The sequence below is a fragment of the Enterobacter cloacae complex sp. SHL009 genome, assembly GCF_049237205.1.
GTDB classification, from domain to species: Bacteria; Pseudomonadota; Gammaproteobacteria; order Enterobacterales; family Enterobacteriaceae; genus Enterobacter; species Enterobacter cloacae_M.
The window spans coordinates 286,081-343,751 of the sequence record NZ_JBMKIW010000002.1; the positions used below are offsets into that span (position 1 = coordinate 286,081).

The 57,671-nt window shown below is 56.8% G+C and carries 48 protein-coding genes, 1 pseudogene and 1 riboswitch (2 of these 50 only partly in view); of the genes and pseudogenes, 25 read left to right on the forward strand and 24 right to left on the reverse strand.

Annotated elements, in window-relative coordinates:
• Together yaaA and ACOTZC_RS07865 are read right to left on the reverse strand one after the other, a co-directional pair.
• A protein-coding gene (gene yaaA, locus ACOTZC_RS07860) for a peroxide stress protein YaaA (RefSeq protein WP_045400951.1) crosses the window boundary here: on the reverse strand, nt 1–352 show its start. 422 nt of this gene lie to the left of the window's left edge; 352 of the gene's 774 nt are visible here — the first part of the coding sequence; its start codon is at nt 350–352; the stop codon falls past the left edge of the window.
• A 66-nt stretch (nt 353–418) separates the two neighbouring features.
• Entirely contained in the window at nt 419–1,849 is a 1,431-nt protein-coding gene (locus tag ACOTZC_RS07865; protein ID WP_023310341.1) for an alanine/glycine:cation symporter family protein, read from the reverse strand.
• A 262-nt stretch (nt 1,850–2,111) separates the two neighbouring features.
• On the opposite strand from ACOTZC_RS07865, the gene tal reads away from it, so the two are divergent.
• The 3 genes from tal to ACOTZC_RS07880 all read left to right on the forward strand — a co-directional run bounded on the left by tal (nt 2,112) and on the right by ACOTZC_RS07880 (nt 5,207).
• Nucleotides 2,112–3,065: a transaldolase gene (gene tal, locus ACOTZC_RS07870; RefSeq protein ID WP_023310342.1), complete on the forward strand. Its 954-nt coding sequence runs from the start codon at nt 2,112–2,114 to the stop codon at nt 3,063–3,065.
• A gap of 110 nt (nt 3,066–3,175) precedes the next feature.
• Complete coding sequence (gene mog, locus ACOTZC_RS07875) at nt 3,176–3,763, forward strand: molybdopterin adenylyltransferase (protein ID WP_023310343.1); 588 nt, start codon at nt 3,176–3,178, stop codon at nt 3,761–3,763.
• Nucleotides 3,764–3,884: 121 nt separating this feature from the next.
• The gene (locus ACOTZC_RS07880) at nt 3,885–5,207 is read left to right on the forward strand and encodes an MFS transporter (protein ID WP_023310344.1); all 1,323 of its coding nucleotides are present in this window, start codon (nt 3,885–3,887) and stop codon (nt 5,205–5,207) included.
• On the opposite strand, the gene satP is transcribed toward ACOTZC_RS07880, so the two are convergent.
• Nucleotides 5,184–5,750, reverse strand: a complete 567-nt coding sequence (gene satP / locus ACOTZC_RS07885) for an acetate uptake transporter (protein WP_023334461.1) — start codon at nt 5,748–5,750, stop codon at nt 5,184–5,186. The genes ACOTZC_RS07880 and satP overlap by 24 nt on opposite strands.
• 296 nt (nt 5,751–6,046) lie before the next feature.
• On the opposite strand from satP, the gene dnaK reads away from it, so the two are divergent.
• From dnaK to nhaR, 4 genes are all read left to right on the forward strand, one after another.
• Nucleotides 6,047–7,960: a molecular chaperone DnaK gene (gene dnaK, locus ACOTZC_RS07890; protein ID WP_023310346.1), complete on the forward strand. Its 1,914-nt coding sequence runs from the start codon at nt 6,047–6,049 to the stop codon at nt 7,958–7,960.
• Nucleotides 7,961–8,047: 87 nt separating this feature from the next.
• Nucleotides 8,048–9,193, forward strand: a complete 1,146-nt coding sequence (gene dnaJ / locus ACOTZC_RS07895; protein WP_023310347.1) for a molecular chaperone DnaJ — start codon at nt 8,048–8,050, stop codon at nt 9,191–9,193.
• Between the two features lie 171 nt (nt 9,194–9,364).
• Nucleotides 9,365–10,540: a Na+/H+ antiporter NhaA gene (gene nhaA, locus ACOTZC_RS07900; protein ID WP_045355102.1), complete on the forward strand. Its 1,176-nt coding sequence runs from the start codon at nt 9,365–9,367 to the stop codon at nt 10,538–10,540.
• A 58-nt stretch (nt 10,541–10,598) separates the two neighbouring features.
• Nucleotides 10,599–11,498 carry a transcriptional activator NhaR gene (nhaR, locus tag ACOTZC_RS07905; RefSeq protein ID WP_045400961.1) on the forward strand — a complete coding sequence of 300 codons (900 nt, stop codon included), beginning with the start codon at nt 10,599–10,601 and terminating at the stop codon, nt 11,496–11,498.
• Nucleotides 11,499–11,555: 57 nt separating this feature from the next.
• On the opposite strand, the gene rpsT is transcribed toward nhaR, so the two are convergent.
• Nucleotides 11,556–11,819, reverse strand: a complete 264-nt coding sequence (rpsT, locus tag ACOTZC_RS07910) for a 30S ribosomal protein S20 (RefSeq protein WP_003856458.1) — start codon at nt 11,817–11,819, stop codon at nt 11,556–11,558.
• 101 nt (nt 11,820–11,920) lie between these two features.
• On the opposite strand from rpsT, the pseudogene ACOTZC_RS07915 reads away from it, so the two are divergent.
• From ACOTZC_RS07915 to folA, 13 genes and pseudogenes are all read left to right on the forward strand, one after another.
• Nucleotides 11,921–12,139 (forward strand): annotated as a pseudogene (locus ACOTZC_RS07915) (DUF2575 domain-containing protein).
• 7 nt (nt 12,140–12,146) lie between these two features.
• Entirely contained in the window at nt 12,147–13,073 is a 927-nt protein-coding gene (ribF, locus tag ACOTZC_RS07920; protein ID WP_023310350.1) for a bifunctional riboflavin kinase/FAD synthetase, read from the forward strand.
• A 45-nt stretch (nt 13,074–13,118) separates the two neighbouring features.
• Complete coding sequence (ileS, locus tag ACOTZC_RS07925; protein ID WP_163354385.1) at nt 13,119–15,935, forward strand: isoleucine--tRNA ligase; 2,817 nt, start codon at nt 13,119–13,121, stop codon at nt 15,933–15,935.
• The gene (lspA, locus tag ACOTZC_RS07930) at nt 15,935–16,435 is read left to right on the forward strand and encodes a signal peptidase II (protein WP_023310352.1); all 501 of its coding nucleotides are present in this window, start codon (nt 15,935–15,937) and stop codon (nt 16,433–16,435) included. The genes ileS and lspA overlap by 1 nt, the downstream gene beginning before the upstream one ends.
• A gap of 52 nt (nt 16,436–16,487) precedes the next feature.
• Nucleotides 16,488–16,937 (forward strand): FKBP-type peptidyl-prolyl cis-trans isomerase, encoded by a 450-nt coding sequence (gene fkpB / locus ACOTZC_RS07935; protein ID WP_003856450.1) that lies wholly within the window; start codon nt 16,488–16,490, stop codon nt 16,935–16,937.
• A 1-nt stretch (nt 16,938) separates the two neighbouring features.
• Nucleotides 16,939–17,889, forward strand: a complete 951-nt coding sequence (gene ispH / locus ACOTZC_RS07940; protein ID WP_045355108.1) for a 4-hydroxy-3-methylbut-2-enyl diphosphate reductase — start codon at nt 16,939–16,941, stop codon at nt 17,887–17,889.
• Nucleotides 17,890–18,094: 205 nt separating this feature from the next.
• On the forward strand, nt 18,095–18,916 hold the full coding sequence (gene dapB, locus ACOTZC_RS07945; RefSeq protein WP_045619425.1) for a 4-hydroxy-tetrahydrodipicolinate reductase: 822 nt from the start codon (nt 18,095–18,097) through the stop codon (nt 18,914–18,916).
• Between the two features lie 453 nt (nt 18,917–19,369).
• Nucleotides 19,370–20,518 (forward strand): glutamine-hydrolyzing carbamoyl-phosphate synthase small subunit, encoded by a 1,149-nt coding sequence (gene carA / locus ACOTZC_RS07950; protein ID WP_010427050.1) that lies wholly within the window; start codon nt 19,370–19,372, stop codon nt 20,516–20,518.
• A gap of 18 nt (nt 20,519–20,536) precedes the next feature.
• Nucleotides 20,537–23,761, forward strand: coding sequence for a carbamoyl-phosphate synthase large subunit (gene carB, locus ACOTZC_RS07955; protein WP_039260850.1), 3,225 nt, complete (start codon nt 20,537–20,539; stop codon nt 23,759–23,761).
• A 138-nt stretch (nt 23,762–23,899) separates the two neighbouring features.
• Nucleotides 23,900–24,133, forward strand: coding sequence for a YgdI/YgdR family lipoprotein (locus ACOTZC_RS07960; RefSeq protein WP_023310357.1), 234 nt, complete (start codon nt 23,900–23,902; stop codon nt 24,131–24,133).
• A gap of 103 nt (nt 24,134–24,236) precedes the next feature.
• Nucleotides 24,237–24,767, forward strand: a complete 531-nt coding sequence (kefF, locus tag ACOTZC_RS07965) for a glutathione-regulated potassium-efflux system oxidoreductase KefF (RefSeq protein ID WP_023310358.1) — start codon at nt 24,237–24,239, stop codon at nt 24,765–24,767.
• Nucleotides 24,760–26,625 (forward strand): glutathione-regulated potassium-efflux system protein KefC, encoded by a 1,866-nt coding sequence (kefC, locus tag ACOTZC_RS07970; RefSeq protein ID WP_126303587.1) that lies wholly within the window; start codon nt 24,760–24,762, stop codon nt 26,623–26,625. The genes kefF and kefC overlap by 8 nt, the downstream gene beginning before the upstream one ends.
• Nucleotides 26,626–26,739: 114 nt before the next feature.
• Complete coding sequence (gene folA / locus ACOTZC_RS07975; RefSeq protein WP_008502023.1) at nt 26,740–27,219, forward strand: type 3 dihydrofolate reductase; 480 nt, start codon at nt 26,740–26,742, stop codon at nt 27,217–27,219.
• A 39-nt stretch (nt 27,220–27,258) separates the two neighbouring features.
• On the opposite strand, the gene apaH is transcribed toward folA, so the two are convergent.
• The 6 genes from apaH to lptD are packed head-to-tail and all read right to left on the reverse strand — an operon-like array spanning nt 27,259 to nt 33,988.
• Nucleotides 27,259–28,107: a bis(5'-nucleosyl)-tetraphosphatase (symmetrical) ApaH gene (apaH, locus tag ACOTZC_RS07980; RefSeq protein ID WP_032649852.1), complete on the reverse strand. Its 849-nt coding sequence runs from the start codon at nt 28,105–28,107 to the stop codon at nt 27,259–27,261.
• A 4-nt stretch (nt 28,108–28,111) separates the two neighbouring features.
• Complete coding sequence (gene apaG, locus ACOTZC_RS07985) at nt 28,112–28,489, reverse strand: Co2+/Mg2+ efflux protein ApaG (RefSeq protein ID WP_023310361.1); 378 nt, start codon at nt 28,487–28,489, stop codon at nt 28,112–28,114.
• 3 nt (nt 28,490–28,492) lie between these two features.
• Nucleotides 28,493–29,314: a 16S rRNA (adenine(1518)-N(6)/adenine(1519)-N(6))-dimethyltransferase RsmA gene (gene rsmA / locus ACOTZC_RS07990; protein ID WP_023310362.1), complete on the reverse strand. Its 822-nt coding sequence runs from the start codon at nt 29,312–29,314 to the stop codon at nt 28,493–28,495.
• Complete coding sequence (gene pdxA, locus ACOTZC_RS07995) at nt 29,311–30,297, reverse strand: 4-hydroxythreonine-4-phosphate dehydrogenase PdxA (protein WP_047173705.1); 987 nt, start codon at nt 30,295–30,297, stop codon at nt 29,311–29,313. The genes rsmA and pdxA overlap by 4 nt, the downstream gene beginning before the upstream one ends.
• Entirely contained in the window at nt 30,297–31,583 is a 1,287-nt protein-coding gene (gene surA / locus ACOTZC_RS08000) for a peptidylprolyl isomerase SurA (RefSeq protein ID WP_023310364.1), read from the reverse strand. Before surA ends, pdxA begins: the two co-directional genes overlap by 1 nt.
• Before the next feature lie 53 nt (nt 31,584–31,636).
• A complete protein-coding gene (lptD, locus tag ACOTZC_RS08005) occupies nt 31,637–33,988 on the reverse strand; it encodes an LPS assembly protein LptD (RefSeq protein ID WP_045400974.1) in 2,352 nt (783 codons plus the stop codon).
• 239 nt (nt 33,989–34,227) lie between these two features.
• Here lptD and djlA point away from each other — a divergent pair, with 239 nt between their 5' ends.
• Entirely contained in the window at nt 34,228–35,043 is an 816-nt protein-coding gene (gene djlA / locus ACOTZC_RS08010; protein WP_023310366.1) for a co-chaperone DjlA, read from the forward strand.
• Nucleotides 35,044–35,071: 28 nt separating this feature from the next.
• Here djlA and rluA read toward each other — a convergent pair whose 3' ends face one another.
• The 6 genes from rluA to araB all read right to left on the reverse strand — a co-directional run bounded on the left by rluA (nt 35,072) and on the right by araB (nt 45,212).
• The gene (gene rluA / locus ACOTZC_RS08015) at nt 35,072–35,731 is read right to left on the reverse strand and encodes a bifunctional tRNA pseudouridine(32) synthase/23S rRNA pseudouridine(746) synthase RluA (protein WP_008502014.1); all 660 of its coding nucleotides are present in this window, start codon (nt 35,729–35,731) and stop codon (nt 35,072–35,074) included.
• A 12-nt stretch (nt 35,732–35,743) separates the two neighbouring features.
• A complete protein-coding gene (gene rapA / locus ACOTZC_RS08020) occupies nt 35,744–38,644 on the reverse strand; it encodes an RNA polymerase-associated protein RapA (RefSeq protein ID WP_421635704.1) in 2,901 nt (966 codons plus the stop codon).
• 128 nt (nt 38,645–38,772) lie between these two features.
• Nucleotides 38,773–41,130 carry a DNA polymerase II gene (gene polB / locus ACOTZC_RS08025; RefSeq protein WP_045400981.1) on the reverse strand — a complete coding sequence of 786 codons (2,358 nt, stop codon included), beginning with the start codon at nt 41,128–41,130 and terminating at the stop codon, nt 38,773–38,775.
• A gap of 116 nt (nt 41,131–41,246) precedes the next feature.
• Nucleotides 41,247–41,942 carry an L-ribulose-5-phosphate 4-epimerase gene (gene araD, locus ACOTZC_RS08030; protein ID WP_045400984.1) on the reverse strand — a complete coding sequence of 232 codons (696 nt, stop codon included), beginning with the start codon at nt 41,940–41,942 and terminating at the stop codon, nt 41,247–41,249.
• Between the two features lie 47 nt (nt 41,943–41,989).
• Nucleotides 41,990–43,492 carry an L-arabinose isomerase gene (gene araA, locus ACOTZC_RS08035; protein ID WP_023310371.1) on the reverse strand — a complete coding sequence of 501 codons (1,503 nt, stop codon included), beginning with the start codon at nt 43,490–43,492 and terminating at the stop codon, nt 41,990–41,992.
• Between the two features lie 10 nt (nt 43,493–43,502).
• Nucleotides 43,503–45,212: a ribulokinase gene (araB, locus tag ACOTZC_RS08040; RefSeq protein ID WP_421635705.1), complete on the reverse strand. Its 1,710-nt coding sequence runs from the start codon at nt 45,210–45,212 to the stop codon at nt 43,503–43,505.
• A gap of 337 nt (nt 45,213–45,549) precedes the next feature.
• Here araB and araC point away from each other — a divergent pair, with 337 nt between their 5' ends.
• Together araC and ACOTZC_RS08050 are read left to right on the forward strand one after the other, a co-directional pair.
• Nucleotides 45,550–46,395 carry an arabinose operon transcriptional regulator AraC gene (gene araC, locus ACOTZC_RS08045; protein ID WP_023310373.1) on the forward strand — a complete coding sequence of 282 codons (846 nt, stop codon included), beginning with the start codon at nt 45,550–45,552 and terminating at the stop codon, nt 46,393–46,395.
• A gap of 128 nt (nt 46,396–46,523) precedes the next feature.
• Complete coding sequence (locus ACOTZC_RS08050) at nt 46,524–47,291, forward strand: DedA family protein (protein ID WP_023310374.1); 768 nt, start codon at nt 46,524–46,526, stop codon at nt 47,289–47,291.
• 32 nt (nt 47,292–47,323) lie between these two features.
• On the opposite strand, the gene thiQ is transcribed toward ACOTZC_RS08050, so the two are convergent.
• From thiQ to sgrR, 4 genes are all read right to left on the reverse strand, one after another.
• Nucleotides 47,324–48,025 carry a thiamine ABC transporter ATP-binding protein ThiQ gene (gene thiQ / locus ACOTZC_RS08055; RefSeq protein WP_033144617.1) on the reverse strand — a complete coding sequence of 234 codons (702 nt, stop codon included), beginning with the start codon at nt 48,023–48,025 and terminating at the stop codon, nt 47,324–47,326.
• Nucleotides 48,009–49,619, reverse strand: a complete 1,611-nt coding sequence (thiP, locus tag ACOTZC_RS08060) for a thiamine/thiamine pyrophosphate ABC transporter permease ThiP (protein ID WP_045400990.1) — start codon at nt 49,617–49,619, stop codon at nt 48,009–48,011. Before thiP ends, thiQ begins: the two co-directional genes overlap by 17 nt.
• Nucleotides 49,595–50,578, reverse strand: coding sequence for a thiamine ABC transporter substrate binding subunit (thiB, locus tag ACOTZC_RS08065; protein ID WP_045400991.1), 984 nt, complete (start codon nt 50,576–50,578; stop codon nt 49,595–49,597). Before thiB ends, thiP begins: the two co-directional genes overlap by 25 nt.
• A 31-nt stretch (nt 50,579–50,609) precedes the next feature.
• Nucleotides 50,610–50,710: riboswitch (TPP riboswitch) on the reverse strand.
• Between the two features lie 36 nt (nt 50,711–50,746).
• Nucleotides 50,747–52,402 (reverse strand): HTH-type transcriptional regulator SgrR, encoded by a 1,656-nt coding sequence (gene sgrR, locus ACOTZC_RS08070; RefSeq protein WP_047173699.1) that lies wholly within the window; start codon nt 52,400–52,402, stop codon nt 50,747–50,749.
• A gap of 88 nt (nt 52,403–52,490) precedes the next feature.
• Between sgrR and sgrT the strand changes: the two genes are divergently transcribed.
• Both sgrT and ACOTZC_RS08080 read left to right on the forward strand, forming a co-directional pair.
• Nucleotides 52,491–52,643, forward strand: coding sequence for a glucose uptake inhibitor SgrT (gene sgrT, locus ACOTZC_RS08075; RefSeq protein ID WP_023334488.1), 153 nt, complete (start codon nt 52,491–52,493; stop codon nt 52,641–52,643).
• 119 nt (nt 52,644–52,762) lie between these two features.
• The gene (locus ACOTZC_RS08080; RefSeq protein WP_023310380.1) at nt 52,763–53,941 is read left to right on the forward strand and encodes a sugar efflux transporter; all 1,179 of its coding nucleotides are present in this window, start codon (nt 52,763–52,765) and stop codon (nt 53,939–53,941) included.
• Between the two features lie 48 nt (nt 53,942–53,989).
• Here ACOTZC_RS08080 and ACOTZC_RS08085 read toward each other — a convergent pair whose 3' ends face one another.
• The 4 genes from ACOTZC_RS08085 to leuC all read right to left on the reverse strand — a co-directional run.
• Nucleotides 53,990–54,571: a cytochrome b/b6 domain-containing protein gene (locus ACOTZC_RS08085; RefSeq protein ID WP_045400998.1), complete on the reverse strand. Its 582-nt coding sequence runs from the start codon at nt 54,569–54,571 to the stop codon at nt 53,990–53,992.
• Between the two features lie 106 nt (nt 54,572–54,677).
• A complete protein-coding gene (locus ACOTZC_RS08090) occupies nt 54,678–55,568 on the reverse strand; it encodes a cation diffusion facilitator family transporter (RefSeq protein WP_045401000.1) in 891 nt (296 codons plus the stop codon).
• 162 nt (nt 55,569–55,730) lie between these two features.
• Nucleotides 55,731–56,336, reverse strand: a complete 606-nt coding sequence (gene leuD, locus ACOTZC_RS08095; protein ID WP_039260825.1) for a 3-isopropylmalate dehydratase small subunit — start codon at nt 56,334–56,336, stop codon at nt 55,731–55,733.
• Between the two features lie 10 nt (nt 56,337–56,346).
• Nucleotides 56,347–57,671 carry the 3' portion of a 3-isopropylmalate dehydratase large subunit gene (gene leuC, locus ACOTZC_RS08100; RefSeq protein ID WP_126303577.1) on the reverse strand. It continues 76 nt past the right edge of the window, so 1,325 of the gene's 1,401 nt are visible here — the last part of the coding sequence; the start codon falls outside the window, past its right edge — the gene reads right to left on this strand; it ends in the stop codon at nt 56,347–56,349.

The window sequence follows — 57,671 nt, forward strand, 5'->3', positions numbered from 1 at the left end:
GTACGCCGTACAGACCCGACAGCATGCGCAGATGCTGCTGGGCAAAATCGAAATCGGCTTCGCTAAAATCTTCCGCCTGCAGGCCGGTGTAGACATCACCTTTAAACGCCAGAATCGCCTGGCGAGCGTTTGCCGGGGTGAAATCCGGGTGCCACTCGTGAAAGCGGGTCGCGTTAAGATCGGCCAGCTTGTCGCTGATGCTCATCAGCGAGGCGATTTGCGGCGCAGAGAGCTTACGCGCTTCGCGGATCAGCTGTTGCGAGTAGTCCAGCAGTTCAGGCTGGGTATAGCGCTCGGTGGCGAGCGGGCTCTGGTAGTCGAGCGTTTTTGCAGGTGAAATTAGAATCAGCATATCCAGTCCTTGCAGGAAATTTAGAGCGACTTTAGCAAAAAATCGCCCTGAATTGATCGATAGCTGTTATTGCCGCGGCAAATCATCCCACGTGCCGGGGGCAAGCTGCGCCTTAACGTCGGGATAGCGGGCGGGATCAAATACCGGCGGAACGCCGAGTTTGCGCTGACGCAGATAGTCTCTGGCAATCAGGGTCACAACGGGTGAGAGCAGCAGGATAGCGGTGAGGTTCGTGATCGCCATCAGCGCCATAATGATATCGGCCAGCTGCCAGACCAGCGGCATACTGAGGAAGGAGCCAGCGATGATCATCAGAATGACCGCGAGACGCAGGGTTCCGATTGCGGCGCGGGAGTCGAGTTTCAGGAAAATAAGGTTATTTTCGGCGTAGAGGTAATTCACCACAATCGAACTGAAGGCAAACAGCACCAGGACGAGCGAGACAAATCCTGCTCCCCAGCCGCCGGTCAGGTTCACCAGCGCCTGCTGGAGAAGCTGTATCCCGGCGGTACCAGAAGAATGCGGGACGGGGCCTGCCAGCAGCAAAATCATGGCGCTGGCGGAGCAGATGATAATGGTATCGGTAAAGACGCCAATCATCTGCACAATGCCCTGTGCCGCCGGGTGTGGCGGCCAGGAAGAGGCGGCAGCGGCCGCGTTGGGGGTTGACCCCATTCCGGCTTCATTGGAGAACATGCCCCGCTGAAAACCCGCCATCAGCGCCTGGCTGAAGGTGTAGCCCAGCGCCCCGGAGGCCACCTCGCGCCAGCCAAAAGCGCTTTTGACGATGGTCGCAATCACGCCCGGCACCTGGTCGATATGCAGTGCGGCGACGAACAGGCTCGCGACAACCCAAAGCAGCGCCATAACGGGAACCAGCCACTGCATCAGGCGGGCGATGCCCCTGAGACCGGCTGAAATGGTGAGCAAAACGACGAGAGCTAACACGATACCGGCGATCCACTCCGGGCAGGAGAAGGCATAGCGCAGGGCATTGGCGACAGAATTTGCCTGGACGGTATTAAAAATAAGGCCGTACGCGAGCAGTAAAAAAAGCGAGAACAGAACGCCCATCCAGCGCATCCCTAAGCCACGCGCCATGTACCAGGCAGGACCGCCGCGAAACTGGCCGTTTTTATCTTTCTCTTTATACAGCTGGGCGAGCGAACTTTCCGCAAAGGAGGTGGCCATCCCGAGTAGCGCCGTTACCCACATCCAGAAGACCGCGCCTGGCCCACCGGCGCTGATGGCCAGCGCAACGCCCGCCAGATTCCCGCTGCCGAGGCGTGCCGCCAGGCTGGTACAGAGTGCCTGGAACGACGTTAATCCGCCCGGCTGGGGCGTAACGCTGTTTTTCAGACTTCTGCCAAACTTGCGAATATAACGAAACTGGATAAACCCACTGCGTAGCGTAAACCAAATACCTGCTCCCAGAAGCAGGTAAATCATTATCGAACCCCACAGGACTTCGTTAATAAAGAAAAAGAAATCAGGCATTAACGTCCCTCTTGTTGATGCCAAAGTGAATATGTAAGCGCTACCACTGATTGGGCATGCTGTTGCTTAGCAGCCTGTTAATCTTCCGAGTTTACCATACTCTGCCTAAGCGCACTGTCTGCGGTTGCGCTACCCCTCCGTCGTGTTATCATCAGGGCAGACCGGTTACATCCCCCTAACAAGTAAACCTGTCATTTTTCCGCTGCAGGCATGCTGTCGGTAGCGTGAATTATCCAGGGCACGTTAAAAGAGAAACACTATCATGACGGATAAATTGACCTCCCTTCGTCAGTTCACCACTGTCGTAGCTGACACCGGAGATATCGCGGCAATGAAGCTGTACCAGCCGCAGGATGCCACAACCAACCCTTCTCTGATCCTTAACGCCGCACAGATCCCTGAGTATCGCAAACTGATTGACGACGCAGTGACCTGGGCGAAAGCGCAGAGCAATGACCGCGCGCAGCAGGTTGTGGACGCTACCGACAAGCTGGCAGTGAACATCGGTCTGGAAATCCTGAAGCTGGTTCCTGGCCGTATCTCTACCGAAGTGGATGCACGTCTCTCCTACGACACCGAAGCGTCTATCGCGAAAGCGAAACGCCTGATCAAAATGTACAACGACGCTGGCATCAGCAACGACCGTATCCTGATCAAACTGGCTTCTACCTGGCAGGGTATCCGCGCGGCAGAGCAGCTGGAAAAAGACGGTATCAACTGTAACCTGACCCTGCTGTTCTCCTTCGCGCAGGCGCGTGCATGTGCAGAAGCAGGCGTATACCTGATTTCTCCGTTCGTGGGCCGTATTCTGGACTGGTACAAAGCTAACACCGATAAGAAAGAGTACGCGCCGGCTGAAGATCCAGGCGTGGTTTCTGTTACTGAAATCTACGAATACTACAAACAGCACGGCTATGAGACAGTGGTTATGGGCGCAAGCTTCCGTAACGTCGGAGAAATCATCGAGCTGGCTGGCTGTGACCGCCTGACCATCGCCCCTGCGCTGCTGAAAGAGCTGGCAGAAAGCGAAGGTACCATCGAGCGTAAGCTGTCCTACACCGGTGAAGTGAAAGCACGCCCAGAGCGCATCACTGAATCCGAGTTCCTGTGGCAGCACAACCAGGATCCAATGGCTGTAGACAAGCTGGCGGACGGTATCCGTAAGTTTGCTGTTGACCAGGGCAAACTGGAAAAAATGATCGGCGACCTGCTGTAATCATTCTGCGTGACCGGGTTCCCGGTCACGCGACTTCTTTCGTACCCTGTCTGAATCTCCTCTCTGCGTGTATCATTCCCTTTAATCAGTACTTTTTGAATGGAATGGATATGAATACCTTACGCATCGGCTTAGTGTCGATTTCTGACCGCGCCTCCAGCGGCGTTTACCAGGATAAAGGCATCCCCGCTCTGGAAGAGTGGCTTGGCAGCGCGCTGACCACCCCCTTTGACATTCAGACCCGCCTGATCCCTGACGAACAGCCGATCATCGAGCAGACGCTCTGCGAGCTGGTGGATGAGATGAGCTGCCACCTTGTTCTGACGACGGGCGGAACCGGCCCCGCGCGCCGCGACGTGACGCCGGACGCAACGCTGGCGATCGCCGATCGTGAAATGCCGGGCTTCGGCGAACAGATGCGCCAGATCAGTCTACACTTTGTTCCGACGGCCATTCTTTCCCGCCAGGTGGGAGTGATCCGCAAGCAGGCGTTGATTCTGAACCTGCCGGGGCAGCCGAAGTCGATCAAAGAGACGCTGGAAGGGCTGAAGGCGGAAGATGGCAGCGTCCTCGTTCACGGCATCTTTGCGAGTGTACCTTATTGTATACAGCTGCTTGACGGCCCCTATGTGGAAACCGATGAGAAAGTAGTAGCAGCTTTTCGCCCGAAAAACGCACGTCGCGAAACAATCTCCTGAAATTAACCAATATGTGGCATTAGCTGAAGCGGCGATAGCGTGGTAAAGCTTTTACGGTATAGTAATTTTTTCTTTACGATTGCTGTAAAAATAAATCCACAACACACGCAAATGGTTCGCTATGTCACATAACACCCGACCTCTGAATCGACAGGACTACAAAACCCTCACGCTCGCGGCCTTAGGCGGCGCGCTGGAGTTTTACGACTTCATCATCTTTGTTTTCTTCGCCGCCGTGGTGGGAGAACTCTTCTTCCCGGCGGATATCCCGGAATGGCTGCGTCAGGTGCAAACCTTCGGCATTTTTGCCGCCGGATATCTGGCGCGTCCGCTGGGCGGCATTATCATGGCCCACTTTGGCGATCTGGTCGGGCGCAAGAAGATGTTTACCCTTAGCATTTTGCTGATGGCCGTGCCGACGCTGGCCATTGGTCTGCTGCCCACCTATGCCTCGATGGGCATCCTTGCTCCGTTGCTGCTGTTGCTGATGCGCGTCCTTCAGGGCGCGGCGATTGGCGGTGAAGTGCCGGGCGCGTGGGTGTTTGTCGCGGAGCATGTTCCGGCGCGCCGCATTGGTATTGCCTGCGGAACCTTAACCGCGGGGTTAACGGTAGGGATTTTGCTTGGTTCCGTCGTCGCGACAATTGTAAACACCAGCATGACGCAGCAGGCCGTGCACGACTGGGGCTGGCGTATTCCGTTCCTGCTGGGCGGGGCGTTTGGTCTGGTCGCGATGTACCTGCGCCGCTGGCTGCAGGAGACGCCGATTTTCCTCGAGATGCAGCAGCGCAAGGCGCTGGCGCAGGAGCTGCCGGTGAAGGCGGTCGTGGTACGCCATAAAAAAGCGGTGGTGGTGTCGATGCTGCTCACCTGGCTGCTCTCGGCGGGCATTGTGGTGGTGATATTGATGTCCCCGGTGTGGCTGCAAAAGCAGTACGGTTTCGCTCCTGCCGTGACGCTACAGGCGAACAGTATCGCGACAATCATGCTCTGCTTTGGCTGCCTGGCCGCCGGGCTGGCGGCAGATCGTTTCGGTGCCAGCGTTACCTTTATCGTCGGCAGCCTGTTACTGGCCGCATCAAGCTGGGCGTTTTACCATCTGGCGGGTAGCCATCCTGAACAGCTGTTCCTGCTGTACGGCACGGTAGGGCTGTGCGTGGGCGTTGTCGGGGCGGTACCGTACGTGATGGTCCGCGCGTTCCCGCCGGAGGTACGCTTCACCGGGATCTCATTTTCCTACAACGTGTCGTATGCCATTTTTGGCGGGCTGACGCCGATTGCGGTGACGGTGCTGATGGGCGTGTCGCCGATGGCGCCAGCCTGGTATGTACTCGCGCTCTCGCTGATGGGGCTGGTATTAGGATTTTGGCTTCGTCAGGCGGGGGGATGTCGTGCCCGCGAGGCGGGCACGACAGAGGGATCAGTGTTTTTCACCAATCGGTAGAATGGTGCGGTCAAACTGCTCGTTCAGCACTTCACCCATTGCGAGGTAGATAGCGCTTGCGCCGCAAACCAGACCAATCCAGCCTGCAACATGAACGATGCCTTCGTTATCCACCAGGTGACCAATCGCCAGCAGGGCGAACAGTACGGTCAGGCTCAGGAAAACGAACTGCAGCATGCGGTTACCTTTCAGGGTGCCGAAGAACATGAACAGGGTGAAGACGCCCCACAGGCCCAGGTAAACGCCCAGGAAGTGGGCGTTTGCCGCGTCTGCCATGCCCATTTTAGGCAGCAGCAGAATGGCAACCAGGGTCAGCCAGAAAGAACCGTAAGAGGTGAAGGCGGTTAAGCCGAAGGTATTGCCTTTCTTATATTCCAGCAGGCCCGCGAAGATTTGCGCGATACCGCCGTAAAAAATGCCCATCGCCAGAATAATGCCATCCATCGGGAACATCCCGATGTTGTGCAGGTTCAGCAGGATAGTGGTCATGCCAAAACCCATCAGGCCCAGCGGAGCCGGATTAGCCAACTTAGTGTTGCCCATAAGTCCTCAAAAAAATCATCATTAATATGGTGAAATGGTTAAACCCGCGTCAATACTCCCTGACGGGGCGCGGCATCATAATGGGCGCTATCGATGGCGTCTATGATCTCATCAGGGTGAAATTAAAATTTTTTTTATGCTTGCCCCTTGATGGATGCCGTCGCGACCCCATCTTGTAGTCAACCGCAGTGTGTGGACCTGAAAAAAATCAAATCTGGGCAGTTGAAAAAGCACGTTCTGCCCTTATTACAGGTACACAACCACATGTTGACTGAATTTTTAGTGGAGACGTTTAGATGGGTAAAATTATTGGTATCGACCTGGGTACTACCAACTCTTGTGTAGCGATTATGGATGGCACTACTGCACGCGTGCTGGAGAACGCCGAGGGCGATCGCACCACGCCTTCTATCATTGCTTATACCCAGGATGGTGAAACTCTGGTTGGTCAGCCGGCTAAACGTCAGGCAGTGACAAACCCGCAAAACACCCTGTTTGCGATTAAACGCCTGATCGGCCGCCGCTTCCAGGACGAAGAAGTTCAGCGTGACGTTTCCATCATGCCTTACAAAATCATCGCGGCAGATAACGGCGATGCATGGCTTGATGTGAAAGGCACCAAAACTGCACCACCGCAGATTTCTGCTGAAGTGCTGAAAAAAATGAAGAAAACCGCTGAAGATTACCTGGGTGAGCCGGTAACTGAAGCTGTTATCACCGTTCCTGCGTACTTCAACGATGCTCAGCGTCAGGCAACCAAAGATGCTGGCCGTATCGCAGGTCTGGAAGTAAAACGTATCATCAACGAACCAACCGCTGCTGCACTGGCTTACGGTCTGGATAAAGAAGTTGGCAACCGCACTATCGCGGTTTACGACCTGGGTGGTGGTACCTTCGATATCTCTATTATCGAAATCGACGAAGTTGACGGCGAAAAAACCTTCGAAGTTCTGGCAACCAACGGTGATACCCACCTGGGTGGTGAAGACTTCGATACCCGTCTGATCAACTACCTCGTTGACGAGTTCAAGAAAGATCAGGGCATTGACCTGCGTAACGATCCGCTGGCCATGCAGCGCCTGAAAGAAGCCGCTGAGAAAGCGAAGATCGAGCTGTCTTCCGCTCAGCAGACCGACGTGAACCTGCCGTACATCACCGCAGACGCGACCGGTCCTAAACACATGAACATCAAAGTGACCCGTGCGAAACTGGAAAGCCTGGTAGAAGACCTGGTGAACCGTTCTATCGAGCCGCTGAAAGTTGCTCTGCAGGACGCTGGCCTGTCTGTATCTGACATCCAGGACGTTATCCTGGTTGGTGGTCAGACCCGTATGCCAATGGTTCAGAAGAAAGTGGCTGAGTTCTTTGGTAAAGAGCCACGTAAAGACGTTAACCCGGACGAAGCGGTCGCAATCGGTGCTGCGGTTCAGGGTGGCGTACTGACCGGTGAAGTTAAAGACGTACTGCTGCTGGACGTTACCCCGCTGTCTCTGGGTATCGAAACCATGGGCGGTGTGATGACTGCGCTCATCAACAAAAACACCACCATCCCAACGAAACACAGCCAGGTGTTCTCTACCGCTGAAGACAACCAGTCTGCGGTAACCATCCATGTGATTCAGGGTGAGCGTAAGCGCGCGGCGGATAACAAATCTCTGGGTCAGTTCAACCTGGACGGTATTAACCCGGCACCGCGCGGCATGCCGCAGATCGAAGTGACCTTCGACATCGATGCTGACGGTATCCTGCACGTGTCTGCGAAAGACAAAAACAGCGGTAAAGAGCAGAAGATCACCATCAAGGCATCTTCTGGCCTGAATGAAGCGGAAATCGAAAAAATGGTTCGCGATGCCGAAGCTAACGCGGAATCCGACCGTAAGTTCGAAGAGCTGGTTCAGACCCGCAACCAGGGTGACCATCTGTTGCACAGCACCCGTAAGCAGGTTGAAGAAGCAGGCGATAAGCTGCCAGCGGAAGACAAGACTGCTATCGAAGCTGCACTGAGCGCGCTGGAATCCTCACTGAAAGGTGAAGACAAAGCGGACATCGAAGCGAAGATGCAGGAACTGGCGCAGGCTTCTCAGAAGCTGATGGAAATCGCTCAGCAGCAGCACGCTCAACAGCAGGCGGGCGCTGACGCTTCGGCGAACAACGCGAAAGACGACGACGTTGTCGACGCTGAGTTCGAAGAAGTTAAAGATAAAAAATAATCGCCCTGATGCAGGGTAATTAATCGGCACGGGCGTAGGAGAATTCTCCACGCCCGTGCTCGCATGTTAAGGGGCTTAAAAAAACCAATGGCAAAGCAAGACTATTACGAGATTTTAGGCGTTCCGAAAACTGCGGAAGAGCGTGAAATCAAAAAGGCGTACAAGCGCCTGGCCATGAAATTCCACCCGGACCGTAATCAGGGTGACAAAGAGGCTGAAGCCAAATTTAAAGAGATCAAAGAAGCCTACGAAGTCCTGACCGATGCACAGAAACGTGCGGCCTATGACCAATACGGTCACGCAGCCTTTGAACAGGGCGGCATGGGCGGCGGTGGATTCGGCGGCGGCGGCTTTGGCGGCGGCGCTGACTTCAGCGATATCTTTGGCGATGTATTTGGCGATATCTTCGGCGGCGGGCGTGGTCGTCAGCGCGCGGCGCGCGGCGCGGACCTGCGCTACAACATGGAGCTGACGCTGGAAGAGGCCGTTCGCGGTGTCACCAAAGAGATCCGTATCCCGACGCTGGAAGAGTGTGACGTTTGCCACGGCAGCGGCGCGAAAGCGGGTACGCAGCCTCAGACCTGTCCAACCTGTCACGGCTCTGGCCAGGTACAGATGCGTCAGGGCTTCTTCGCGGTACAGCAGGCCTGTCCTCACTGTCACGGTCGCGGCACGCTGATTAAAGATCCATGCACCAAATGCCACGGGCACGGTCGCGTTGAGAAAACGAAAACCCTGTCCGTTAAAATCCCGGCTGGCGTTGATACGGGCGACCGCATCCGTCTGGCAGGTGAGGGCGAAGCAGGCGAGCACGGCGCACCGGCGGGCGATCTGTACGTTCAGGTTCAGGTCAAGCAGCACGCCATCTTTGAGCGTGAAGGTAATAACCTGTACTGCGAAGTGCCGATCAACTTCGCGATGGCGGCACTGGGCGGTGAAATCGAAGTGCCTACGCTGGACGGTCGCGTGAACCTGAAAGTACCTGGGGAAACCCAGACCGGCAAGCTGTTCCGCATGCGCGGAAAAGGCGTTAAATCCGTTCGCGGTGGCGCCCAGGGCGACCTGCTGTGCCGCGTCGTCGTCGAAACGCCGGTTGGCCTGAACGACAAGCAGAAACAGCTGCTGAAAGAACTGCAGGAGAGCTTTGGCGGCCCAACGGGTGAGAAAAACAGCCCGCGTTCCAAAAGCTTCTTCGATGGCGTCAAAAAATTCTTCGATGATTTGACCCGCTAATTCGTTAGCTGATTTTCATCTTCGAAAGCCCGGAAGCGATTCCGGGCTTTTTTATTTGCGCGTATAGCTCGGTTAAACTGAGTCTATACTCAACATTAATCTGTTTTTGCCGAGCTATTTGGCTTGGTATTATGGTTTTATCGAGGTATTGTTGTAAAAGAGAGAACTTAAATGAAATTACTACACCGTTTCTTTAGCAGTGAGGCGTCCGGTGGGGTGATCCTGATTATTGCCGCAGCGGCCGCGATGGTGCTGGCTAACCTTGGCATCACGCAGGATCTCTACCATGCATTTCTGGAAACGCCCGTTGAGCTGAAGGTCGGGGCGCTGGAAATTAACAAGAACATGCTGCTGTGGATCAACGATGCGCTAATGGCGGTATTCTTCCTGCTGGTAGGTCTTGAGGTTAAGCGTGAGCTGGTTCTGGGCTCGCTTGCCAGCCGCCAGCGCGCGGCGTTTCCTGTGATCGCAGCCATCGGCGGAATGGTCGTTCCGGCGTTGCTCTTCCTGGCGTTCGCCTGGCAGGATCCTGTTGCGCGTGACGGCTGGGCGATCCCGGCCGCGACGGATATCGCCTTTGCGCTCGGTGTCTTAGCCTTGCTCGGTAGCCGCGTGCCGGTGGCCCTGAAAATATTCCTGATGGCGCTGGCGATCATCGATGACCTGGGCGCCATTGTGATTATCGCGCTGTTCTATACCAGCGATCTGTCGATCCTGTCCCTGAGCGTCGCCGCCGGGGCGATTGCGGTGCTGGCGCTGCTGAACATCTTCAATGTTCGCCGCATCGGTATCTATATCCTGGTGGGGATGGTGCTGTGGACGGCGGTGCTGAAATCCGGCGTGCACGCCACGCTGGCAGGCGTGATTGTGGGCTTCTTCGTGCCGCTTAAACCGCAGGACGGCAAGTCGCCTGCCAAACAGCTGGAGCATGTGCTGCACCCGTGGGTTGCCTTTATGATCCTGCCGCTGTTTGCGTTTGCCAACGCGGGCGTTTCCCTCGGCGGCGTGACGCTGGACGGGCTGACGTCCGTGCTGCCGCTGGGCATCATTGCCGGGCTGTTTATTGGTAAGCCGTTGGGCATTAGCCTCTTCTGCTGGCTGGCGACGAAGCTGAAGCTGGCGTCATTACCGCACGGCACAACGTTTGGTCAAATTATGGCCGTCGGCGTGCTGTGTGGCATCGGGTTTACGATGTCGATCTTTATCTCGACCCTTGCGTTTGGTGCGCATGCGCCTGAGCTTATCGTCTGGGCTAAACTCGGCATTCTCATCGGGTCATTACTGGCCGCGGTAATCGGTTATACCTTGTTGAAGGTGAAGTTGTCCGGACAGGCCGTCCAGGCATAACGGAACACCGGGAGGAGGCGATCCTCCTTCCGATATACACTCAGGGAGAGAAGACGCGATGTCTCATTTAAATTACAACCATCTGTACTACTTCTGGCACGTCTACAAACAGGGCTCGGTAGTGGGGGCGGCAGAGGCGCTCTACCTGACGCCGCAAACCATCACCGGGCAAATCAAGGCCCTGGAAGAGCGCCTGCAGGGCAAGCTGTTCAAGCGTAAAGGGCGTGGGATTGAACCCAGCGAACTGGGTGAACTGGTGTTCCGCTATGCGGACAAAATGTTCACCCTGAGCCAGGAGATGCTGGATATCGTCAACTATCGCAAAGAGTCGAACCTGCTCTTTGACGTGGGCGTGGCGGATGCGCTGTCCAAGCGGCTGGTGAGCGGCGTGCTGGATGCGGCGGTAGTCGAAGACGAGCAAATCCACCTGCGCTGCTTTGAATCCACCCACGAGATGCTGCTGGAACAGCTGAGCCAGCACAAGCTGGACATGATTATCTCGGACTGCCCGATTGACTCCACCCAGCAGGAAGGGCTGTTCTCGGTGAAGATTGGCGAATGCGGCGTGAGCTTCTGGTGCATTAATCCACCGCCGGAGAAACCGTTCCCCGCGTGCCTTGAAGAGCGCCGTCTGCTGGTGCCGGGAAGACGTTCCATGCTCGGACGCAAGCTGCTGAACTGGTTTAATTCGCAGGGGCTGAAGGTAGAAATCCTCGGTGAGTTCGACGATGCGGCGCTGATGAAAGCCTTTGGCGAAGCCCATAATGCGATCTTCGTTGCGCCGACGCTGTACGCGCACGATCTCTATTCAGACGACAAGATTACGGAGATAGGCAGAGTGGATAACGTGCTGGAGGAGTATCACGCCATATTTGCCGAAAGAATGATTCAGCACCCGGCGGTGCAGCGAATCTGCAATCGTGACTACTCGGCGCTGTTTACGCCACCGGCAATCTGAAGGCATAAAAAAACCCGCGTTAAGCGGGTTCTTTAAACAAGCAACAACAAGTAGCGATTAAGCCAGTTTGTTGATCTGCGCGGTCAGGTTTGCTTTATGACGCGCTGCTTTGTTTTTGTGGATCAGACCTTTAGCAGCCTGACGATCCACGATTGGTTGCATTTCGTTAAATGCGTTCTGCGCTGCAGCTTTGTCGCCTGCTTCGATTGCTGCGTATACTTTCTTGATGAAAGTACGCATCATAGAGCGACGGCTTGCGTTGTGCTTACGAGCCTTTTCAGACTGAACGGCACGTTTCTTAGCTGATTTGATATTAGCCAAGTCCAACTCCCAAATATGTTCTATGTGGACAATTCAAAGGCCGAGGAATATGCCCTCTTTGCCTTCTTTTGTCAATGGATTTGTGCAAATAAGCGCCGTTAATTAGCGACGCTACGTTACGTAGTGATGGCGCAGGATTCTACCAGCTTGTCTTCCCTGAATACAGCCTTTCGGCATAAAAATCGCAGTTCAGGAGCAGATTTTTTCGCTGCGAAAGGTCAGCCTGATGAAATCATTACGGCTTTCTGTTTTGCGCGAACAATCGCCGGTTAACCTTAACCGCTGTACAAGGTATACTTTGGCGATTTTCACTGTTTTGAGCCAGACATGAAGCTGATACGCGGCATACATAATCTCAGCAGCGCGCCACACGGGTGCGTGCTGACTATTGGTAATTTCGACGGCGTGCATCGTGGTCATCAGGCGCTGTTGCAGGGATTGCGTAAAGAAGGGGAGGCCCGCGGCCTGCCCGTTGTAGTGATGATTTTCGAGCCGCAGCCGCTGGAGCTGTTCGCGGGCGATAAATCTCCCGCCCGACTCACTCGCCTGCGCGAGAAATTGCGCTATCTGGCGGAGTCCGGCGTGGACTATGTATTGTGTTTACGTTTCGATCGTCGCTTTGCCGCGCTGACAGCACAAAATTTCGTCAGCGACCTGCTGGTTAAGCGTCTTGGCGTACAGTTTCTCGCCGTGGGTGATGATTTCCGCTTTGGCGCTGGTCGTCAGGGCGATTTCTTGCTATTACAGAAGGCTGGTCTGGAGTACGGATTTGACGTCACCAGCGCGATGACCTTCTGCGAAGGCGGCGTACGCGTCAGCAGCACGGCGGTGCGTCAGGCGCTGGCTAATGATGACCTGGACACGGCAGAAACCCTGCTGGGGCATCCGTTCACTATCTCTGGCCGCGTGGTCCATGGCGATGCGCTGGGCCGCACGATAGGCTTCCCGACGGCGAATATACCGCTGCGTCGTCAGGTTTCCCCGGTTAAAGGGGTGTATGCGGTGGAAGTAGCAGGACTGGGCGATAAGCCGTTCTACGGCGTCGCCAACATTGGCACGCGTCCGACCGTCGCCGGTGTGCGTCAACAGTTAGAAGTGCACCTGCTGGACGTTGTAATGGACCTCTATGGTCGCCATATAGATGTGATACTGCGTAAAAAAATACGCAACGAGCAGCGATTTGGTTCGCTGGATGAACTAAAAGCGCAAATTGCGCGAGATGAATTGACGGCCCGCGAGTTTTTTGGGCTTTGAACCCGGCTTAACTGCCTACGTGATAAATACGGAACCGAGAATCTGATGAGTGACTATAAATCAACCCTGAATTTGCCGGAAACAGGGTTCCCGATGCGCGGCGATCTCGCCAAGCGCGAACCGGGAATGCTGGCGCGTTGGACCGATGATGACCTGTACGGCATCATTCGTGCAGCCAAAAAAGGCAAAAAAACCTTCATTCTGCATGATGGCCCTCCATATGCGAATGGCAGCATTCATATTGGTCACTCGGTTAACAAGATTCTGAAAGACATTATCGTGAAGTCCAAAGGCCTCACGGGATATGACTCGCCTTACGTTCCAGGCTGGGACTGCCACGGTCTGCCAATCGAGTTGAAAGTGGAGCAAGAGTTTGGCAAGCCTGGTGAGAAGTTCACCGCCGCCGAGTTCCGTGCGAAGTGCCGCGAATACGCAGCCACGCAGGTTGACGGTCAGCGCGCTGACTTCATCCGTCTGGGCGTGCTGGGCGACTGGTCGCATCCGTACCTGACCATGGACTTCAAAACGGAAGCCAACATCATCCGTGCGCTGGGTAAAATCATCGGTAACGGCCACCTGCACAAAGGCGCTAAGCCGGTGCACTGGTGCGTGGACTGCCGTTCTGCGCTGGCAGAAGCGGAAGTTGAATATTACGACAAAACCTCTCCATCTATCGACGTGGCGTTCCAGGCCGTCGATCAGGATGCGGTGAAAGCTAAATTTGGCGTCTCCTCGGTAAACGGCCCGATCTCTCTGGTGATCTGGACCACCACCCCGTGGACCCTGCCAGCCAACCGCGCGATCTCCCTGTCCGGTGAGTTCGAATACGCGCTGGTGCAGATTGACGGTCAGGCGGTTATCCTGGCGAAAGATCTGGTTGAGAGCGTGCTGAAGCGCGCGCATATCAGTGACTACACCGTGCTGGGCACCGTGAAAGGTGACGCCCTGGAGCTGATGCGCTTCAAGCACCCGTTCCTGGACTTCGACGTTCCGGCGATCCTGGGCGACCACGTGACGCTGGAAGCGGGTACCGGTGCGGTGCATACCGCCGGTGGCCACGGTCCTGACGACTACAACATCAGCCTGAAGTACGGTCTGGAAATCGCTAACCCGGTTGGCCCGGACGGATCTTATCTGCCTGGCACCTACCCGGCGCTGGACGGTATCAACGTCTTCAAAGCGAACGACATCATCGTCGACATGCTGCGCACCAGCGGCGCGCTGCTGCACGTTGAAAAAATGCAGCACAGCTATCCGTGCTGCTGGCGTCACAAGACCCCGATCATCTTCCGTGCGACCCCGCAGTGGTTCGTCAGCATGGATCAGAAAGGCCTGCGCGAGCAGTCTCTGAAAGAGATCAAAGGCGTGCAGTGGATCCCTGACTGGGGCCAGGCGCGTATCGAATCCATGGTGGCTAACCGTCCTGACTGGTGTATCTCCCGTCAGCGTACCTGGGGCGTGCCGATGTCTCTGTTCGTACATAAAGAGACGCAGGAGCTGCACCCGAACACCCTGGAACTGATGGAAGAAGTGGCGAAGCGCGTCGAAGTTGACGGCATTCAGGCGTGGTGGGATCTCGACGCCCGCGACATCCTGGGCGTTGACGCAGACAACTACGAGAAAGTGCCGGATACCCTGGACGTGTGGTTCGACTCCGGGTCTACTCACTCCTCCGTGGTTGACGTGCGTCCGGAATTTGCCGGTCACGCTGCCGATATGTATCTGGAAGGATCTGACCAACACCGCGGCTGGTTCATGTCATCTCTGATGATCTCCACCGCCATGAAGGGTAAAGCGCCTTACCGTCAGGTACTGACTCACGGCTTCACCGTGGATGGTCAGGGCCGCAAGATGTCCAAATCTATCGGTAACACCGTTTCTCCGCAGGATGTGATGAACAAGCTGGGCGCAGACATTCTGCGTCTGTGGGTGGCCTCTACCGATTACACCGGCGAAATGGCGGTTTCTGACGAGATCCTGAAGCGTGCTGCCGACAGCTATCGTCGTATCCGTAACACCGCGCGCTTCCTGCTGGCGAACCTGAACGGGTTCGATCCGGCAAAAGACATGGTGAAACCGGAAGAGATGGTGGTGCTGGATCGCTGGGCGGTAGGCTGCGCGAAAGCGGCGCAGGAAGATATCCTGAAAGCCTATGAGTCTTACGACTTCCACGAAGTGGTGCAGCGCCTGATGCGCTTCTGCTCCATCGAGATGGGCTCGTTCTACCTCGACATCATCAAAGACCGCCAGTACACCGCGAAGGCGGACAGCGTGGCGCGTCGTAGCTGCCAGACCGCGCTGTTCCACATCGCAGAAGCGCTGGTTCGCTGGATGGCGCCGATCATGTCCTTCACCGCGGACGAAATCTGGGGCTACCTGCCGGGCGATCGTGAGAAGTATGTGTTCACGGGCGAGTGGTACGAAGGTCTGTTCGATCTCTCCAGCACCGAAGCAATGAACGATGCCTTCTGGGACGAGCTGCTGAAAGTGCGTGGCGAAGTGAACAAGGTTATCGAGCAGGCGCGCGCAGACAAAAAAGTCGGCGGCTCTCTGGAAGCGGCAGTTACGCTGTACGCCGAACCGGAGCTGGCGGCGAAGCTGACGGCGCTGGGCGATGAATTACGATTTGTCCTGTTGACCTCCGGTGCGAAAGTTGCGGATTATGCCGATGCTTCTGCTGATGCTCAGCAGAGCGAACTGCTCAAAGGACTGAAAGTCGCGCTGAGCAAAGCCGACGGTGAGAAATGCCCGCGTTGCTGGCATTACACCACCGATGTTGGCCTGGTGGCGGAACACGCAGACATCTGCGGACGCTGTGTAAGCAACGTCGCCGGTGACGGCGAAAAACGTAAGTTTGCCTGATGAGTAAAACTCTCTGTTCAACAGGACTGCGCTGGCTGTGGCTGGTTGTGGTGGTGCTGATTATCGATCTGGGCAGCAAGTTCCTGATCCTCCAGAATTTTGCTCTGGGGGAGACGGTTCCGCTGTTCCCGTCGCTTAACCTGCACTACGCGCGTAACTACGGCGCAGCGTTTAGTTTCCTTGCCGACAGCGGTGGCTGGCAGCGCTGGTTCTTTGCGGGTATCGCTCTCGGTATCTGCGTGATCCTCGCGGTGCTGATGTACCGCTCGAAGGCGACGCAAAAGCTGAATAACATCGCCTACGCGCTGATCATTGGCGGCGCGCTGGGCAACCTGTTTGACCGCCTGTGGCACGGCTTTGTGGTCGATATGATCGACTTCTACGTCGGCGACTGGCACTTCGCGACCTTTAACCTGGCCGACACCGCAATTTGCGTTGGCGCCGCGTTAATCGTGCTGGAAGGCTTCCTGCCTAAACCCGCCGCGAAAGAGCAGGCGTAACACACTCGCCCGGCGGCGTAACGCCACCGGGCAAAACAAGTGAGCAATTTGCATGTCTAAATCCGTACAGAGCAACAGCGCGGTTCTCGTTCACTTCACGCTGAAGCTGGATGACGGCTCCACGGCCGAATCCACCCGCAATAACGGCAAACCAGCCCTGTTTCGCCTGGGCGATACCTCCCTGTCTGAAGGTCTTGAGCAGCAGCTTCTGGGCCTGAAAGAGGGTGAGAAAAAAGCCTTTTCGCTGGAGCCGGATGCCGCGTTTGGCGTGCCGAGTCCGGACCTGATCCAGTATTTCTCGCGCCGCGAGTTTATGGACGCGGGTGAACCGGAGATCGGAGCGATTATGCTCTTTACCGCTATGGACGGCAGCGAAATGCCTGGTGTGATCCGCGAAATCAACGGCGACTCCATTACCGTTGACTTCAACCATCCGCTTGCCGGGCGTACCGTTCATTTTGATGTTGAAGTGCTGGAAATCGATCCTGCACTGGAGGCCTGAAATGCAGATCCTGTTGGCTAACCCGCGCGGCTTCTGCGCCGGTGTAGACCGCGCTATCAGCATTGTTGAAAACGCGCTGGAGATTTACGGCGCGCCGATTTATGTGCGTCACGAAGTGGTGCACAACCGCTACGTGGTCGACAGCCTGCGCGAGCGCGGCGCCATCTTTATCGAGCAGATCAGCGAAGTGCCGGACGGTGCGATCCTGATCTTCTCCGCGCACGGCGTCTCGCAGGCGGTACGTAACGAAGCGAAAAGCCGCGACCTGACCGTCTTCGATGCCACCTGTCCGCTGGTGACAAAAGTGCATATGGAAGTGGCGCGCGCCAGTCGTCGTGGTGAAGAGTCGATTCTGATTGGCCATGCCGGCCATCCGGAAGTCGAAGGCACCATGGGGCAGTACAGCAACCCGGAAGGGGGGATGTATCTGGTTGAGTCGCCTGAAGATGTCTTTACGCTGAACGTTAAAAATGAGGCCCGTCTGTCGTTTATGACTCAGACGACGCTCTCCGTAGACGATACCTCAGACGTGATTGACGCGCTGCGTCAGCGCTTCCCGAAAATCGTCGGTCCGCGTAAGGATGATATCTGCTACGCGACCACTAACCGTCAGGAAGCGGTGCGCGCGCTGGCTGAACAGGCGGATGTGGTGCTGGTGGTCGGCTCCAAAAACTCGTCTAACTCCAACCGTCTGGCCGAACTGGCGCAGCGTATGGGGAAAGCGGCGTTTCTGATCGACGATGCTACGGACATTCAGGAAGCGTGGGTGAAAGAGGCGAAATGTGTAGGCGTCACCGCAGGCGCTTCCGCGCCGGATATTCTGGTGCAAAACGTGATTACCCGTCTGCAGGAGCTGGGCGGTGGCGAGGCTATTCCGCTGGAAGGGCGTGAAGAGAACATCGTTTTCGAAGTCCCGAAAGAACTGCGCATCGACGCCCGCGAAGTCGAATAGTCCTTTTTCTGATGAAAGGCCAGCACCTCCTGTGCTGGCCTTTTTTTTACCCGTTACTTTATCGTGACGACAAAATCATGTCTTTTACTGATATTTAAGTCGGTTTCACGTTAAATTCTAATTATCGGTGTTTTCAGTTGGCAGTGCTTCTCAAGGCTGGTTAATCTGAAAACGGTTTACATCATTTTAACGTAAGAGAATAACTATGCATGATGCACAGATCCGTGTCGCCATTGCGGGCGCGGGTGGACGTATGGGCCGTCAGCTGATTCAGGCGGCACTTCAGATGGATGGCGTCGCGCTTGGCGCGGCACTGGAGCGTGAAGGTTCGTCGCTTCTGGGGGCCGATGCCGGTGAGCTGGCGGGCGCAGGCCACACGGGCGTTACCGTGCAAAGCAGCCTGGAGGCGGTTAAAGAGGATTTCGATGTCTTCATCGATTTTACCCGCCCGGAAGGGACGCTCGCGCATCTGGCATTTTGCCGTCAGCACGGCAAAGGGATGGTGATCGGCACCACCGGTTTTGACGATGCGGGCAAGCAGGCTATCCAGGATGCATCCAAAGAAATTGCGATTGTCTTCGCCGCAAACTTCAGCGTCGGCGTTAACGTCATGCTGAAGCTGCTGGAGAAGGCCGCGAAGGTAATGGGCAACTATACCGATATCGAGATCGTAGAAGCTCACCACCGTTACAAGGTTGATGCGCCATCTGGCACGGCGCTGGCGATGGGCGAAGCAATTGCGCATGCACTAGATAAAGATTTAAAAGACTGCGCGGTCTATACCCGCGAAGGTTACACCGGCGAACGCGTGCCTGGCACCATTGGCTTTGCAACCGTGCGCGCGGGCGACATCGTCGGCGAACACACGGCAATGTTCGCCGATATTGGCGAACGTGTCGAAATTACGCATAAAGCCTCCAGCCGAATGACGTTCGCCAACGGTGCGGTACGTTCCGCTTTGTGGCTTAAAAACAAGGAAGATGGTCTTTTTGATATGCGAGACGTGCTCGATCTCAACAATTTGTAAGCATTATTACCCATCGTGATGTGGTTATTGCAGTCGTAATTGTTTGATTGCATAGGGCAATATTTTATTGCCCTTTTATTTTATCTGTTTCATCGCGTGCTTTTGCTTAATGCTCTAAAAATATATCTCTTATAGCGTTTTAACGTTACTGAAATGTAAATTTTGACCATCCGGTCTACTTTTTCATGCTCCAACACGACATTTTTTATTAAACCCGGCGCGCAAGCGTTTTCTGCAGTGATTTACCTGATCTTTTTGTTGCTTAAGCTCTGTTCCGCTCGCCAGGCTTGCAAAAGGTTAAGCAAAATATCCGTTTTAAGTTGACTTTTACCCACCAAATCTCCAGAATGCCGCCGTTTGCCAAAAATCCGCTGGCAACACATTTGCATTGATCCATGACATGCTATGAATTAATATGCAAATAAAGTGAGTGAATATTCTCTGGAGGGTGTTTTGATTAAGTCAGCGCTATTGGTTCTGGAAGACGGAACCCAGTTTATCGGTCGGGCCATAGGGGCAACGGGTTCGGCGGTTGGGGAAGTCGTTTTCAATACTTCAATGACCGGTTATCAAGAAATCCTCACTGATCCTTCCTATTCTCGCCAAATCGTTACTCTTACTTACCCTCATATCGGCAATGTCGGCACCAACGCGGCTGACGAAGAATCCTCTCAGGTACATGCGCAAGGCCTGGTCATCCGCGACCTGCCGCTGATTGCCAGCAACTTCCGCAATACCGAAGACCTCTCTTCTTACCTGAAGCGCCATAACATCGTGGCGATTGCCGATATCGATACCCGTAAATTAACGCGTCTGCTGCGCGAGAAGGGTGCACAGAACGGCTGCATCATCGCGGGTGATAACCTCGATGCGACGCTGGCGCTGGAAAAAGCGAAAGCCTTCCCGGGCCTGAACGGCATGGACCTGGCGAAAGAAGTGACTACTGCTGAAGCCTACAGCTGGACTCAGGGTAGCTGGACGCTGGAAGGCGACCTGCCGGAAGCGAAAAAAGAGAGCGAGCTGCCGTTCCACGTGGTGGCCTACGATTTCGGCGCCAAGCGCAACATCCTGCGCATGCTGGTTGACCGCGGCTGCCGCCTGACGGTGGTGCCGGCACAAACGTCCGCCGAAGACGTGCTGAAGATGAATCCGGACGGTATTTTCCTGTCCAACGGCCCTGGTGACCCGGCGCCGTGCGATTACGCCATCGCCGCCATCAAGTCCTTCCTGGAAACCGACATCCCGGTATTCGGCATCTGCCTCGGCCATCAGCTGCTGGCGCTGGCGAGCGGTGCAAACACCGTTAAGATGAAGTTCGGCCACCACGGTGGTAACCACCCGGTGAAAGACATCGATAACAACACGGTGATGATCACCGCGCAGAACCACGGCTTTGCCGTCGATGAAGCCTCGATGCCGGCTAACCTGCGCGTGACCCATAAGTCGCTGTTCGATGGCACCCTGCAGGGGATTCATCGCACCGATAAGCCAGCATTCAGCTTCCAGGGCCACCCGGAAGCGAGCCCGGGCCCGCACGACGCCGCGCCGCTGTTCGATCACTTCATCGAACTTATCGAGCAATACCGTAAGACCGCTAAATAATCAGGAGCCGAGAAGACAATGCCAAAACGTACAGACATAAAAAGCATCCTGATCCTTGGCGCTGGCCCGATCGTCATCGGCCAGGCCTGCGAATTCGACTACTCCGGCGCGCAGGCGTGTAAAGCCCTGCGCGAAGAGGGTTACCGCGTTATCCTGGTGAACTCTAACCCGGCCACCATTATGACCGACCCGGAAATGGCCGATGCTACCTACATTGAGCCGATTCACTGGGAAGTGGTGCGTAAAATCATCGAGAAAGAGCGTCCGGACGCGGTGCTGCCAACCATGGGCGGCCAGACGGCGCTGAACTGTGCGCTGGAGCTGGAGCGTCAGGGCGTGCTGGAAGAGTTCGGCGTGACCATGATTGGTGCGACCGCCGACGCGATTGATAAAGCAGAAGACCGTCGCCGCTTCGACGTGGCAATGAAGAAAATCGGCCTCGACACCGCGCGTTCCGGTATCGCACATAACATGGAAGAAGCGCTGGCCGTCGCGGCTGACGTGGGCTATCCGTGCATCATCCGTCCATCGTTCACCATGGGCGGCACCGGCGGCGGTATCGCCTACAACCGCGAAGAGTTCGAAGAGATTTGCGAACGCGGTCTGGATCTCTCCCCAACCAAAGAGCTGCTGATTGATGAATCGCTGATTGGCTGGAAAGAGTACGAGATGGAAGTGGTGCGTGATAAAAACGACAACTGCATCATCGTCTGCTCCATCGAAAACTTCGATGCGATGGGTATCCACACCGGCGACTCCATCACCGTTGCGCCAGCCCAGACCCTGACCGACAAAGAGTATCAAATCATGCGTAACGCCTCGATGGCGGTACTGCGTGAAATCGGCGTGGAAACCGGCGGTTCTAACGTGCAGTTCTCGGTGAACCCGAAAACCGGCCGTCTGATTGTTATCGAAATGAACCCGCGCGTGTCCCGTTCCTCCGCGCTGGCCTCTAAAGCGACCGGCTTCCCGATTGCGAAAGTAGCGGCGAAGCTGGCGGTGGGCTACACCCTAGACGAGCTGATGAACGACATCACCGGTGGCCGCACGCCTGCGTCCTTCGAGCCGTCAATCGACTACGTTGTCACCAAAATTCCACGCTTCAACTTCGAGAAATTCGCAGGCGCGAACGACCGTCTGACCACCCAGATGAAATCTGTCGGTGAAGTGATGGCGATTGGCCGCACGCAGCAGGAATCCCTGCAGAAAGCGCTGCGCGGCCTCGAAGTGGGCGCGACCGGCTTCGACCCGAAAGTGAGCCTGGACGACCCGGAAGCGCTGACCAAAATTCGCCGCGAGCTGAAAGACGCTGGCGCAGAGCGTATCTGGTATATCGCCGATGCCTTCCGTGCGGGCCTGTCCGTCGACGGCGTGTTCAACCTGACCAACATCGACCGCTGGTTCCTGGTGCAGATTGAAGAGCTGGTGCGTCTGGAAGAGCAGGTCGCGGAGCTGGGCATCAATGGCCTGGACGCTGATTTCCTCCGCGTGCTGAAGCGTAAAGGCTTCGCCGATGCGCGTCTGGCTAAGCTGGCGGGCGTGCGTGAAGCGGAAATCCGCAAGCTGCGCGACCAGTATGACCTGCACCCGGTCTACAAGCGCGTAGACACCTGTGCGGCTGAATTCTCGACCGACACCGCCTACATGTACTCCACCTATGAAGACGAGTGCGAAGCGAACCCGTCCGTCGACCGCGACAAGATTATGGTGCTGGGCGGCGGTCCAAACCGTATCGGCCAGGGCATCGAGTTCGACTACTGCTGCGTACACGCCTCCCTGGCGCTGCGCGAAGACGGTTACGAGACCATCATGGTCAACTGTAACCCGGAAACCGTCTCTACCGACTACGACACCTCTGACCGCCTCTATTTCGAGCCGGTTACCCTGGAAGACGTGCTGGAAATCGTGCGCATCGAGAAGCCAAAAGGCGTTATCGTGCAGTACGGCGGCCAGACCCCGCTGAAGCTGGCGCGCGCGCTGGAAGCAGCAGGCGTGCCGGTTATCGGCACCAGCCCGGACGCGATTGACCGTGCTGAAGACCGCGAGCGTTTCCAGCAGGCGGTTGACCGTCTGAAGCTGAAACAGCCGGCGAACGCCACCGTCACCGCCATTGAAATGGCCGTTGAGAAGGCGAAAGAAATTGGCTACCCGCTGGTGGTGCGTCCTTCGTACGTGCTGGGCGGCCGCGCGATGGAAATCGTGTATGACGAAGCCGACCTGCGTCGCTACTTCCAGACCGCTGTGAGCGTGTCGAACGATGCGCCAGTGCTGCTCGACCGCTTCCTCGACGACGCGGTGGAAGTGGATGTGGACGCCATCTGCGACGGCGAAATGGTGCTGATTGGCGGCATCATGGAGCACATCGAGCAGGCTGGCGTGCACTCCGGCGACTCCGCCTGTTCTCTGCCGGCGTACACGCTGAGCCAGGAGATTCAGGACGTGATGCGCCAGCAGGTGCAGAAGCTGGCCTTCGAGCTGCAGGTTCGCGGCCTGATGAACGTCCAGTTCGCGGTGAAAGACAACGAAGTCTACCTGATTGAAGTGAACCCGCGTGCGGCACGTACCGTACCGTTCGTCTCCAAAGCCACCGGCGTACCGCTGGCGAAAGTGGCGGCGCGCGTGATGGCGGGCCAGACGCTGGCGCAGCAGGGCGTGACCAAAGAGATCATTCCACCGTACTACTCGGTGAAAGAAGTGGTGCTGCCGTTCAACAAATTCCCGGGCGTTGACCCGCTGTTAGGGCCAGAAATGCGCTCTACCGGGGAAGTGATGGGCGTGGGCCGCACCTTCGCCGAAGCGTTCGCGAAGGCGCAGCTGGGCAGTAGCTCCACCATGAGAAAATCAGGCCGTGCGCTGCTCTCCGTTCGCGAAGGCGACAAAGAGCGCGTGGTTGACCTGGCCGCCAAGCTGCTGAAACAGGGCTTCGAGCTGGACGCAACCCACGGTACGGCGATTGTGCTGGGCGAAGCCGGCATCAACCCGCGTCTGGTGAACAAGGTGCATGAAGGTCGTCCGCACATTCAGGACCGTATCAAGAATGGCGAGTACACCTACATCATCAATACCACCGCAGGCCGCCAGGCGATTGAAGACTCCAAGCTGATTCGCCGCAGCGCGCTGCAGTACAAAGTGCACTACGACACCACCCTGAACGGCGGTTTCGCGACGGCCATGGCGCTGAACGCGGATGCCACCGAGAAGGTGATTTCGGTTCAGGAAATGCACGCGCAGATTAGCAAGTAAGTAAAAATGCCCGGTGCCGTTCGGTTGCCGGGCATTCTCCCATCTTCAGAACCTTCTGGTTTTTCATCCGCATTCAGTCAGTTAGCCTAAAATGGTTAGGTCGATAACGAAATTCAACTGAGAGCAGGGGAAAACACCATGCAAAATAAATTACTGATCGCTTCCGTTCTGGCTGCCACGACAATGTTTACCGTTGCGGGCTGTTCGTCTAATCAGGCCGTAAAAACCACCGATGGCAAAACCATTGTCACCGACGGCAAACCGCAGGTAGATGACGATACCGGTCTGGTGTCGTATAAAAACGCCGAAACCGGTCAAACCGAGCAGATCAACCGTGACCAGGTGAAATCCATGGGCGAGCTGGATAACTAATTCAGAATTCTGACGTAACCCCGTCAATAATATTCACTATTAGCCTGTTGAATTACTGACTACACTCTTTTGTTAAAAGAAAGCAGTAACAACAGGCTAATCAATGATTCTGATAATTTATGCCCATCCTTATCCGCAGCACTCGCATGCGAATAAGCGGATGCTTGAGCAGGTAAGGACGCTTGATAACGTAGAGATACGTTCCCTCTATCAACTTTATCCCGATTTTAATATCGATATCGCCGCCGAACAGGAGGCGCTCTCCCGTGCCGATCTGATTATCTGGCAGCACCCCATGCAGTGGTACAGCACGCCTCCGCTCCTGAAGCTGTGGATTGATAAAGTCTTCTCCCACGGCTGGGCGTACGGACACAACGGCAATGCGCTAAAAGGAAAAAGCCTGATGTGGGCGGTCACCACCGGCGGTGGTGAAAGCCATTTTGATATCGGTTCCTTCCCAGGTTTTGACGTCCTGGCGCAGCCGCTGCAGGCGACTGCGCTCTATTGCGGCCTGAACTGGCTCCCGCCTTTTGCGATGCACTGCACGTTTGTTTGCGACGATGAAACGCTGCAGGCGCAGGCTCGTCATTATAAACAACGCTTACTTGAGTGGCAGGAGACGCATCATGGATAGCCATACGCTGATACAGGCGCTGATTTACCTCGGCGCGGCGGCGCTGATTGTGCCCGTGGCGGTACGCCTGGGGCTGGGTTCGGTGCTCGGCTACCTGATTGCGGGCTGCGTCATTGGGCCGTGGGGCTTTCGGCTGGTCACGGATGCCGAGGCGATTCTCCATTTCGCTGAAATCGGCGTGGTGCTGATGCTGTTTGTGATTGGCCTGGAGCTCGACCCGCAGCGGCTGTGGAAGCTTCGCGCCTCGGTATTTGGCGGCGGGGCGCTGCAGATGGTGGCCTGCGGCCTGCTGCTGGGTGGGTTCTGCATCCTGTTGGGTATGGACTGGAAAGTGGCAGAGCTCATCGGCATGACGCTGGCGCTCTCCTCGACGGCGATTGCCATGCAGGCGATGAACGAGCGAAATCTGACGGTCTCCCAGATGGGACGCAGCGCGTTCTCGGTGCTGCTGTTCCAGGACATTGCCGCTATCCCGCTGGTGGCGATGATCCCGCTGCTGGCGGCCAGCGGTTCCTCTACCACGCTGGGCGCTTTCGCGCTGTCGGCGCTGAAGGTGGCGGGCGCGCTGGCGCTGGTGGTGCTCCTTGGCCGCTACGTGACCCGCCCGCTGCTGCGGTTTGTTGCCCGTTCTGGCCTGCGTGAAGTGTTCAGCGCCGTAGCGCTGTTCCTGGTGTTTGGCTTCGGTCTGCTGCTGGAGGAGGCCGGGCTGTCGATGGCGATGGGGGCGTTCCTCGCGGGCGTTCTGCTGGCGAGCTCTGAATACCGTCACGCGCTGGAAAGCGATATCGAGCCGTTCAAAGGACTGCTGCTGGGGCTGTTTTTCATCGGCGTCGGAATGTCCGTCGACTTCGGCACGCTGGTGACGCACCCGCTGCGGATCGTCATCCTGCTCGTCGGCTTCCTGGTCATTAAAATGGTGATGCTGTGGCTGGTTGCTCGCCCACTGAACGTGCCGGGCAGGCAGCGCCGCTGGTTCGCCGTGCTGCTGGGGCAGGGGAGTGAATTTGCGTTCGTGGTCTTTGGCGCCGCGCAGATGGCAAACGTGCTCGATCCCGAGTGGGCGAAGGCGCTGACGCTGGCGGTGGCACTGTCGATGGCGGCGACGCCGGTGCTGCTGGTGGTGCTGACGCACCTGGAAAAATCGGGCAGCGAGCAGGAGCGCGAGGCCGACGAGATCGACGAGGAGCAGCCGCGCGTCATCATCGCCGGATTTGGCCGCTACGGGCAGATCGTGGGTCGTTTACTGCTGTCGAGCGGGGTGAAAATGGTCATCCTCGATCACGATCCCGACCATGTCGATACCCTGCGTAAATTTGATATGAAGGTGTTTTACGGGGATGCGACCCGCGTCGATCTGCTGGAATCCGCCGGGGCGGCAAAAGCCGAGGTGTTAATTAACGCCATTGACGATCCGGAAACCAGCATGCAGATGGTGGAACTGGTAAAAGAGCATTTCCCGGCGCTGACTATTATCTCCCGCGCGCGTGATGTGGATCACTACATCCGGCTGCGACAGGCTGGCGTAGAGGCGCCTGAACGTGAAACGTTCGAAGGTGCGCTGAAGTCTGGCCGAGTGGCGCTGGAAAACCTGGGGCTCGGGGCGTATGAAGCGCGTGAGCGTGCAGACCTGTTCCGCCGCTTTAATACCGAGATGGTTGAAGAGATGGCGGCGATGGCCGGCAGTACGGCCACCGAGCGCGCGGCGGTGTTCAAACGCACCAGCGCGATGCTGACGGAAATCATTAACGAGGACCGTAACCACCTGTCGCTGATCCAGCGCCATGGCTGGCAGGGCACGGAAGAGGGCAAGCATACCGGCGATCCGGCTGACGAGCCCGAGAGTAAACCTTCCGCGTGAAGTGGAGTTGCCAGCAATATTAAAAAATTTCTTTATCTTTACCCTGCCGCCAGTCGACGAAAGATTAAGCTTTCCGTATAGTGGCGGCAATTTTTTGCATCCGGGAAATTTTCAATGATCAGTCTGATTGCAGCGCTGGCGGTGGACCGCGTTATCGGTATGGAAAATGCCATGCCGTGGAACCTGCCTGCCGATCTCGCATGGTTTAAACGTACTACGTTAAACAAGCCGGTAGTGATGGGCCGCCTGACCTGGGAGTCGATTGGTCGTCCATTGCCGGGCCGTAAGAATATCGTTATCAGCAGCCAGCCGGGCACTGACGATCGCGTCGAATGGGTAAAATCAGTAGACGAGGCGATTGCTGCATGCGGCAATGCCGAAGAGATCATGGTGATTGGCGGTGGGCGCGTGTACGAGCAGTTCCTGCCAAAAGCGCAGAAGCTGTATCTGACCCACATTGATGCAGAAGTGGAAGGGGATACCCATTTCCCGGACTACGATCCGGACGAGTGGGAATCGGTATTCAGCGAATTCCACGACGCGGATGCACAGAACTCCCACAGCTACTGCTTCGAGATTCTGGAACGTCGTTAAGTGATTTTCCCTCTCCCGGCCGGGAGAGGGAATAGCGTATCAGGAGGCGACTGCCTCGCCTTCTCCTAAGTCCAGCTGTCGGTTGGACGGCTGCACAAAGTAAGCTTTATCTTCCCAGCGTAAGCAGGTTAACTCTCCGCCCCAGCAGCATCCGGTATCCAGACCGTAAATCCCTTCCGGTGTGCCTTTTCCTTCCAGCGCAGCCCAGTGACCAAATACCACGCTGTACTCGCTTGTCACCGGCCCCGGAATGGCAAACCACGGTTTCAGCGGAGCGGGCGCACTTTCCGGCGTCTCTTTGGAATACATGTCCAGCTGTCCGTTCGGGAAGCAGAAGCGCATGCGGGTGAACGCGTTGGTGATAAAGCGCAGACGGGCCAGACCGCTGAGATCCTCGCTCCAGTGGTTCGGCATATCGCCGTACATGGCATCGAGGAAGAAAGGATACGAGTCGCTCGCCAGCACCGCCTCAACGTCACGCGCGCAGGTTTTCGCCGTCTCGAGATCCCATTGTGGCGTGATCCCGGCATGCGCCATGACCAGCTTTTTCTCTTCGTCGATCTGCAGTAGGGGCTGACGGCGCAGCCAGTTAATCAGATCGTCCGCGTCCGGCGCATCCAGCAGTGGGGTGAGGCGATCTTTAGGTTTGTTGCGGCTGATCCCGGCGAAAACCGCCAGCAGATGCAGATCGTGATTGCCCAGCACCATGCGGACGCTGTCGCCCAGCGATTTGACGAAACGTAATACTTCAAGGGAGCCGGGGCCACGCGCGACTAAATCGCCCGTCAGCCAGAGCGTGTCCTGTCCTGGCGTAAAGTCGACCTGTTTTAACAATGCGATCAGTTCATCGTAGCAACCGTGAACGTCGCCAATCAGATATGTAGACATTAGATTAATGAATGAGTGTGGTTACGGCGAGACGGAACACAGGAATGGCAACGCGGAAATCATTGCCATCGACGTCGACCATTTCATAATGGCCTTGCATAGTACCCATCGGCGTTTCAATCACCGCGCCGCTGGTGTACTGGTACTCTTCGCCAGGAGCGATGTGGGGCTGTTCACCAACCACACCTTCGCCCTGAACTTCAATTTCGCGGCCATTGCCGTTAGTGATAAGCCAGTAGCGCCCGCGCAGCTGCACGGGCATCCGCCCCAGATTGCGAATGGTCACGGTGTAAGCGAAAACAAAACGTTCTTCGTCCGGTGAGGACTGTGATTCAACATAGACGCTTTGTACATGGACACATACGCGGGGCGAATCAATCATGGCTTAACTCTCCTTCGGCGGCGCATTATCGCTGATGTAATTAGCCAGCTTGCAGTACTGCTCTACGGAAATGTTCTCTGCACGCATTGCCGGGTCGATCCCCAGCTCGGCTAACACCTCAACGGTAAACGAATTGCTCAGGCTGTTACGGATCGTTTTACGGCGCTGGTTAAAGGCTTCTGTGGTAATGCGGCTCAGTACGCGCAGATCTTTAACCGGATACGGTTTCGTCTTGTGCGGCACAAGGCGCACAACCGCTGAATCCACTTTTGGTGGTGGTGTGAACGCTGACGGCGGTACTTCGAGTACCGGGATCACGTTGCAGTAATACTGTGCCATCACGCTTAAACGACCATACGCTTTACTATTCGGGCCTGCAACCAGACGGTTAACAACCTCTTTTTGCAACATGAAGTGCATGTCGGCAATGGCATCAGTATAGCTAAAGAGGTGGAACATGAGCGGCGTGGAGATGTTGTACGGCAGGTTGCCGAAGACGCGCAGCGGCTGGCCCATTTTTTCGGACAGCTCGCCAAAGTTCATGGTCATGGCGTCCTGCTGATAGATGGTCAGCTTCGGCCCGAGGAACGGGTGCGTTTGCAGGCGTGCGGCCAGATCGCGGTCCAGTTCGATGACGGTCAGCTCGTCGAGGCGTTCGCCTACCGGCTCGGTCAGCGCGGCAAGGCCCGGGCCGATTTCGACCATCGCCTGACCTTTTTGCGGATTAATAGCCGAGACAATGCTTTCGATCACGAACTGATCGTTAAGGAAGTTTTGCCCGAAACGTTTACGGGCTAAGTGGCCCTGATGGACTCGATTAGTCATTGAGTATTAACAATCATTTTGATGGCGAGATTAAGCGCCGTAATAAAACTGCCGACATCCGCTTTCCCCTGGCCTGCCAGATCCAGCGCAGTACCGTGGTCAACGGACGTTCGAATAAAGGGTAAACCGAGGGTGATATTCACCCCGCGGCCAAAGCCCTGGTATTTTAGCACGGGCAGGCCCTGATCGTGGTACATCGCGAGCACGGCGTCGGCATTATCCAGGTATTTCGGCTGGAAAAGGGTATCTGCAGGCAGCGGCCCGCTGAGATTCATCCCCTTCGCCCGCATTTCGTTGAGTACCGGAATGATGGTGTCGATCTCTTCGGTGCCCATGTGCCCGCCTTCACCGGCGTGCGGATTCAGGCCGCAGACCAGCACGTGCGGCTGCGGGATCCCAAACTTTGTCTGCAGATCGTGATGCAAAATCCCGATGATCTCGCGCAGGAGATCAGGGGTGATCGCGTCAGGAATGGCTTTGATCGGCAGATGGGTGGTCACCAGAGCAACGCGCATCTCCTCCGTCGCCAGCATCATCACCACTTTCGGGCTGTGCGAGCGCTCTTCGAAGAATTCCGTATGCCCGGTAAAGGGTATACCCGCTTCGTTGATGACGCCTTTGTGGACGGGGCCGGTAATAAGGGCGGCAAATTCGCCCTTCAGGCAACCGTCGCAGGCGCGCGCAAGGGTTTCAACGACATAGTGACCGTTTTCCGTGCTGAGCTGGCCCGGGATGACCGGCGTACGAAGGGGAACTGAAAGAAGGGTGAGCGTACCGGCTTGCTGGGGTGCAGGCTGTTGGCCTTCAACGTAAGGGATGAGCGTTAAAGGCAGACCGAGCAGCGTTGCCCGGTCTTGTAACAGTGTTGCATCGGCGCAGACAACCAGTTCTACCGGCCAGCTGCGCTGGGCGAGCTGGACAACGAGGTCAGGCCCAATCCCGGCGGGTTCGCCGGGCGTGATAACAACACGATGCTGTTTCATTAGTTGCTCAGAACTTTCACGTAAGCGCTGGCGCGTTGTTCCTGCATCCAGGTTGCTGCTTCTTCAGAGAACTTACGGTTAAACAGCATACGGTAGGCTCTGTCTTTCTGTGCCGCATCCGTTTTATCAACGTTACGGGTGTCCATCAGCTCGATCAGATGCCAGCCGAATGAAGAGTGGACCGGCGCGCTGATCTGGCCTTTGTTCAGCTTCATCAACGCATCGCGGAAGGCAGGATCGTAGATATCCGCAGCCGCCCAGCCCAGGTCGCCGCCCTGGTTAGCAGAGCCTGGATCCTGAGAGAACTCTTTTGCTGCTTTCGCAAATGAGGTTTTACCGCTCTTAATGTCAGCTGCGATCTGTTCCAGCTTCACACGCGCCTGATCGTCAGTCATGATCGGTGACGGTTTCAGAAGAATGTGGCGAGCGTGAACTTCGGTGACGGAGATATTTTGGCTCTGGCCGCGCAGATCGTTCACCTTCAGAATGTGGAAGCCCACGCCTGAACGGATAGGACCGACGATATCCCCTTTCTTCGCCGTGCTCAGCGCCTGGGCAAAGATGGATGGCAGCTCCTGAATACGGCCCCAGCCCATCTGGCCGCCTTTCAGCGCCTGTTGATCAGCGGAGTAGGTGATCGCCAGCTTGCCAAAGTCGCCGCCGTTACGCGCCTGTTCAACAATAGAACGCGCCTGGCTTTCGGCTTCCGCAGCCTGATCGGAAGTTGGGTTCTCTGGCAGTGGGATCAGAATGTGGCTCAGGTTCAGCTCTGTGCTCGCATCGTTCTGGTTACCCACCTGTTTTGCCAGCGCGTCAACTTCCTGAGGCAGGATGGTAACGCGGCGACGCACTTCGTTGTTACGCACTTCCGAAATCAGCATCTCTTTACGGATCTGGTTACGGTAGGTGGCGTAGCTGATGCCGTCATAGGCCAGGCGGCTGCGCATCTGGTCTAAAGACATATTGTTCTGCTTCGCGATGTTAGCGATCGCCTGATCGAGCTGCTCGTCAGTGACCTTCACACCCATTTTCTGCCCCATCTGCAGAACGATCTGATCCATGATCAGACGCTCCAGGATTTGGTGGCGCAGCGTGGCGTCATCCGGAAGCTGTTGACCGGCTTCGCCCGAATTGAGCTTCACCGATTTCATCAGACCGTCAACGTCACTTTCAAGCACGACGCCGTTGTTCACCACAGCAGCGACTTTATCAACAACCTGGGGGGCCGCGAAGCTGGTATTCGCAACCATAGCGACACCGAGCAGCAGCGTTTTCCAGTTCTTCATACTTTTTCCATTTCAATTAACCGCAAAGCGGATTACGTTGCAAATCAAGCACATTACAAGGCGCTACTGTACGGCAGAATATTCGAGCGCAGCATTTTCTGCGTACCCAGACCGTAGTTGGAACTCAGGCCGCGTAACTCGAAGTTAAAGCCAATCACGTTATCGTATTTGCTCTGATTGTTTTGAGTATCCCAGCCGTTAAGCTTGCGTTCGTAGCCGACACGCAGCGCGTAACAGCAGGAGTTATATTGCAGACCCACCATCTGGTCAGCAGGTTTATTGGCGTTAGTGTCGAAGTAGTATGCGCCTACGATTGACCAGCGGTCGGCGATTGGCCAACTCGCTGCGCCACCCACCTGCGAGATACCGTCTTTATACTGTTCTGCACCAGCATATGATGGCAATGTTGCCTGAATATATTCCGGGCTGGCGTAACGATAAGTCAACTGCACCATACGGTCTTCATCGCGACGGTACTCAATAGCCGCACTACTTGTGGCAATATTATCGAGGCGAGTGTCATATTGCACACCACCGCGCAGACCCCAACGATCGGTCATACGCCAGTAAGTATCTCCCGCCCAGACCAGCGATCCCGTTTTGTTATCTTTCTCCCAGTTAATGTTGTCATCACCGGTGCGTGACTCGGTGAAATAGTAGATTTGACCAACAGAAACGTTAAAACGTTCAACGGCAGCATCATCATAAACACGTGTTGTGACGCCGGTCGTTAACTGGTTAGCAGACGCGATGCGGTCAAGACCGCCGTAAGTACGGTCACGGAACAGGCCGCTGTAGTCAGACTGCAGTAAAGAGGAGTCGTAGTTCTGGATTTTGCTCTGATCGCGATACGGCACGTACAAATACTGCATACGCGGTTCAAGCGTTTGGGTATAACCATCCGCCAGCAGAGCCATATCACGCTCGAAGATCAGCTTCCCGTCCATTTTGAACTGCGGAAGCGTTCGGTTGACCGACTCCTCAAGGTTGGCATTTCTACTGGCATTGTAATTATCGATATTTTTTTGCTGATAGTGAGTCGCCATCAGCTTGGCTTCGGTATTCAGGCTCGCCCAGTCGTTAGACCACGGCAGATTGATCGTCGGCTCAAGGTGAACACGCGTCGCTTCAGGCATGTCCGAATCCGTGTTAACGAAATGTACCGCCTGAGCGTAAACCCGGGTGTCGAATGGACCCACGTCATTCTGATACCAGTTAACGTCCAGCTGTGGCTCTGCCCCATATGTAGGCGTGGACTGGTCAGAAAATACCTGGAATTGCTTGGTCGAGACGGTTGCGTCAAAGTTCTGTACCGCATAGCCTACGCTGAATTTCTGCGTGGCATAGCCATCGGTACTTGAGCCGTATTTGGACGAGAAGTCATTAAAATAAGACGAATCGCTAACTTTGGTGTAGTCAACATTAAAGCGCCATACCTGATCCATTACCCCGGCATGCTGCCAGTAGAATAACCAGCGGTGCTTGTCGCCTTCGGTCGGATGCTCGTCCTGGAAGACTTTATCGGACGGCAGATAATCCAGCTCCATCAGACCCGCACCGGCGTGGGTCAGATAGCGGAACTCGTTCTCCCACATGATGTTGCCGCGCTTGTGGATATAGTGCGGCGTGATCGTCGCATCCATGTTTGGCGCGATGTTCCAGTAATACGGCAGGTAGAACTCAAAGTAGTTCGACGTGCTGTACTTGGCATTCGGGATCAGGAAACCGGAGCGACGTTTGTCACCGACGGGAAGCTGCAGATAAGGGCTGTAGAATATGGGTACTGGACCCAGCTTAAAGCGGGCGTTCCAGATCTCTGCGACCTGTTCTTCGCGGTCATGGATAACCTCGCTCCCGACCACGCTCCAGGTATTTGAACCCGGCAGACATGATGTGAACGTACCGTTTTCCAGGATCGTATAGCGGTTTTCACCGCGCTGTTTCATCAGGTCAGCGTCGCCGCGCCCCTGGCGACCCACCATCTGGTAATCACCTTTCCAGACGTTAGTATCTTTAGTATTCAGGTTTGACCAGGCTTTCGGACCTTTCAGGATGACCTGATTGTCGTCATAGTGCACATTACCCAGCGCATCCACCGTTCGTACCGGCTCGGCCGCACCTTCCGGCTGCTTCTGGTGCAGCTGCACTTCGTCTGCCTGCAGGCGGCTATTGCCCTGGTTAATATCTACATTGCCCGTAAACGTGGCATTGTCAGGGTAAGTCCCTTTCGAACTGTCGGCAGTAATGGTTACCGGCAAGCTATTTGTATCGCCACTCACCAGTGGGCGATTATAACTTGGGACGCCAAGCATACACTGCGAGGCGAGATCGGCCGCCAGCCCCTGTTGACTGTACAGGGCGGAGCCAATCATTGTGGCCAGGAGGGTGGGGATACGTTTTTTCATACGTTGTATTTTATTGTTCCGTCATCAGTGGCTACGGCTTACAAACGCTCAGAGACTATCTTACTCATCTGCGCAGTACCAGCGTTAATCCTGCCCGTTTGCGTGCCAGAGTGTTAGGCTCGCTATCGAATGACGAGTATGATAAAGCAAATTATAGGCGATGTCCTTCAATTGACCGTGACTTGAACACAGTGATGATGACGTTGCGTCGGCCAGGAATATGACTATCCGGGGAGTATATGCAGTATTGGGGTAAAATAATCGGCGTTGCGTTCGCCATCATCATGGGTGCCGGGTTCTGGGGGATTGTGCTTGGGCTTATTATCGGCCATATGTTTGATAAGGCGCGCAGCCGCAAAATGGCCTGGTTTGCCAATCAGCGCGAGCGTCAGTCACTCTTTTTCTCCACCACCTTTGAGGTCATGGGGCATTTAACCAAATCCAAAGGGCGTGTCACAGAAGCCGATATTCAGATTGCCAGCGTTTTTATGGATCGCATGAACCTGCACGGCGACTCCCGTCTGGCAGCGCAAAATGCGTTTCGCATCGGTAAGTCGGATAATTATCCGCTTCGCGAAAAAATGCGTCAGTTCCGCAGCATCTGCTTTGGACGTTTTGATTTAATTCGGATGTTTCTGGAAATTCAAATCCAGGCGGCCTTCGCAGACGGCTCACTTCACCCTAACGAACGTGACGTGCTGTACGTCATTGCGGAAGAGCTGGGCATCTCCCGCATGCAGTTCGACCAGTTCCTGCGCATGATGCAGGGCGGGGCGCAGTTTGGCGGTGGCTATCATCAGCAGTCGTCCGGCGGTGCCTGGCAGCAGGCGCAGCGTGGTCCGACGCTGGAAGACGCCTGTAACGTGCTTGGCGTTAAGCCCTCTGACGATCAGACCACGATTAAACGTGCCTATCGCAAGCTCATGAGTGAACACCATCCGGACAAACTGGTCGCGAAAGGCTTACCGCCAGAAATGATGGAGATGGCGAAGCAAAAAGCGCAGGAAATCCAGAAGGCGTACGAGCTCATAAAAGAGAAGAAAGGTTTCAAATAAAAAAAGCCCGACGATGTCGGGCTTTTTTTTAGAAGTCCACCGGGGCTTTAAACGTCATCGCGTTACCGAAGGCCGGATGGGTGATGGTGAGCGTCTGCGCATGGAGCTGCAGACGTGGCGCTAAGGCCAGCGCTTCAGGCGGCGCGTAGAAGCGGTCGCCCAGAATCGGATGACCCAGGGCGAGCATATGCACGCGCAGCTGGTGTGAACGTCCGGTAATCGGCTTAAGCAGGACGCGCGCGGTATTATCCGGCGCGTACTCCAGCACTTCGTACTCGGTCTGCGCGGCCTTGCCGGTTTCGTAACACACCTTCTGCTTAGGCCGGTTCGGCCAGTCGCAGATCAGCGGTAAATCCACCAGGCCTTCCGCCTGCGCGGGGTGGCCCCAGACGCGGGCGACATACTGCTTTTTCGGCTCGCGCTCGCGGAACTGGCGCTTTAACTCGCGTTCCGCCGCTTTGTTCAGCGCTACCACAATCACGCCGCTGGTGGCCATATCCAGGCGATGGACAGACTCCGCCTGCGGATAATCGCGCTGAATGCGCGTCATCACGCTGTCTTTGTGCTCGTCCAGACGACCCGGCACGGACAACAGCCCGCTGGGCTTGTTGACCACCATAATGTGTTCATCCTGATACAGAATGACCAGCCAGGGATCCTGCGGCGGATTGTACGGCTCCATCACCATCTTGCGCTCCGGTTACTGATGCGTCACAACGATAAGACGCAGGGCATCCAGGCGCCAGCTAGCCTGATTGAGGCTTTCCAGCACCTGCTGACGGTTGCTTTCAATCGCTGCCAGTTCGTCGTCGCGGATGTTCGGGTTGACGGCTTTTAACGCTTCCAGACGGGACAGCTCCGCAGACAGTTTCTCGTCGGCTTCACTGCGCGCGGCGTCAATCAGCGCTCTGGCCGCTTTTTCAATCTGGGTTTCGCCCAGTTGCAGAATCGCGTGCACATCCTGCTGTACCGCGTTCACCAGCTTGCTGCCCGTATGGCGGTTTACCGCGCTCAGCTGTCGGTTGAAACTCTCGAATTCAACCTGTCCTGCCAGGTTAGTGCCGTTTTTGTCCAGCAGCAGGCGGACGGGCGTTGGCGGCAGGAAGCGGGTGAGCTGCAGCTGTTTCGGCGCCTGCGCTTCCACAACGTAAATCAGCTCCAGCAGCAGCGTTCCCACCGGCAGCGCCTTGTTTTTTAACAGGGAGATAGTGCTGCTGCCGGTATCGCCGGAGAGAATCAGGTCCAGCCCATTGCGGATCAGCGGGTGTTCCCAGGTAATGAACTGGGCATCTTCACGGGACAGCGCCACATCACGCTCGAAGGTGATGGTGCAGCCATCTTCCGGCAGGCCCGGGAAATCCGGAACCAGCATGTGATCGGACGGTGTCAGGACAATCAGGTTCTCACCACGATCGTCCTGGTTGATGCCGACGATATCGAACAGGTTCATGGAGAAGCTGATGAGGCTGGTGTCGTCATCCTGCTCTTCGATGCTCTCTGCCAGCGCCTGCGCTTTCTCACCGCCGTTGGAATGGATCTCCAGCAGGCGATCGCGGCCCTGCTCCAGCTGAGCTTTCAGCGCGTCATGCTTCTCACGACAGGATTTAATCAGATCGTCAAAGCCCTCGGTGTTTTCCGGCGCGGCCAGGTAGCCGATAAGATCGCCATGCACTTGATCATAAATGGTGCGGCCCGTCGGGCAGGTATGTTCAAACGCGTCCAGACCTTCGTGGAACCAGCGTACCAGCACGGACTGCGCGGTTTTTTCCAGATACGGCACGTGGATCTGAATATCATGCGCCTGACCGATACGATCCAGACGGCCGATACGCTGCTCCAGCAGATCCGGGTTAAACGGCAGATCGAACATCACCAGGTTGCTGGCAAACTGGAAGTTACGGCCTTCAGATCCGATTTCCGAGCACAGCAGAACCTGTGCGCCGCTGTCCTCTTCGGCAAACCACGCCGCGGCGCGGTCGCGCTCGACGATGGACATGCCTTCGTGGAACACGGCGGCGCGAATGCCTTCACGCTCGCGCAGAACCTGTTCCAGCTGCAGCGCGGTGGCCGCTTTGGCGCAGATCACCAGCACTTTCTGGGAGCGGTGCGCGGTCAGGTAGCCCATCAGCCACTCCACGCGCGGGTCGAAGTTCCACCAGGTGCCGGTATCGCCTTCAAATTCCTGGTAGATTTGTTCCGGATAAAGCATGTCGCGGGCGCGCTCTTCCTGGGTTTTGCGCGCACCCATAATGCCGGAGACTTTAATCGCCGTCTGATACTGCGTCGGCAGCGGCAGTTTAATCGTATGCAGCTCGCGTTTCGGGAAGCCTTTGACGCCGTTACGGGTGTTACGGAACAGCACGCGGCTGGTGCCGTGGCGGTCCATCAGCATGTCGATCAGCTCTTTACGCGCGGATTCCGCGTTGTCGCTGTTCGCAGCCTGCAAAAGCGGCTCGATATCCTGCTCGCCAATCAGATCGCTCAGGGTGTTGAGCTCGTCATCAGAAAGACGCTTGCCCGCCAGCAGCATGGCGACGGCATCCGCGACCGGACGGTAGTTATTCTGTTCTTCCACGAACTGCGCAAAGTCGTGGAAACGGTTTGGATCGAGCAGGCGCAAGCGTGCGAAGTGGCTTTCCAGACCAAGCTGCTCCGGCGTTGCGGTCAGCAGCAGAACGCCAGGCACGCGCTCGGCAAGCTGCTCGATAGCCATGTATTCGCGGCTCGGCGAGTCTTCGCTCCAGACCAGATGGTGCGCTTCGTCAACAACCATAATGTCCCACTCGGCATCGCACAGGTGCTCAAGACGCTGCTTGCTGCGGCGCACGAAGTCCAGGGAGCAAATGACCAGCTGTTCGGTTTCAAACGGGTTGTCGGCGTCGTGCTGCGCTTCGGCATAGCGTTCATCGTCGAACAGGGAGAAACGCAGGTTAAAGCGGCGCAGCATTTCAACCAGCCACTGGTGCTGCAGAGTTTCTGGCACCACGATCAGCACGCGTTCTGCAGCGCCGGAAAGCAGCTGTTGATGCAGGATCATGCCCGCTTCGATGGTTTTACCCAGGCCCACTTCATCTGCCAGCAGCACGCGCGGCGCGTGGCGACGGCCCACGTCGTGGGCGATGTTCAGCTGGTGGGGGATCAGGCTGGTGCGCTGGCCGCGCAGGCCGCTCCACGGCATGCGGTACTGTTCACTCTGGAACTTACGCGCGCGATAGCGCAGGGAGAAGCGATCCATACGGTCGATTTGCCCGGCAAACAGGCGGTCCTGCGGCTTACTGAACACCAGTTTGCTGTCGAGCAGCACTTCACGCAGGACGACATTGGCTTCATCCGTATCAAGACGAGTACCAATGTAGGCGAGCAGTCCATTCTCTTCTTTTACGTCTTCAATCTTGAGCTGCCAGCCGTCATGGCTGGTCACGGTGTCACCCGGATTAAACATCACGCGGGTTACAGGGGAGTCATTGCGAGCGTACAGACGGTTTTCACCGGTGGCAGGGAAGAGGAGGGTAACCATACGCGTATCGATTGCTACGACGGTTCCTAATCCAAGTTCGCTTTCTGTATCGCTGATCCAGCGTTGACCAAGTGTAAAAGGCATAGTTGTTCGGCTCTAATCTTTAATTGCAGGCAATAGTTCGACTACCGTCAAAAAAGACGGTCATCGAAAAATGGGTCCGGGAATGGAAAGGGCGCTATGGTACTGGATGGCAGCCATTTCGTCACGCGTCAAAATAGGCCAAGTTGCCCTGTCACTAGTGTAGCAAAATCATCGTCGATGAAGGGCAAAATTCCGTCGGCAACCGGCTGAAGCTGACGCGTCAGATAGTGTTCGTAATCCAGAGGAGAATGCTGATAATCCACAGGTTCCGGGCCGCTAGTGGTCCAGACGTATTTAATGGTTCCCCGGTTTTGATATTGCGGCGCGCGGCCACGGCGGACGTTTTCTTCATCCGCCAGACGCGCGGCGCGTACGTGCGGAGGAACGTTGCGCTGGTACTCCGCCAGCGGGCGGCGCAGGCGCTTGCGGTATACCAGCTGCGCGTCAAGTTCGCCCGCCATCAGGCTGGCTATCGTCTCGCGCACGTAGTCCTGATACGGCTCATTGCGAAACACCCGCAGATAGAGCGTCTGCTGGAACTGCTGCGCCAGCGGCGTCCAGTCGGTACGCACCGTCTCCAGCCCTTTAAAAACCATCCGCTGCGCGTCACCTTCCTGAATCAGCCCGGCGTAGCGCTTTTTGCTGCCCTGATCGGTGCCGCGGATGGTGGGCATTAAAAAGCGGGCGAAATGGGTTTCAAATTCCAGCTCCAGCGCGCTGGTTAACCGCTCTTTCTGCAAATGTTCCTGCCACCAGTCGTTCACGAAGGCGACCAGCGCTTTGCCGATTTGCGCGGCGTCGTCTTCAGAGTGCGCGCCCTTAAGCCACACAAAGGTGGAGTCCGTGTCGCCGTAGATGACGTCATAGCCCCGGGACTCAATCAGCGCTTTGGTCTGGCGCATGATCTCGTGCCCGCGCATGGTGATCGAGGAGGCCAGACGCGGATCAAAGAAGCGGCAGGCGCTGGTGCCCAGCACGCCGTAAAAAGCATTCATAATGATTTTTAGCGCCTGAGAAAGGGGCTTGTTGCCGTGGCGCTTGGCCTCATCGCGGCCGTGCCAGATGTTTCCCACGATTTCAGGCAGGCAGTGTTTTTCCCGCGAGAAGCGTGCGCCGAGGAAGCCTTCGGTGCTGTGCTCATCATCAGGCTGGGCCAGGCCTTCCACCAGCCCGACGGGGTCGATCAGGAAGGTGCGGATAATCGACGGGTAGAGGCTTTTGTAATCCAGTACCAGAACGGAGTCATACAATCCTGGCCGGGAGTCCATCACATACCCGCCGGGACTTGCCTGCGGCGGCACGTCCCCGAGGTTGGGGGCGACGTATCCTGCCCGATGCATCCGCGGAAAATAGAGGTGGCTAAAGGCCGCTACGGAGCCGCCGTGTCTGTCGACGGCCAGGCCGTTTACCGTCGCGCGCTCCAGCAGGAACGGCATAATCTCGGTTTTGTGGAAGATCTGCGTGACCAGCTCGCAGTCTTTCAGGTTATAGGTGGCGAGCGCGGGTTTGTCTTCGTTAAAGCGCCGGTCAATTTCGTCCATTCTGTCCCAGGGGTTGTCGATGGATTTGCCTTCGCCAAGCAGCTCCTGCGCGACGGCTTCCAGGGAGAATGAAGAGAAGTTCCAGAAGGCGGATTTTAGCGCCTCGATGCCGTCGATAATCAGGCGACCGTTAGCCTGCGCGAAGAAAACGCCGTTCTTAAAACCGTGTTCGCGCCATTCCAGCTCGCTGTTTCCGCGCCCCAGCATCAGCGGGATGCGGTAGCGCTCGGCGTGCTTTTGCAGCACGCGCAGGTCAAACTGCACCACGTTCCAGCCGATCAGGACGTCGGGGTCGTTGTCGGCAAACCACTGGTTAAGCTTCTCCAGCAGCTGCGGGCGGCTGTTGACGTACTCAAGCCGGAAATCCAGCGCGGAGGCATCGCCATTCGGCGGCCCGAGCATATAGACAACCCGATCGCCGCAGCCTTCCAGACCGATGCAGTACAGTTCGCCGTGGCGGGTGGTTTCAATATCCAGTGAGACCCACTTCAGCGGCGGGCGGTAGTGCGGATTGGGCTTCAGGCGCGCGTTAACGAGGCTGCCGCTATGATCGGTGCCGTCGACCCAGACGGGGGCGGTAATAAACCGCTCCATCAGAAAGCGTTCCGGTGGGCGAATATCCGCCTCGTAGAGCGTCACGCCCGCCTCGCGGAGCAGCTTTTCATAGCGCATCAGCTGACGATGGGCGCGACAGTAGAGGCCGTAAACCGGCTGACGGTGGAAATCTTTCAGCTCAAGCGGAGTGATGCGCCAGCCGTTTTCGCCGCGCAGCAGCTGCTTCACCTTCTCGACGTGGGCTTCAGGAATAAAGGCAACGGATTCCTGCGGCGGCAGCGTAACGTGTAGCGGACCGTTGTCGGTTGCCAGCCAGAACGCGACCTCGGTGCCCTGAGGGGTATCCCGCCAGTGTCGGGTCAGTAAAAAACCTTCTTGCGCCTGCGCCACGCCGTTATCCCAGAAAACAAAACCAGGCCTGATTATAGCCTGGTTAAGGTTGTTTTGCTGGGGTTTTATACAGTGTCTGTTTTGCCAGATAGCGCTGCGCTTGTCCAGCCTGCAAGCTACTGCCCGTAATAGGCCTTCGCGCCGTGCTTGCGCAGGTAATGCTTTTCCAGCAGGGTTTGCTGCATATCCGGCAGCTGCGGCGCCAGCTGGCGACAGAAGATCCCCATATAGGCGACCTCTTCGAGCACGATGGCGTTATGCACCGCGTCTTCTGCGTTTTTACCCCAGGCAAACGGGCCGTGGGAGTGCACCAGCACGCCGGGCATCTGCGCCGCGTCGATACCCTGTTTTTCGAAGGTTTCAACAATCACGTTACCCGTTTCCCACTCGTACTCACCGCCGATCTCCGCATCGGTCATCAGACGCGTGCAGGGAATGGTGCCGTAAAAGTAGTCCGCGTGGGTGGTGCCGGTCGCCGGGATGGACTGGCCCGCCTGCGCCCAGATGGTGGCGTGGCGCGAATGGGTATGCACGATGCCGCCGATGCTCGGGAATGAGCGGTACAGCAGGCGGTGAGTCGGCGTATCGGAGGACGGTTTTTTCTTACCTTCGACCACTTCGCCGGTCTCGAGGCTGACAACGACCATATCGTCTGCGGTCATCACCGTGTAATCCACGCCGGAAGGCTTAATCACCAACACGCCTTTTTCGCGGTCAACGGCGCTGACGTTGCCCCAGGTCAGGGTGACCAGATTATGTTTCGGCAGCGCCAGGTTGGCTTCGAGCACCTGACGTTTGAGATCGTCTAACATTGTTGTCTCCCTGCCCGGTGAGCGTAGCGTCACCGGGCATTCCGTACTTAGCGTTTTGAACCGTAATAGACTTCGTTCCAGCGCAGCGCGTCTTTAAAGGCGGGCAGGCGGGTATCGTTATCAATCACGGTCAGCTCGATATCGTGCAGCTCGGCGAACTGACGCATGTCGTTCAGATCAAGGGCGTGGCTGAACACCGTGTGGTGCGCGCCGCCGGCCAGGATCCATGCCTCAGAGGCGGTTGGCAGATCAGGCTGCGCTTTCCACAGGGCGTTGGCGACCGGCAGTTTCGGCAGAGAGTGCGGCGTTTCAACCGCATCGACGCAGTTCACCAGCAGGCGGAAGCGATCGCCCAGGTCGATCAGGCTGGCGTTGATGGCCGGGCCCGTACGGGTGTTGAAGATCAGGCGCGCCGGATCGGCTTTACCGCCGATGCCGAGGTACTGCACGTCGAGGATCGGTTTCTCTTCCACGGCGATCGTCGGGCACACTTCCAGCATGTGCGAGCCGAGCACCAGGTCGTTGCCGTTTTCGAAGTGATAGGTGTAGTCCTCCATAAAGGAGGTGCCGCCCTGCAGACCGGTCGACATCACCTTCATGATGCGAAGCAGAGCGGCAGTTTTCCAGTCGCCTTCGCCCGCAAAGCCGTAGCCCTGCTGCATCAGACGTTGTACCGCCAGGCCCGGCAGCTGTTTCAGGCCGTGGAGGTCTTCAAAGGTAGTGGTAAAGGCGTGGAAGCCGCCCTGTTCCAGGAAGCGCTTCATGCCCAGCTCGATGCGCGCCGCGTCCAGCACGTTCTGACGCTTGTCGCCGTTGATTTGTGCCGCAGGCGTCAGGCGGTAGCTGCTTTCGTACTCGTCCACCAGCGCGCTCACGTCGCCGTCGCTGATTTCATTCACCACCTGCACCAGGTCGCCCACGGCCCAGGTATTTACGGAGAAGCCGAACTTGATCTGCGCGGCCACTTTGTCGCCGTCGGTGACCGCCACTTCACGCATGTTGTCGCCGAAACGCACTACTTTCAGATGGCGGGTATCCTGTTTGGATACTGCCTGGCGCATCCAGGAGCCGATACGCTGTTGCGCTTTGCCATCCTGCCAGTGGCCGGTGACCACCGCGTGCTGCTGGCGCATACGCGCGCCGATGAAGCCGAACTCGCGGCCGCCGTGCGCGGTCTGGTTCAGGTTCATAAAGTCCATGTCGATGCTGTCCCACGGCAGGGAGGCGTTGAACTGGGTATGGAACTGCAGCAGCGGCTTGTTGAGGATAGACAGGCCGTTAATCCACATTTTAGCGGGTGAGAAGGTGTGCAGCCACACCACCAGACCGGCGCATTTATCGTCGTAGTTGGCGTCGCGGCAGATGTGGGTAATTTCATCCGGCGTGGTGCCCAGCGGTTTCAGCACCAGTTTGCACGGCAGTTTAGCTTCCGCATTCAGCGCGTTAACGACGTGCTCCGCGTGTTTCGTCACCTGCTGCAGCGCTTCCGGTCCGTACAGATGCTGGCTGCCAATCACAAACCACACTTCATAGTTATTAAAAATGGTCATCATCGTGTCCTTAATGGGTCAGGGTTGCCGTAGTGTCCGCGGTGCTTTTGGCCGGGGCGGCGACAGGGAGATAGTGAAGTTCGGCGCTTTTTGCCCATTGCTGGTAGCGCTGATAAAGCTGTTCAAAGCGCTGTGCCTGTTGGGTGCGCGGCTGGAGCGTGTTTTCGACGGCGCTCGCCATATGCTGCTGTGCGGTCGGGATGTCGGCATGGACGCCCGCGGCCACGGCGGCGAAAATCGCCGCGCCCAGCGCGCAGCACTGATCGGAGGCCACAATCTGCAGCGGACGGTTCAGCACGTCGCAGCAGGCCTGCATGATCACCGGGTTTTTACGGGCGATGCCGCCCAGCGCCATCACGTTGTTCACGTTGATGCCCTGCCCGGTGAAGCACTCCATAATGGCGCGGGCACCGAAGGCCGTTGCGGCAATCAGACCGCCGAACAGCGCGGGCGCGTCGGTCGCCAGGTTGAGATCGGTGATCACTCCTTTCAGTCGCTGGTTGGCAAACGGCGTGCGGCGGCCGTTAAACCAGTCCAGCACCACCGGCAGGTGATCGAGAGACGGATTTTTTGCCCAGGCGTCGGTGAGCTGCGGCAGGAGCTGCTTTTTGCTCTCTGCTATCTGTGTTTTCAGTTCAGGATGCGCCGCCGCCAGCTGGTCCAGCGGCCAGCCGAGCACGCGGCCAAACCAGGCATAGATATCGCCAAACGCGGACTGACCGGCTTCCAGACCGATAAAGTCCGGCACCACGCTGCCGTCAACCTGGCCGCAGATGCCTTTCACCGCGCGGTCGCCGACGGTGCCTTTATCCGCCGTCAGGATGTCGCAGGTGGAGGTTCCGATGACTTTGACCAGCGTGTTTGGCTGTGCGCCCGCACCCACGGCGCCCATATGGCAGTCAAAGGCGCCGCCGGAGATGGCCACGTTCTGAGGCAGGCCGAGGCGCGTCGCCCACTCTTCGCAGAGGGTGCCGACCGGAATATCAGCGGTGAAGGTGTCGGTAAACAGCGGGTACGTCAGGCTCTTGTTGATGATCGGATCGAGCTCGTCGAAGAACGTGGCCGGAGGCAGACCGCCCCAGCTTTCGTGCCACAGGGATTTATGCCCGGCGCTGCAGCGGCCGCGGCGGATATCCTGCGGGCGAGTGGTGCCGGAGAGCAGGGCAGGCACCCAGTCGCACAGCTCAACCCATGACGCCGCAGCCTGCGCAACGGCTGCGTCGGCCCGAGTGACGTGAAGGATCTTGGCCCAGAACCATTCGCTGGAATAAATCCCGCCGATGTAGCGCGAGTAGTCTGTCTTGCCCGGCTGATGGCACAGGCGCGTAATGGCTTCAGCCTCTTCTACGGCGGTGTGGTCTTTCCACAGCACAAACATGGCGTTCGGGTTGTCGGCAAACTCCGGGCGCAGCGCCAGCACGCGGCCTTCGGCATCCACAGGGGCCGGCGTGGAGCCGGTGCTGTCGACGCCAATCCCGACAATTTCAGACCGCTGGGCGTCGGTCAGTTCGGCCAGGACGGTTTTGATCGCCGCTTCCATCGACTCGATATAGTCACGCGGGTGGTGACGGAACTGGTTGTTAGGCGCATCGCAGTAGCGCCCCTCTTGCCAGCGCGGATACCACTCAACGCTGGTTGCTATCTCCTGGCCGGACGTACAGTCCACTGCCAGCGCGCGAACTGAATCGCTGCCAAAATCGAGGCCAATCGCAATTGCCATGGTGTTGCTCCATCGAAAAAACAGGTATGGAAGAACATTAGAGACTGGGGAAAAAAGTCGTCAGGCAGGATCCGCTAATCTTATGGACTAAATTGCTGTTACGACGGAAAGTGTGACGCCGTGCAAATATTCAATGTGGACATTTCTGCCGCACTTATAGACACTTTTGTTACTGGTTATCTGTCTGCTCTGGCGGAGAAATCAGGGGGAAAGGCTGAAACATGGCGGACGTAAAAGCGGCGTGATGCTTTTTGGATCTTTTCGCGGGCCATTTTTAACCTGCATTTAGTGATATGGACAATTGGTTTCCTTCAGGACCCTTGGGAGAACTGAATCTATGGCCGAAACGCAAAACGATCCCCTGCTGCCGGGATACTCGTTTAACGCGCACCTTGTGGCGGGACTGACCCCTATCGAGGCTGAGGGATACCTCGACTTTTACGTCGACCGACCGCTCGGCATGAAAGGGTATATCCTCAATCTGACCGTGCGAGGAGAAGGGATCATCAAGAACGGTGACCAGCAGTTTGTCTGCCGCCCCGGCGATATCCTGCTGTTCCCGCCGGGGGAAATCCACCACTATGGCCGTCATCCCGATGCCAAAGAGTGGTATCACCAGTGGGTCTATTTCCGTCCGCGCGCCTACTGGCAGGAGTGGCTTTCGTGGCCAGCTATTTTTGCGCACACCGGTTTTTATCGCCCGGATGAGGTTCATCTGGCGCAGTTTCGCGAGCTTTTTGCGCAGATTATCGAGGCGGGACAGGCCGGTGGTCGTTACGCTGAACTGCTGGCGATTAACCTGCTCGAACAGCTGCTGCTTCGCCGCATGGAGGCGATTAACGAGTCGCTTAACCCCCCGCTGGACAACCGCGTGCGCGACGCCTGCCAGTACATCAGCGACCACCTGGCCGATAGCCAGTTCGATATCGCCAGCGTTGCTCAGCACGTCTGCCTGTCGCCGTCGCGGCTGTCGCATCTTTTCCGCCAGCAGCTGGGCGTCAGCGTGCTGAGCTGGCGCGAGGATCAGCGCATTAGCCAGGCAAAGCTGCTGCTCAGCACCACCCGGATGCCGATTGCCACCGTGGGACGCAACGTGGGCTTTGAGGATCAGCTCTATTTCTCCCGGGTATTTAAAAAATGCACCGGTGCCAGCCCGAGCGAATTCCGCGCGGGATGTGAATAAACGGTAAAAAAAGATAAACAAACAGGTGAATGCAGAAAGCAACCTGTAAACTATTCAGACAATTGTTGCCTTGACGTGGTGCGGGGCGCTAAGCAGAATCGCTGATTCGTTTTCTGACCGGAATAGTTATGCAGGCATTGCTGGAACACTTTATTACCCAGTCCGTTATGTACTCGCTCATCGCCGTGGCGCTGGTGGCGTTTCTGGAATCGCTGGCGCTGGTTGGGCTGATCCTGCCCGGCACCGTGATGATGGCAGGGCTTGGGGCGCTGATTGGCAGCGGCGAGGTTAATTTCTGGCAGGCGTGGCTGGCCGGGATAATCGGCTGCCTGCTCGGCGACTGGATCTCCTTCTGGCTGGGCTGGCGCTTTAAGAAGCCGCTGCACCGCTGGTCGTTCATGAAAAAGAACAAAGCCCTGCTGGATAAAACCGAGCATGCGCTGCATCAGCACAGCATGTTTACCATCCTCGTCGGCCGCTTTGTCGGGCCAACGCGTCCGCTGGTGCCGATGGTGGCGGGAATGCTGGATCTGCCCGTCGCAAAATTCGTGGTGCCGAACATTATCGGCTGCGTCTTCTGGCCGCCGTTCTACTTCCTGCCGGGGATCCTCGCGGGCGCTGCCATCGATATTCCTGACGGTATGCAAAGCGGTGAGTTTAAGTGGCTGCTGCTGGGTACGGCTGTGCTGCTGTGGCTGGCGGCATGGCTCTGCTGGCGGCTGTGGCGCAGCGCGAAAGCCAGCGTCGATCGTCTGACGCGCTATCTCCCGCGCACTCGTCTTTTGTGGCTGGCCCCGCTGACGCTGGGCGTGGCTGTGGTAGCCCTGGTCGCGCTGATTCGCCACCCGCTGATGCCTGTGTACGGTGAGATTTTATTGAAAGTGGTGAGCCGTTAAGGACTTTTTCCCTCTCCCTGTGGGAGAGGGCATCAGACGGCACGAATGCCCAACAGTGAAGACGCCCCCGCCTTACCGCTCAGCAGTTCTTCTGTTTTTCCATCCCACAAAATACGCCCTTCGGCAATCACTACCGATCGCGGGGCGATGCGGGCAGCATCCTCAATACTGTGTGAAACCATCAGCATCGTCAGCTGCTGGCGCTGACAAACGTCCTGCACCAGGGCGAGCATCTCCTGGCGCAGCGCGGGATCGAGCGCCGAGAACGGCTCATCCAGCAGCAGGATCGGCTGCTCGCGGACCAGACATCGCGCCAGCGCCACGCGCTGACGCTGGCCGCCGGAAAGCTCGCCCGGGAGCCTGTCGATGAACTCGTTGATCCCCATCTGGGCGGCAATGATCTCCAGCTTCTGGCGCTGGGCATCGTTCAGCCTGAGTCCCGGATGCATTCCCAGCGCGATGTTTTGCCGCACCGTCAGGTGGGTAAACAGGTTGTTTTCCTGAAACAGCATTGAGACCGGACGTTTTGCGGGCGGCGTGTGGGTATGATCTTGATTGTTAATGACGATCGCACCGCTTGCCGGCTGCAGAAAACCCGCAATCAGATTAAGCAGCGTGCTTTTTCCCGCGCCGCTTGGGCCAAGCACGGCGATCATCTCCCCCTGGCGCACGGAGAGCGTGAAGCGCATCGGCAGATGCTGGTAAAGCCAGGTTACATCAGTCAGTTTTAACATCACGCCCCGGAAGTTTTTCGATAACGGTAAATAAGGCAAAGCACAGCAGCAGCAGCAGCAGCGCGGTGACCGCGCCGTCCTGACTGCGATAAGAGCCGATCTGCTGATAGAGCCAGTATGGCAGCGTGCGGAAATCGTCATTGCCAAAGAGAGCCACCACGCCAAAATCCCCAATCGACAACACGCAGGCAAACGCCAGCGCCTGCGCCAGCGGGCGTTTTAGCGCGCGGAGTTCGACCACCCTCAGCCGCTGCCAGCCCTGCATACCCAGCGACTGGCACAGCAAACCGTAACGGCTGTTGACGTCGCGCATCGGGTTTTCCAGCACCTTAAGCGCGTAGGGGATGGCCATTAAGGCGTTGGTAAAAATCACAATGCCATCGGCGCTTTCCGGCAGGCCGATGGTGCTGTTGAACAGTAAAAAGAAGCCCGTCGCCAGCACGATGCCCGGCATCGCCAGAATCAGCATGCCCGTCAGCTCCAGCATTTGCCCGGCCTTACGGGCCTGCCGCGCGTAGAGTTCGCGGCTGCTCCACAGCAGCATCATGGTCAGCATGACGCACAGTAACCCTGCCGCCAGCGCGATACGCAGCGAGGTCCATGTCGCCTGCCAGAGGATGGGCTGTTGCAGGACGGAGATGAGATTGAGGTTCAGTCCGTCAACGATAACGGCCATCAGCGGCGGCAGCAGAAGCAGGAGCGCCAGCGCGATCAGGATAAAATCGATAACGCGGCTGTGCAGGCTGTCCTGCGGATCGCGCCAGCCGGTTATTTGATTACTGCCAGCGGGAATGGCTTTACTCAGCCGCTGGCTCACCAGCACCAGCACAAGGCAGCACGCCATCTGCACCATCGCCAGCAGCGCGGCGCGACCGGGATCGTAGTCGTAACTCAGCGCCTGATAAATCGCCAGCTCAATGGTGGTGGCCTGCGGCCCACCGCCGAGCGACAACACGGTGGCAAAGCTGGCAAAGCAGAGCATAAAGATTAACGCCGCGACGGGCGGGATCTGGCGGCGCAGCCACGGCCATTCGACAAAGCGGAAGAACGACACGCCGCGCATGCCGAGCTGGGCGGCAACCTGACGCTGCTCGCCGGGAATGTTCTCCAGCGCCTGCAAAAAGAGGCGGGTTGCCATCGGCATATTGAAAAACACGTGCGCCAGCAGAATGCCCTGCAGGCCGTAAGGAGAGAATGACCATTCCAGACCAAGCTGGTCGAACAGCGAAGCCAACCAGCCCTGGCGACCGTAAACGCTGAGGATGCCAAATACCGCCACCAGCACGGGCAGGATCAGCGTCATGGCGCACAGGCGCAGCAGTGCCAGCCTGCCGGGAAAACGCCGCCGATACAGGGCGCGCGCCAGAAAAATAGCCGGAATCACCGACAGCAGGGCTGAAAGCGACGCCTGCCAGAAGGAGAACCGGATAACGTGCCAGAGGTAGCTGTCGTGCCAGAGGGCGAGCAGGTCGCTCTCTGGCGCGTTGAACCACAGTGCAAGAAAAGCCCCCAGGCTGACCGCCACCATCACTGTGGCGGCGAGCAGCCCGGGAAGTAACCAGCCGGGAATCAACGGCTGACGGCGCGTTGCCATTCACTTACCCATGCTGCACGCTGCGCGGCGACCTGCTGCGGCGTAAACTCCAGCGAGGTGTTTGGTTTGGTCAGCTGCTCGAAACCTACGGGCAGGGTAACGTTAGTGACCGGATACATCCAGTTGCCTGCGGGAATCGCATTCTGGAACGCCGGTGAAACCATAAACTTCAGGAACTTCTCGGCCAGCTCCGGCTGTTTGCTGGCAGCGGTACGCGCGGCCACTTCCACCTGCAGATAGTGCCCTTCAGCAAAATCAGCGGCAGCGTAGTTATCTTTCTTCTCGGCGATAATGTGGTAGGCCGGAGAGGTGGTGTAGCTCAGCACCAGGTCGCTTTCGCCTTTCAGGAACAGGCCATAGGCTTCGCTCCAGCCTTTGGTGACGGTGACGGTTTTAGCGGCCAGTTTCTGCCACGCCTCCGGCGCTTTATCCCCATAAACCTTTTGCATCCACAGCAGCAGGCCCAGGCCTGGCGTACTGGTGCGCGGATCTTCATAAATCACGCGCCATTTCTGGTCACTTTCCACCAGCTCTTTCAGGCTCTTCGGCGGGTTTTTCAGCTTATTTTTGTCGTAAACAAAAGCAAAGTAGCCATAGTCGAACGGCACAAAGGTGTCGTTTTTCCAGCCGCCCGGCACGTTAACGGCATTTGCCGCTACGCCGCTTTTGGCAAACAGTTTGGTTTGCGAGGCGGCTTCCAGCAGGTTGTTATCCAGCCCGAGCACCACGTCGGCCTTGCTGTTTTTCCCTTCCATACGCAGACGGTTGAGCAGCGACACGCCATCTTCCAGCGCCACGAACTTCAGCTCGCAGTTACAGTCCGCTTCAAAGGCTTTTTTAACCACCGGGCCAGGGCCCCAGTCGGCAGAGAAGGAGTCATAGGTGTAGACCGTCAGGACGGGCTTCGCAAAAGCAGGCAGCGCAAACAGCGCCAGCAGGGGAAGAACTTTTTTTAACACTTTGCACCTCAAAGTTGAGTGGCAAAGGATTTTGAGCAACAGCCTCAAATCCCTTCGCCGGCGTTATCCGGATCAGGTTCGACGGGTATTATCTCAGCGCACATCTTTGATGCAGCACCCCGTTGAGAACGGCGCTATTGTAATGATTTGGTGAATATTACGAAAGCGTTATGGCTCCGGCGGCGCAAACCAGGCGGATTTAAAATCAAACCAGCCCAGGGTGTTCATCCGCAGGCCGCGCATGCTGCGCTGGCCCTGGATCATCAGCCAGTGGTGGATCAACGGGACGATCGCCTGCTCGGCCAAAAGCTGCTGGCACCAGGCTGCAAGATTCATTTCGCCCGCGCGCCACAGGGCGGCATCCTGCTGCCAGTCACGGTCGATGCAGTGCTGGATCAGCGGGACTTCATACAAATGCGAGAAAAGGGAAAAATCGAGCGGCAGGGTAAAGTTGGCGCTGTTGAGCCAGATATCACTGGCGATCTCCCCCTGATGCCATTCGTCATAGTCTACTTCCCTGACCTCTAACCTGACCCCCTCGGCTGCCAGCAGCCGGGTCATGATTCTGGCGATAAAACGATGCTCCACGTGTTCGCGGTAGTAGGTCAGGGAGATGGACTCCAGCCCGGCGGGTTTGTCGCAGTGCACCGGGCGGGCGTGGTGCCAGCGCGGAAGCAGGCCGTACGCCGGGAACCAGTATGTCTGGTACTGCTCTTCCGCATGGTAGATCAGATTGGAAGGGGACAAAACGTGGCTGACCCACCTGCGGACGGCCTGGTTTGCCCCACGGTGGGTGCGGCGGTCAAACAGGAGATAGTAACACCCTTCCTCCAGGCGACTCTCCACGGCTTTTTCTCCCGTGGTGGGGCCTTCCAGCGTCAGCCCGCAGCTCAGGTCTTCATTGAGATCCGGCAATACCCAGACGTTCACTTCGTCGATCAGCGCCCGATAGCCAAAGTAGTCGTCGAACGCGCGGATTTTCAGCTGGTTGCTGTTATTGCGGGACACGGAGTAAGGCCCGGTACCAATCGGCAGGCTGGCAAAGTTGTTCATTGATTCCCACTCGCCGGGCAAAATCATCGACGGCACATAGCCCAGCAGCCAGGGAAGCCACTTATCCTGCTGCGACAGCTCGATATCCAGCGTCCAGGCCGTGGGCGAGTGGACGCGGGAGATATGCGAGTAGAGCGGTAGCCTGCGGGCACGTTCCAGAGAGGCGATGACGTCGTGCATTTCCAGCTCGCGGCCGTGGTGAAAGTGGATACCGGGGCGTAAAAAAAAGCGCCAGTGAAGCGGGGAAACCTGCTGCCAGTGGTGCGCGATATCCGCCTCCAGTTCCCCGTTTTCCTCATTTATGCGCGTCAGGCCGCTGAATATTTGCCGGGCCATGTGGGTTTCAGAGCGGCGTAAGGCCGTGCCGGGCAACAGATTTTTCATCGGACGGTAGTAGAGCACCCGCAGAATGTGTCGGCCCTGACGAAAGCTGCGCCCGAGATGGGAAACCAGCATCTGGCGCACGGCGGCTTTGTCGCCCACCAGCTGGACCAGCTGATCGATGCGATCCTGCTCGAGCAGATCTTCCGCGCGCTGCTGCTGCAGCGCCAGCCCGGTATAGAGGAAAGTCAGCCGCGAGCGTTTGCCGCGTCCCGCCTCCGCTTCCCAGCTTAACCAGCCCTGCTGCTGCATGGTGTTGAGCAGCGTGCGCATATGGCGGCGGGAGCAGCTAAGCAGGTCGGCCAGCTCGTTGAGCGTGGTCTCCTGCGATTGCCCCTCGCAGCACTGCCAGAGGCGGATAAACTGTTGTTGCAGACGACCGGAAGGCATAAAAGGGGAACTCCTGACAAAAAACCAGCAATTTATTTATCCCTATATTAGGCCAATAATTCTCCTCGATGAAGCGAGGAGGTAAATTATGAAGAGGTCTACCGCACGTCAGTTTTATCAGCAGTACTTTTCAGCGACAAAAGGATCGTCCTGGCTGGCCCGCCGGTGTGCAGAGCAACGGCTGAAAACGTTAGAAGAATTGATGCAGTGGGACGTTACGACACCGACCTCTTCCCGCTAACTCGCCTCGATCATGTGTGACTGAGTATTGGTGCTTATCACCCGCCAGCAAAATGTTTTTGCTGGCTTTTTTCGTTAACTATTCACTCAATTTCGATTCGCTTTCACAAGGACTTGCGCATGCTGTGGTTGATGACGATGGGGCGACGCCTGAACGGTGTGTATGCCGCTTTTATGCTGGTGGCCTTTATGATGGGCGTGGCGGGGGCGCTGCAGGCGCCGACGCTGAGCCTGTTTCTCAGCCGTGAGGTAGGGGCGCAGCCGTTTTGGGTCGGCCTGTTTTACACCGTTAACGCCATTGCCGGGATCCTGGTCAGCCTCGCGCTGGCGAAACGATCGGACAGCCAGGGCGATCGCCGCAGGCTGATCCTCTTTTGCTGCGCCATGGCCGTGGGTAACGCGCTGCTCTTTGCCTTCAACCGTCATTATCTGACGCTCATTACCTGCGGCGTGCTGCTGGCGTCGCTGGCGAACACCGCCATGCCGCAGCTGTTCGCGCTGGCCCGTGAATATGCGGATAACTCGGCGCGTGAAGTGGTGATGTTCAGCTCGGTGATGCGCGCCCAGCTTTCGCTGGCGTGGGTCATTGGCCCGCCGCTGGCCTTCATGCTGGCGTTGAACTACGGCTTTACCACCATGTTTTCCATCGCCGCCGGGATTTTTGTCATCAGCCTGGCGCTGATTGCCTTCGCGCTGCCGTCCGTGGCGCGCGTCGAACAGACGACGGATAAACCTGTCACCGAGGTGAGCGGCTGGCAGGACAAAAACGTCCGCATGCTGTTTATTGCCTCCACGCTGATGTGGACCTGCAACACCATGTACATCATCGATATGCCGCTGTGGATCAGCAGCGATCTGGGCCTGCCGGACAAGCTCGCGGGGATCTTAATGGGAACTGCCGCCGGGCTGGAAATTCCGGCAATGATTCTGGCGGGTTACTACGTTAAGCGGTTTGGAAAGCGCAGGATGATGATCGTCGCCGTGGCGGCCGGGGTGCTGTTCTACGCGGGGCTGATCCTTTTCCATTCGCGGGAAGCGTTGCTGGCTCTGCAGCTGTTTAACGCCGTGTTTATTGGGATTGTTGCCGGGATAGGCATGCTCTGGTTTCAGGATCTCATGCCCGGCCGTGCCGGCTCGGCGACCACGCTTTTTACCAACAGTATTTCAACCGGAGTGATTCTGGCTGGCGTGATTCAGGGGGCGCTGGCGCAAAGCTACGGCCATGCGTCAGTCTACTGGATGATTGCGGCGCTATCCGTCGTGACGCTCCTGCTGACCTGCCGCGTAAAAGACGTGTGATCGGATGAGTGAAACGGAGCCCGGGAACGCCGGGCTCTGCGAACCGTTTTATTCTGAATACTGATATTTACGCTGTGCGCGTAGCGTCAGGTACATATGAACGAGGCCCATGAAACCGTGTGCCCAGAAGTATGTCTCGATAAAGACCGTCAGAAATTTATGCAAATCCAGGACGGATTCCGTGACGGACGAAACCGGCCCGAGCGTGGCGTTCAGCACGAACCAGGCCGCGCCGCAGAGTGCAACGCCCAGCAGCGCCAGCACGCCCAGACCTTGCACCGTTGCCGCCATACCGCCAGCATGCGCGTCAGGAAGCTGACGCTGCGCGAGGGTGCGAATATCGTCAACAATTCCGCGAAAATCCAGCGCCAGCCAGGCGAAGTAATACTTAAATCCGCGCTGGGTTAGCATCCATGCCATCATGGCAATGCCACAAAAAATTAAACCAAATCCGGAGATAACATGGATCCAGGTGACGATTCCGTTCAGCCCGGATTCGTGGAGGGCTTCACTTTCGGTGAAATTAGAATTGATAATCTGGGCCAGGACCAGTACGGCCACAAGAATGTGCAGTATGCGAAGAAAAGGCGTTTCTTTATGGGGAAGCGTATCGCGTAATGTTGGTTTCATCGCATTTTACCTCAATAATGAGAGAGCTGATGCGATGCAGTGTGGCGCAGATTAATTAACGAAACCTTAACGATCGCTTGCGTCACACTGTATTTATGCGTTTCGATTAGCGGGCAGGATCAATATGCGTCATCACGTTCAGCACATTGAATTTTTGCATCACGTTATTTCTGGCATTAACGGCAATCTGATGTCCTTCTTTTACGCTTAATTCGCCGTTTACTTCCAGATGAACATCGACAAGGGCTAAATCACCCATCTTGCGGGTTTTTAAATCATGGAGTCCGGTGACGCCCTCGGTTGCGAGAAGACACGTTTTGATGTCGTGCTCCAGCTCGGGCTCCAGCGAGCGGTCCATCAGATCGTGCAGGGCATCGGCAGCAAATTTGTAACCCATGTGGGCGATGAATACTCCGACAATCAAGGCCGCAATGAGGTCCATCGCGTGAAAACCCACTAAATTCCCGGCAATGCCGATGGCGACAACCACTGACGACGCTGCATCAGAACGGGCATGCCAGGCATTGGCTATCAGCAGCGAGGACTGAATACGTTTTCCCGTGGCAAACATGTATCGGAACAAGCTTTCCTTTACCACCAGCGCCAGAATCGCCACCCACAACGCGGCCCCTTTCACCAGCTGATGCGTATCGGGGTGAAGCAGTTTATTCCCTGCGGACCAGAGCATCCCGACCCCCACAAGCAGCAGAATAGCGCCAATAATGAGCTTTGCACCGTTTTCGAAACGCAGATGACCGTAATGATGATCGATATCAGAGGCTTTCTGACTCTTTTTATTCGCAACCAAAACGACAAAGTCGGAGGATAAATCGGAAAGAGAATGAATCCCATCAGCAATTAAACCTTGTGAGCCGGAAAATATTCCTGCAAGTATCTGAAAGGCAGTGAGTAAACTATTTATTATTACGCTTACTAATGTGCATTTATGTATTTCCCGAGAACGGATATGAGACTCATTGCCATTTTTCTTTTCCATGATTTTTTCCGCTGCCAGCTGATTGAGCGGTTATTCTGCGCAGGAAACATTAAATTGACATTAAATATAACGTCATTAGTGGCTGGGTTTGGGAAGTATTTACAGAAGGAGACGGGTATCAAGATAAAATGCGGCCTGCAGAATGGACTGCAGGCCGGAGGATTATTTCATAAATGCAGGTTGTTTGTTTTCGTAAGCGGCAATCGCCGCGTCGTGCTGGAGAGTTAAACCAATGCTGTCCAGACCGTTCAGCATGCAGTGACGGCGGAAGGCATCAATGCTGAAGCTGTAGGTCTTATCCCCGGCTTTCACCACTTCGGCTTCCAGATCCACTTCAAACGAAATGCCCGGATTCGCCTTAACCAGCGCGAACAACTCATCGACCTGTTCATCGCTCAGCGTGACGGGCAGCAGCTGGTTGTTGAAGCTATTGCCGTAGAAGATATCCGCGAAGCTAGGGGCAATGACCACTTTAAAACCGTAGTCGGTGAGCGCCCACGGCGCGTGTTCACGGGATGAGCCGCAGCCAAAGTTTTCGCGTGCCAGCAAAATGGAGGCGCCTTTGTATTCCGGGAAGTTCAGAACGAATTCCGGATTAGGCACTTCTCCCTTATCGTCCAGGAAACGCCAGTCGTTAAACAGATGTGCGCCGAAACCGGTACGCGTCACTTTCTGCAGAAACTGTTTTGGAATAATAGCGTCAGTATCGACGTTAGCGGCGTCCAGCGGGACAACACGGCCCGTATGTTGGGTAAATTTCTCTGCCATGATTGTCTCCTTATTTCAGGCTGCGAATATCGGCGAAATGGCCGGTGACTGCCGCAGCGGCGGCCATTGCCGGGCTGACCAGATGGGTGCGCCCACCGCGGCCCTGACGGCCTTCAAAGTTACGGTTGCTGGTGGAGGCGCAGCGCTCGCCCGGATTCAGGCGATCGTTGTTCATGGCCAGACACATGGAGCAGCCGGGCAGGCGCCACTCGAAGCCCGCTTCGATAAAGATCTTATCCAGACCTTCGGCTTCCGCCTGGGCTTTCACCGGACCGGAGCCAGGTACCACCAGCGCCTGCACGCCTGGTGCCACTTTACGGCCTTTGGCAATCTCGGCGGCGGCACGCAAATCCTCGATACGGGAATTGGTGCAGGAACCGATAAAGACTTTATCAATGGCGACATCGGTCAACGGCACGCCGGGCTTCAGCCCCATATAGGCCAGCGCTTTTTCGGCACTGGCGCGCTCGACCGGATCGGTAAAGGATGCCGGGTCCGGGATATTGTCGTTAACGGAAATTACCTGGCCCGGGTTGGTGCCCCAGGTTACCTGAGGCGCAATCTCTTCTGCCTGCAGCGTGACGACGGTGTCAAAGGCTGCGCCATCGTCGGTTTTCAGGGTTTTCCAGTACGCTACCGCGTCGTCAAAATTCTGACCTTTCGGCGCGTGCAGACGACCCTTCACGTAGTTGAAGGTGGTTTCGTCCGGCGCGACCAGACCGGCTTTTGCGCCCATCTCAATGGCCATATTGCACAGGGTCATGCGCCCCTCCATGCTCAGCGCCTGGATGGCTTCACCGCAGAATTCAACAACATGACCGGTGCCGCCCGCACTGCCGGTTTTACCGATAATGGCCAGCACGATGTCTTTTGCGGTAATACCCGGTGCGGCTTTACCCTTCACTTCAATCTTCATGGTTTTGGCGCGGCCCTGTTTCAGGGTCTGCGTTGCCAGAACATGTTCCACCTCGGAAGTGCCAATTCCGAACGCCAGAGCGCCAAACGCGCCGTGGGTCGCGGTATGGGAGTCCCCGCAGACGATCGTCATGCCCGGCAGGGTGATCCCTTGCTCAGGCCCCATCACGTGGACAATGCCCTGGTACGGATGGTTCAGGTCGTACAGCTCAACGCCAAATTCCTTGCAGTTCTTAATCAGCTCCTGCATCTGGATACGGGCCATCTCACCCGAGGCATTAATGTCTTTGGTCTGGGTGGATACGTTGTGATCCATCGTCGCGAAGGTTTTACCCGGCTGACGTACCGGACGCTTGTGCGCGCGCAGGCCGTCAAATGCCTGAGGAGAGGTCACTTCGTGCACCAGATGACGGTCAATGT

What these genes read in the sequence shown, in the direction of transcription:
- leuD (WP_039260825.1), bottom strand. Translation starts at nt 56,336, where the DNA reads ATGGCAGAGAAATTTACCCAACATACGGGCCGTGTTGTCCCGCTGGAC.
- ACOTZC_RS08085 (WP_045400998.1), bottom strand. Translation starts at nt 54,571, where the DNA reads ATGAAACCAACATTACGCGATACGCTTCCCCATAAAGAAACGCCTTTT.
- lptD (WP_045400974.1), bottom strand. Translation starts at nt 33,988, where the DNA reads ATGAAAAAACGTATCCCCACCCTCCTGGCCACAATGATTGGCTCCGCC.
- araD (WP_045400984.1), bottom strand. Translation starts at nt 41,942, where the DNA reads ATGTTAGACGATCTCAAACGTCAGGTGCTCGAAGCCAACCTGGCGCTG.
- nhaR (WP_045400961.1), top strand. Translation starts at nt 10,599, where the DNA reads ATGTCTCATTTAAATTACAACCATCTGTACTACTTCTGGCACGTCTAC.
- carB (WP_039260850.1), top strand. Translation starts at nt 20,537, where the DNA reads ATGCCAAAACGTACAGACATAAAAAGCATCCTGATCCTTGGCGCTGGC.
- dnaJ (WP_023310347.1), top strand. Translation starts at nt 8,048, where the DNA reads ATGGCAAAGCAAGACTATTACGAGATTTTAGGCGTTCCGAAAACTGCG.
- araB (WP_421635705.1), bottom strand. Translation starts at nt 45,212, where the DNA reads ATGGCAATTGCGATTGGCCTCGATTTTGGCAGCGATTCAGTTCGCGCG.
- nhaA (WP_045355102.1), top strand. Translation starts at nt 9,365, where the DNA reads ATGAAATTACTACACCGTTTCTTTAGCAGTGAGGCGTCCGGTGGGGTG.
- apaG (WP_023310361.1), bottom strand. Translation starts at nt 28,489, where the DNA reads ATGATTGATTCGCCCCGCGTATGTGTCCATGTACAAAGCGTCTATGTT.
- djlA (WP_023310366.1), top strand. Translation starts at nt 34,228, where the DNA reads ATGCAGTATTGGGGTAAAATAATCGGCGTTGCGTTCGCCATCATCATG.
- sgrR (WP_047173699.1), bottom strand. Translation starts at nt 52,402, where the DNA reads ATGCCTTCCGGTCGTCTGCAACAACAGTTTATCCGCCTCTGGCAGTGC.
- sgrT (WP_023334488.1), top strand. Translation starts at nt 52,491, where the DNA reads ATGAAGAGGTCTACCGCACGTCAGTTTTATCAGCAGTACTTTTCAGCG.
- ACOTZC_RS07960 (WP_023310357.1), top strand. Translation starts at nt 23,900, where the DNA reads ATGCAAAATAAATTACTGATCGCTTCCGTTCTGGCTGCCACGACAATG.
- ACOTZC_RS08080 (WP_023310380.1), top strand. Translation starts at nt 52,763, where the DNA reads ATGCTGTGGTTGATGACGATGGGGCGACGCCTGAACGGTGTGTATGCC.
- satP (WP_023334461.1), bottom strand. Translation starts at nt 5,750, where the DNA reads ATGGGCAACACTAAGTTGGCTAATCCGGCTCCGCTGGGCCTGATGGGT.
- fkpB (WP_003856450.1), top strand. Translation starts at nt 16,488, where the DNA reads ATGTCTAAATCCGTACAGAGCAACAGCGCGGTTCTCGTTCACTTCACG.
- ileS (WP_163354385.1), top strand. Translation starts at nt 13,119, where the DNA reads ATGAGTGACTATAAATCAACCCTGAATTTGCCGGAAACAGGGTTCCCG.
- ACOTZC_RS07865 (WP_023310341.1), bottom strand. Translation starts at nt 1,849, where the DNA reads ATGCCTGATTTCTTTTTCTTTATTAACGAAGTCCTGTGGGGTTCGATA.
- ribF (WP_023310350.1), top strand. Translation starts at nt 12,147, where the DNA reads ATGAAGCTGATACGCGGCATACATAATCTCAGCAGCGCGCCACACGGG.
- ACOTZC_RS07880 (WP_023310344.1), top strand. Translation starts at nt 3,885, where the DNA reads ATGTCACATAACACCCGACCTCTGAATCGACAGGACTACAAAACCCTC.
- ACOTZC_RS08090 (WP_045401000.1), bottom strand. Translation starts at nt 55,568, where the DNA reads ATGGAAAAGAAAAATGGCAATGAGTCTCATATCCGTTCTCGGGAAATA.
- dnaK (WP_023310346.1), top strand. Translation starts at nt 6,047, where the DNA reads ATGGGTAAAATTATTGGTATCGACCTGGGTACTACCAACTCTTGTGTA.
- kefF (WP_023310358.1), top strand. Translation starts at nt 24,237, where the DNA reads ATGATTCTGATAATTTATGCCCATCCTTATCCGCAGCACTCGCATGCG.
- folA (WP_008502023.1), top strand. Translation starts at nt 26,740, where the DNA reads ATGATCAGTCTGATTGCAGCGCTGGCGGTGGACCGCGTTATCGGTATG.
- surA (WP_023310364.1), bottom strand. Translation starts at nt 31,583, where the DNA reads ATGAAGAACTGGAAAACGCTGCTGCTCGGTGTCGCTATGGTTGCGAAT.
- tal (WP_023310342.1), top strand. Translation starts at nt 2,112, where the DNA reads ATGACGGATAAATTGACCTCCCTTCGTCAGTTCACCACTGTCGTAGCT.
- rapA (WP_421635704.1), bottom strand. Translation starts at nt 38,644, where the DNA reads ATGCCTTTTACACTTGGTCAACGCTGGATCAGCGATACAGAAAGCGAA.
- rsmA (WP_023310362.1), bottom strand. Translation starts at nt 29,314, where the DNA reads ATGACTAATCGAGTCCATCAGGGCCACTTAGCCCGTAAACGTTTCGGG.
- dapB (WP_045619425.1), top strand. Translation starts at nt 18,095, where the DNA reads ATGCATGATGCACAGATCCGTGTCGCCATTGCGGGCGCGGGTGGACGT.
- araC (WP_023310373.1), top strand. Translation starts at nt 45,550, where the DNA reads ATGGCCGAAACGCAAAACGATCCCCTGCTGCCGGGATACTCGTTTAAC.
- rluA (WP_008502014.1), bottom strand. Translation starts at nt 35,731, where the DNA reads ATGGTGATGGAGCCGTACAATCCGCCGCAGGATCCCTGGCTGGTCATT.
- apaH (WP_032649852.1), bottom strand. Translation starts at nt 28,107, where the DNA reads ATGTCTACATATCTGATTGGCGACGTTCACGGTTGCTACGATGAACTG.
- ispH (WP_045355108.1), top strand. Translation starts at nt 16,939, where the DNA reads ATGCAGATCCTGTTGGCTAACCCGCGCGGCTTCTGCGCCGGTGTAGAC.
- thiQ (WP_033144617.1), bottom strand. Translation starts at nt 48,025, where the DNA reads ATGTTAAAACTGACTGATGTAACCTGGCTTTACCAGCATCTGCCGATG.
- araA (WP_023310371.1), bottom strand. Translation starts at nt 43,492, where the DNA reads ATGACCATTTTTAATAACTATGAAGTGTGGTTTGTGATTGGCAGCCAG.
- pdxA (WP_047173705.1), bottom strand. Translation starts at nt 30,297, where the DNA reads ATGAAACAGCATCGTGTTGTTATCACGCCCGGCGAACCCGCCGGGATT.
- kefC (WP_126303587.1), top strand. Translation starts at nt 24,760, where the DNA reads ATGGATAGCCATACGCTGATACAGGCGCTGATTTACCTCGGCGCGGCG.
- thiP (WP_045400990.1), bottom strand. Translation starts at nt 49,619, where the DNA reads ATGGCAACGCGCCGTCAGCCGTTGATTCCCGGCTGGTTACTTCCCGGG.
- lspA (WP_023310352.1), top strand. Translation starts at nt 15,935, where the DNA reads ATGAGTAAAACTCTCTGTTCAACAGGACTGCGCTGGCTGTGGCTGGTT.
- ACOTZC_RS08050 (WP_023310374.1), top strand. Translation starts at nt 46,524, where the DNA reads ATGCAGGCATTGCTGGAACACTTTATTACCCAGTCCGTTATGTACTCG.
- mog (WP_023310343.1), top strand. Translation starts at nt 3,176, where the DNA reads ATGAATACCTTACGCATCGGCTTAGTGTCGATTTCTGACCGCGCCTCC.